General features: G+C 71.7%; 51 protein-coding genes and 1 pseudogene (1 of these 52 running past the window's edge). 49 read left to right on the top strand and 3 right to left on the bottom strand.

Translation table 11 applies throughout. The features are described from left to right. The 14 genes from GA0115234_RS37570 to GA0115234_RS37505 form a co-directional block, all read left to right on the top strand. Positions 1 to 990, top strand: the 3' portion of a protein-coding gene (locus GA0115234_RS37570) for an aromatic ring-hydroxylating oxygenase subunit alpha (protein ID WP_093550730.1). It extends 153 nt beyond the left edge of the window; 990 of the gene's 1,143 nt are visible here — the last part of the coding sequence; its start codon lies beyond the left edge, outside the window; the stop codon is at positions 988 to 990. Between the two features lie 62 nt (positions 991 to 1,052). Then, the gene (locus GA0115234_RS37565) at positions 1,053 to 2,081 is read left to right on the top strand and encodes a TauD/TfdA family dioxygenase (RefSeq protein WP_093550729.1); all 1,029 of its coding nucleotides are present in this window, start codon (positions 1,053 to 1,055) and stop codon (positions 2,079 to 2,081) included. Next, complete coding sequence (vioD, locus tag GA0115234_RS37560) at positions 2,078 to 3,253, top strand: capreomycidine synthase (protein WP_161275740.1); 1,176 nt, start codon at positions 2,078 to 2,080, stop codon at positions 3,251 to 3,253. The genes GA0115234_RS37565 and vioD overlap by 4 nt, the downstream gene beginning before the upstream one ends. Then, positions 3,250 to 4,434 (top strand): cytochrome P450, encoded by a 1,185-nt coding sequence (locus tag GA0115234_RS37555; protein ID WP_093550725.1) that lies wholly within the window; start codon positions 3,250 to 3,252, stop codon positions 4,432 to 4,434. Before vioD ends, GA0115234_RS37555 begins: the two co-directional genes overlap by 4 nt. A 45-nt stretch (positions 4,435 to 4,479) precedes the next feature. Further along, positions 4,480 to 5,283, top strand: a complete 804-nt coding sequence (locus tag GA0115234_RS37550; protein ID WP_161275739.1) for a thioesterase domain-containing protein — start codon at positions 4,480 to 4,482, stop codon at positions 5,281 to 5,283. 26 nt (positions 5,284 to 5,309) lie between these two features. After that, positions 5,310 to 5,540, top strand: a complete 231-nt coding sequence (locus GA0115234_RS37545) for an MbtH family protein (protein ID WP_093550721.1) — start codon at positions 5,310 to 5,312, stop codon at positions 5,538 to 5,540. Positions 5,541 to 5,592: 52 nt separating this feature from the next. Further along, positions 5,593 to 6,699 (top strand): 4-hydroxyphenylpyruvate dioxygenase, encoded by a 1,107-nt coding sequence (hppD, locus tag GA0115234_RS37540; protein WP_093550719.1) that lies wholly within the window; start codon positions 5,593 to 5,595, stop codon positions 6,697 to 6,699. A gap of 31 nt (positions 6,700 to 6,730) precedes the next feature. Continuing rightward, complete coding sequence (locus GA0115234_RS37535) at positions 6,731 to 7,816, top strand: histidinol-phosphate transaminase (RefSeq protein ID WP_093550717.1); 1,086 nt, start codon at positions 6,731 to 6,733, stop codon at positions 7,814 to 7,816. Next, entirely contained in the window at positions 7,813 to 8,787 is a 975-nt protein-coding gene (locus GA0115234_RS37530; RefSeq protein WP_141718533.1) for an alanine racemase, read from the top strand. Before GA0115234_RS37535 ends, GA0115234_RS37530 begins: the two co-directional genes overlap by 4 nt. Further along, on the top strand, positions 8,784 to 9,950 hold the full coding sequence (locus GA0115234_RS37525; RefSeq protein ID WP_093550713.1) for an alpha-hydroxy acid oxidase: 1,167 nt from the start codon (positions 8,784 to 8,786) through the stop codon (positions 9,948 to 9,950). The genes GA0115234_RS37530 and GA0115234_RS37525 overlap by 4 nt, the downstream gene beginning before the upstream one ends. Before the next feature lie 68 nt (positions 9,951 to 10,018). After that, on the top strand, positions 10,019 to 11,170 hold the full coding sequence (locus tag GA0115234_RS37520) for a SagB family peptide dehydrogenase (protein WP_093550711.1): 1,152 nt from the start codon (positions 10,019 to 10,021) through the stop codon (positions 11,168 to 11,170). Positions 11,171 to 11,321: 151 nt separating this feature from the next. Continuing rightward, entirely contained in the window at positions 11,322 to 12,581 is a 1,260-nt protein-coding gene (locus tag GA0115234_RS37515; RefSeq protein ID WP_161275738.1) for an MFS transporter, read from the top strand. Between the two features lie 30 nt (positions 12,582 to 12,611). Continuing rightward, positions 12,612 to 13,895, top strand: coding sequence for a trans-sulfuration enzyme family protein (locus tag GA0115234_RS37510; protein ID WP_093550707.1), 1,284 nt, complete (start codon positions 12,612 to 12,614; stop codon positions 13,893 to 13,895). Between the two features lie 64 nt (positions 13,896 to 13,959). Next, positions 13,960 to 15,180, top strand: coding sequence for an OsmC family protein (locus GA0115234_RS37505; protein ID WP_093550705.1), 1,221 nt, complete (start codon positions 13,960 to 13,962; stop codon positions 15,178 to 15,180). 60 nt (positions 15,181 to 15,240) lie between these two features. Here the strand turns inward: GA0115234_RS37505 and GA0115234_RS37500 are convergent, their stop codons facing one another. Further along, positions 15,241 to 16,362, bottom strand: a complete 1,122-nt coding sequence (locus tag GA0115234_RS37500) for a substrate-binding domain-containing protein (RefSeq protein WP_093550703.1) — start codon at positions 16,360 to 16,362, stop codon at positions 15,241 to 15,243. Between the two features lie 312 nt (positions 16,363 to 16,674). On the opposite strand from GA0115234_RS37500, the gene GA0115234_RS37495 reads away from it, so the two are divergent. From GA0115234_RS37495 to GA0115234_RS37420, 16 genes are all read left to right on the top strand, one after another. Beyond that, complete coding sequence (locus GA0115234_RS37495) at positions 16,675 to 18,030, top strand: ABC transporter substrate-binding protein (protein ID WP_093550701.1); 1,356 nt, start codon at positions 16,675 to 16,677, stop codon at positions 18,028 to 18,030. Next, positions 18,027 to 18,971, top strand: coding sequence for a carbohydrate ABC transporter permease (locus GA0115234_RS37490; protein WP_093550699.1), 945 nt, complete (start codon positions 18,027 to 18,029; stop codon positions 18,969 to 18,971). The genes GA0115234_RS37495 and GA0115234_RS37490 overlap by 4 nt, the downstream gene beginning before the upstream one ends. Then, entirely contained in the window at positions 18,968 to 19,819 is an 852-nt protein-coding gene (locus GA0115234_RS37485; protein WP_176729384.1) for a carbohydrate ABC transporter permease, read from the top strand. Before GA0115234_RS37490 ends, GA0115234_RS37485 begins: the two co-directional genes overlap by 4 nt. Further along, the gene (locus GA0115234_RS37480) at positions 19,816 to 20,835 is read left to right on the top strand and encodes a hydroxyacid dehydrogenase (RefSeq protein WP_093550697.1); all 1,020 of its coding nucleotides are present in this window, start codon (positions 19,816 to 19,818) and stop codon (positions 20,833 to 20,835) included. The genes GA0115234_RS37485 and GA0115234_RS37480 overlap by 4 nt, the downstream gene beginning before the upstream one ends. Before the next feature lie 188 nt (positions 20,836 to 21,023). Beyond that, positions 21,024 to 23,030 carry an outer membrane protein assembly factor BamB family protein gene (locus tag GA0115234_RS37475; protein WP_093550695.1) on the top strand — a complete coding sequence of 669 codons (2,007 nt, stop codon included), beginning with the start codon at positions 21,024 to 21,026 and terminating at the stop codon, positions 23,028 to 23,030. 41 nt (positions 23,031 to 23,071) lie between these two features. Beyond that, positions 23,072 to 23,923 carry a heparin lyase I family protein gene (locus GA0115234_RS37470; RefSeq protein ID WP_093550741.1) on the top strand — a complete coding sequence of 284 codons (852 nt, stop codon included), beginning with the start codon at positions 23,072 to 23,074 and terminating at the stop codon, positions 23,921 to 23,923. Between the two features lie 236 nt (positions 23,924 to 24,159). Further along, positions 24,160 to 25,020, top strand: a complete 861-nt coding sequence (locus GA0115234_RS37465) for a Gfo/Idh/MocA family protein (protein WP_093550693.1) — start codon at positions 24,160 to 24,162, stop codon at positions 25,018 to 25,020. A gap of 413 nt (positions 25,021 to 25,433) precedes the next feature. Then, on the top strand, positions 25,434 to 26,366 hold the full coding sequence (locus tag GA0115234_RS37460; RefSeq protein ID WP_093550691.1) for an ArsR/SmtB family transcription factor: 933 nt from the start codon (positions 25,434 to 25,436) through the stop codon (positions 26,364 to 26,366). 367 nt (positions 26,367 to 26,733) lie between these two features. Beyond that, a complete protein-coding gene (locus GA0115234_RS37455; RefSeq protein WP_093550689.1) occupies positions 26,734 to 27,798 on the top strand; it encodes a phytanoyl-CoA dioxygenase family protein in 1,065 nt (354 codons plus the stop codon). Then, positions 27,780 to 29,120 (top strand): DUF6271 family protein, encoded by a 1,341-nt coding sequence (locus GA0115234_RS37450; RefSeq protein ID WP_093550687.1) that lies wholly within the window; start codon positions 27,780 to 27,782, stop codon positions 29,118 to 29,120. Before GA0115234_RS37455 ends, GA0115234_RS37450 begins: the two co-directional genes overlap by 19 nt. 16 nt (positions 29,121 to 29,136) lie before the next feature. Beyond that, positions 29,137 to 30,306, top strand: coding sequence for a type III PLP-dependent enzyme (locus GA0115234_RS37445; RefSeq protein ID WP_093550685.1), 1,170 nt, complete (start codon positions 29,137 to 29,139; stop codon positions 30,304 to 30,306). Positions 30,307 to 30,323: 17 nt separating this feature from the next. Then, complete coding sequence (locus GA0115234_RS37440) at positions 30,324 to 30,875, top strand: GNAT family N-acetyltransferase (RefSeq protein WP_093550739.1); 552 nt, start codon at positions 30,324 to 30,326, stop codon at positions 30,873 to 30,875. A 6-nt stretch (positions 30,876 to 30,881) separates the two neighbouring features. Then, a complete protein-coding gene (locus tag GA0115234_RS37435; protein WP_093550683.1) occupies positions 30,882 to 32,069 on the top strand; it encodes an MFS transporter in 1,188 nt (395 codons plus the stop codon). A gap of 140 nt (positions 32,070 to 32,209) precedes the next feature. Continuing rightward, positions 32,210 to 32,908, top strand: coding sequence for a 4'-phosphopantetheinyl transferase family protein (locus tag GA0115234_RS37430; RefSeq protein WP_093550682.1), 699 nt, complete (start codon positions 32,210 to 32,212; stop codon positions 32,906 to 32,908). A gap of 63 nt (positions 32,909 to 32,971) precedes the next feature. Next, positions 32,972 to 34,114: a DmpA family aminopeptidase gene (locus tag GA0115234_RS37425; protein WP_093550680.1), complete on the top strand. Its 1,143-nt coding sequence runs from the start codon at positions 32,972 to 32,974 to the stop codon at positions 34,112 to 34,114. An 82-nt stretch (positions 34,115 to 34,196) separates the two neighbouring features. Beyond that, positions 34,197 to 34,769, top strand: a complete 573-nt coding sequence (locus tag GA0115234_RS37420; RefSeq protein ID WP_093550678.1) for a hypothetical protein — start codon at positions 34,197 to 34,199, stop codon at positions 34,767 to 34,769. Positions 34,770 to 34,880: 111 nt separating this feature from the next. Here GA0115234_RS37420 and GA0115234_RS37415 read toward each other — a convergent pair whose 3' ends face one another. Both GA0115234_RS37415 and GA0115234_RS37410 read right to left on the bottom strand, forming a co-directional pair. Then, complete coding sequence (locus GA0115234_RS37415; protein ID WP_256088910.1) at positions 34,881 to 35,732, bottom strand: acyl-CoA thioester hydrolase/BAAT C-terminal domain-containing protein; 852 nt, start codon at positions 35,730 to 35,732, stop codon at positions 34,881 to 34,883. 98 nt (positions 35,733 to 35,830) lie between these two features. Then, on the bottom strand, positions 35,831 to 36,715 hold the full coding sequence (locus GA0115234_RS37410) for an SIS domain-containing protein (RefSeq protein WP_093550677.1): 885 nt from the start codon (positions 36,713 to 36,715) through the stop codon (positions 35,831 to 35,833). 183 nt (positions 36,716 to 36,898) lie between these two features. Here GA0115234_RS37410 and GA0115234_RS37405 point away from each other — a divergent pair, with 183 nt between their 5' ends. From GA0115234_RS37405 to GA0115234_RS37315, 19 genes and pseudogenes are all read left to right on the top strand, one after another. Further along, a complete protein-coding gene (locus GA0115234_RS37405; RefSeq protein WP_093550674.1) occupies positions 36,899 to 37,699 on the top strand; it encodes a DeoR/GlpR family DNA-binding transcription regulator in 801 nt (266 codons plus the stop codon). A 508-nt stretch (positions 37,700 to 38,207) separates the two neighbouring features. Then, positions 38,208 to 39,218, top strand: a complete 1,011-nt coding sequence (locus tag GA0115234_RS37400; RefSeq protein WP_202554599.1) for an ABC transporter permease — start codon at positions 38,208 to 38,210, stop codon at positions 39,216 to 39,218. Further along, complete coding sequence (locus GA0115234_RS37395; RefSeq protein WP_093550672.1) at positions 39,215 to 40,174, top strand: carbohydrate ABC transporter permease; 960 nt, start codon at positions 39,215 to 39,217, stop codon at positions 40,172 to 40,174. Before GA0115234_RS37400 ends, GA0115234_RS37395 begins: the two co-directional genes overlap by 4 nt. A gap of 57 nt (positions 40,175 to 40,231) precedes the next feature. Further along, positions 40,232 to 41,872 carry an extracellular solute-binding protein gene (locus GA0115234_RS37390; protein ID WP_093550670.1) on the top strand — a complete coding sequence of 547 codons (1,641 nt, stop codon included), beginning with the start codon at positions 40,232 to 40,234 and terminating at the stop codon, positions 41,870 to 41,872. Positions 41,873 to 41,925: 53 nt separating this feature from the next. After that, positions 41,926 to 43,104 (top strand): Gfo/Idh/MocA family protein, encoded by a 1,179-nt coding sequence (locus GA0115234_RS37385; protein WP_093550668.1) that lies wholly within the window; start codon positions 41,926 to 41,928, stop codon positions 43,102 to 43,104. A 343-nt stretch (positions 43,105 to 43,447) separates the two neighbouring features. Then, complete coding sequence (locus tag GA0115234_RS37380; RefSeq protein WP_093550666.1) at positions 43,448 to 44,449, top strand: MBL fold metallo-hydrolase; 1,002 nt, start codon at positions 43,448 to 43,450, stop codon at positions 44,447 to 44,449. Between the two features lie 62 nt (positions 44,450 to 44,511). Further along, positions 44,512 to 45,882, top strand: a complete 1,371-nt coding sequence (locus GA0115234_RS37375; protein ID WP_237542066.1) for an ATP-binding protein — start codon at positions 44,512 to 44,514, stop codon at positions 45,880 to 45,882. Continuing rightward, positions 45,879 to 46,304: a roadblock/LC7 domain-containing protein gene (locus GA0115234_RS37370; RefSeq protein ID WP_093550664.1), complete on the top strand. Its 426-nt coding sequence runs from the start codon at positions 45,879 to 45,881 to the stop codon at positions 46,302 to 46,304. The genes GA0115234_RS37375 and GA0115234_RS37370 overlap by 4 nt, the downstream gene beginning before the upstream one ends. Then, on the top strand, positions 46,301 to 46,654 hold the full coding sequence (locus GA0115234_RS37365) for a DUF742 domain-containing protein (protein ID WP_093550662.1): 354 nt from the start codon (positions 46,301 to 46,303) through the stop codon (positions 46,652 to 46,654). The genes GA0115234_RS37370 and GA0115234_RS37365 overlap by 4 nt, the downstream gene beginning before the upstream one ends. Further along, positions 46,632 to 47,246 (top strand): GTP-binding protein, encoded by a 615-nt coding sequence (locus GA0115234_RS37360; protein WP_093550660.1) that lies wholly within the window; start codon positions 46,632 to 46,634, stop codon positions 47,244 to 47,246. Before GA0115234_RS37365 ends, GA0115234_RS37360 begins: the two co-directional genes overlap by 23 nt. Then, positions 47,243 to 48,517, top strand: a complete 1,275-nt coding sequence (locus GA0115234_RS37355; protein WP_237542065.1) for a cytochrome P450 — start codon at positions 47,243 to 47,245, stop codon at positions 48,515 to 48,517. The genes GA0115234_RS37360 and GA0115234_RS37355 overlap by 4 nt, the downstream gene beginning before the upstream one ends. Before the next feature lie 104 nt (positions 48,518 to 48,621). Then, a complete protein-coding gene (locus GA0115234_RS37350; RefSeq protein ID WP_093550658.1) occupies positions 48,622 to 49,020 on the top strand; it encodes a cell division protein SepF in 399 nt (132 codons plus the stop codon). A gap of 125 nt (positions 49,021 to 49,145) precedes the next feature. Beyond that, positions 49,146 to 50,393, top strand: a complete 1,248-nt coding sequence (locus GA0115234_RS37345; protein ID WP_093550656.1) for a biotin transporter BioY — start codon at positions 49,146 to 49,148, stop codon at positions 50,391 to 50,393. Continuing rightward, on the top strand, positions 50,390 to 50,758 hold the full coding sequence (locus GA0115234_RS37340; RefSeq protein WP_093550654.1) for a nucleotide pyrophosphohydrolase: 369 nt from the start codon (positions 50,390 to 50,392) through the stop codon (positions 50,756 to 50,758). Before GA0115234_RS37345 ends, GA0115234_RS37340 begins: the two co-directional genes overlap by 4 nt. Positions 50,759 to 50,881: 123 nt before the next feature. Beyond that, positions 50,882 to 51,448 (top strand): DUF6099 family protein, encoded by a 567-nt coding sequence (locus GA0115234_RS37335; RefSeq protein WP_093550652.1) that lies wholly within the window; start codon positions 50,882 to 50,884, stop codon positions 51,446 to 51,448. Positions 51,449 to 51,570: 122 nt separating this feature from the next. Then, positions 51,571 to 52,494, top strand: coding sequence for an LLM class F420-dependent oxidoreductase (locus tag GA0115234_RS37330; protein WP_093550733.1), 924 nt, complete (start codon positions 51,571 to 51,573; stop codon positions 52,492 to 52,494). Between the two features lie 74 nt (positions 52,495 to 52,568). Continuing rightward, the gene (mmuM, locus tag GA0115234_RS37325; RefSeq protein WP_370804725.1) at positions 52,569 to 53,561 is read left to right on the top strand and encodes a homocysteine S-methyltransferase; all 993 of its coding nucleotides are present in this window, start codon (positions 52,569 to 52,571) and stop codon (positions 53,559 to 53,561) included. Positions 53,562 to 53,585: 24 nt separating this feature from the next. Beyond that, a pseudogene (locus tag GA0115234_RS37320) lies at positions 53,586 to 55,069 on the top strand (3' terminal RNA ribose 2'-O-methyltransferase Hen1). Continuing rightward, positions 55,066 to 57,639, top strand: coding sequence for a polynucleotide kinase-phosphatase (locus tag GA0115234_RS37315; RefSeq protein ID WP_093550650.1), 2,574 nt, complete (start codon positions 55,066 to 55,068; stop codon positions 57,637 to 57,639). Before GA0115234_RS37320 ends, GA0115234_RS37315 begins: the two are co-directional and overlap by 4 nt. Positions 57,640 to 57,671 lie beyond the last annotated feature (32 nt).

Raw genomic sequence — 57,671 nt, 5'->3', positions numbered from 1 at the left:
GGCCGGGGCTGGGTCCCGGTCTGCCGGGTGGACCAGCTGCCCGGACCCGGCACGTACCGGCCGGCCGAGGCCGCCGGGTACAGTCTGCTGCTCACCACCGACGCCGCCGGGACGCTCCACGTCCTCCCCAACGCGTGCACCCACCGCTCCATGCGGCTGGCCGAGGAGCCCGGAGAGACCTCCCGGATCGTCTGCCCCTACCACCGGTGGACCTTCGGTCTCGACGGCGGCCTGCTCTCCGCACCGCTGGTCGGCCCCCGGATCGACCGGGCGGCCTGTGGGCTCGCCGAGATCCCCCACGAGCTGTGGCAGGGCTGGCTGTTCGTCAACCCGGCGGGCGGCGCCGAGCCGCTCGGGCCGTCACTGTCCGGCCTTGACACGGTCCTGGACGGCTGGGGGCTGGCCGACATGGTCACCGTCGCCGCCGTCGAATTCGACTCGGCCTGGAACTGGAAGGTGATGTGGGAGAACTTCAACGAGTACTACCACCACCTCGGCACCCACTCCGGCACGCTCGACCCGCTGCTGCCGGCCAAGACCGCCCGCGCCGTGGACAACCACGGCGAGCCGTGGAGCTGCGCGTCGATGACCTGCGGCGACGACTACCTGTACATGCAGTCGTTCGTCGACGTCGAGGGCTCCCCGTCCAAGGACATGCACTTGTTCTCGGTGTTCCCCCTGCTCTGCGCGGGCGTCCAGCCCGGCTCCGCGTTCTGGCTGAGGATCATCCCGGAGAGCACCACCGAACACCGCGTGTCGTGGGAATTCCTGCTGCCCCCCGACGAGCTGGAGACCCCGCACTTCGCGGAGCGGCTGGCCGTCACGATGGAGGGCCTGAAGGCGATCCACGTCGAGGACATGGAGGCGTGTGCCCTCGTCCAGAGCGGCCTGGAGAGCGGGCTTGCCGAGCCCGCCCGGCTGACCGAATTCGACCTGCCGGTCCACCAGTTGCACGACTGGATGCTGCGCATGCTGACCGGCCGTTCCTGAGCCGCCGTCGCGGCCACCCCGCCCGAATCCAGTGTGGCGGTCCACCCACCGTGAGGAGCCCCATGACCAGCACGGCACATCCACCGGTGCACCCGCACGACGAGAACGTGGACCGGGCCGGACCCGGCTTCGTGATCCGCTGCGTGCTCACCCCCGAGGAAGCCGCCCAGGCCCACCGACTGGCACAGCGGTGCGCCCACGAGTACGGACACCCCGGTGACCCGGCCTTCCTGGCGGACGTCGCGGTGATCTCCCACGACCTGCCCAAACGTGCCCGCAGCCTCCTCAACGCGGGGCGTCTCGACGAACGGAAACACGCCCTGGTGGTGAGCGGCAACGTGATCGACGAGGAGCACCTGGGACAGACCCCGGACAGCTGGCGCGAGGCCGACCGCGAGGACTGCCGGGCGTACGGGTTCCTGGCGATGCTGTACGGCGCCCTGCTCGGCGACCCGATCGGCTGGGCCACCCAGCAGGACGGGCGGCTGGTCACCGACGTGGTGCCGACCCGCGGCTACGAGTACAGCCTGATCAGCGCCAGCAGCACGCAGGAGCTGGGCTGGCACATCGAGGACGCCTTCTCACCGGCCCGCGCCGACTACGTCGGCCTGCTGTGCCTGCGCAGCCCCGACCTGACCCCCACCACCGTCGGGTACGTCGACCTGGACCGCATCCCCGAGGACATCGGGCGGATCCTCGCGCAGCCCCGCTTCCGCACCTACCCGGACGCGGCACACGAAGGGGCCGGCACCGAGCGGGGGCAGGCCCCGGCGGTGGCCGTCATCGAGGGCTGCGCGGACGCGCCCGTCCTGCGCATCGACCGGGACTACACCGTTGCCGCGGACGACGACGAGGAGGCCAAGCGCGCCCTGGAGTGCGTGGTCGCGCACATCGACGGGAGCCTCTACGACCTGGCCCTGCACGCCGGGGACATGGGGTTCATCGACAACCGGAACGCGGTGCACGGACGGCGCGCCTTCCGCGCCGCGTACACGGGCGCCGACCGCTGGCTCAAGCGGATCAACATCGTCGAGGATCTGCGCCGTACCCGGCCCGGATGGGTGGACGGTTCCGCCCGGGTCATCGGATGAGCGCCCCCGACTTCGCGGGCCTGGCCGCCATCGCGCCCGCGCGCCTCGAATACTGGCTCCGTGACCGCTACTTCGACGCCCGGACGGACATCTCCAGCTCCGGGGTGGAGAACTACACCCTGGGCGACCTGAGGGAGCTGGCCGGAGTGGACCTGGCCGACCTGGCCGCCCTGCCGTTCCGGGACAGCCCCTCCACCGGTGCCGCACCGCTGCGCGAGGCCATCGCCCGTCACATCGGCGTGCCCGATCCCGAGCGGGTGGCGGTCGGACACGGCTCGTCGGAGTCGATGTTCCTGGCCCTGTCCGCACTGATCCGGCCCGGCGACGAGGTGGTGACGGTCCGCCCCGCCTACCAGTCGCTGTGGAGCATCGCGGAGGCGCTCGGCGCCCGGCTGGTCGAGTGGCCGCTCGACGGGGACGCCGACTTCGCGCCCGACCTGGACCGGCTGGCCGGCCTGCTGACCGAGCGCACCCGCGCGGTGGTGGTCAACTTCCCGCACAACCCCACCGGCGTCACCCTCGACGAGACCGGCTTCCGGCGGCTGCTCGACCTCGTGGACCGGCACGGCTGCCACCTGTTCTGGGACGGCGCCTCCACCATGCTCACCTACGAGGCCCCGCCCCTGCCCGACCCGACGACGCTCATCGAGCGCTGTGTCTCCTTCGGCACCCTCTCCAAGGCGTACGGCCTGCCGGGGCTCCGGCTGGGATGGACGGTGGCACCGCCCGCGCTGATCGACGACATGGTGCGGCTGCGGGACTACCTGACACTCTCCACCTCGCCGCTCAGCGAGGCCATCGCCACCGCCGTGCTGGAGAACGCCGACGCGGTGCTCGCCCCGCAGTTGCGGCGGGCGAGGCTCGGCCGGGAGGTGCTCGCCGCCTGGCTCGCCGACAACGCGGACCTGTTCGCCTGCGCGCTGCCGGCGGGCGGTGTGGTGGCGCTGCCCCGGGTACGGGGAGTGGCTGATGTCGAGCCGCACTGCGAGGCGCTCCTCGCCGAGCACGGCGTTCTCGTCGTCCCCGGCAGCTGTTTCGACCACCCGGACAGGATGCGGATCGGGTTCGGCTGCGACACCGCCGTCCTGGAGCGCGGCCTCGGAGTGCTGGCGCACACCTTCCGGGACGTCGTGACCGGGAGCGGTGCCCACCCCGAGAGAGGCACGTCATGATCACGGATACCCCGGACCTGGCCGACCCCGTGCTGTACACCAGCGCCGACCGCTTCCACCTGTGGCGGGAGATGGCGCTGGCACAGGCAGTCCCCTGGACCGGACCGGGCACCACGCCCAGTGGGTTCTGGTCGGTGTTCTCCCACCGGCTGGGCAGCCGGGTCCTCGGCCCGAAGGGCCCGTTCACCTCCGAGTACGGCATGATGCTCGGCTTCGACGCCGAGCACCCCGACCATGCCGGCGGCCGCATGATCGTGGTCACCGACGGGGCCCGCCACCACGCGCTGCGGAAACTGATCGGCCCCTTCCTCTCCCGGCTGAAGGCCGACACGATGGCCGAGTTCGTCGCCCGGGAGGCGCACAGCCTGCTGGACCGGCTGGAAGGCGAACCGGCCGTCCAGGTGGCCAAGGACATCGGCCCGCGGCTGCCGGCCTCCGTGGTCTGCGAGATCCTCGGGATTCCCGAGTCGGACCGGGAATGGCTGATCGCCCTCACCCGGGACGCCTTCGGCGAAGCGGGCGCCGGCGGCAACGAGCTGTCCCCGGGCGAGGCCCACACCCAGATCCTGGTGTACTTCCACGAACTCGTCGACTTCCGCCGCGAACACCCCGGCGACGACCTGCCCAGCGCGCTGCTGGCCGACGGCTCCCTGCCGTTCGAGGACGTGGTGATGAACTGCGACAACGTCCTGGTCGGCGGCAACGAGACGACCCGGCACGCGATCACCGGGGCCTTCCACGCCGCTGCGGTCACCCCCGACCTGCTGCCCGCCCTCGCCGCCGACCGCTCCCTGATCGCGGCCGCGGTCGAGGAGACGGTCCGCTGGACATCCCCCGCGATGCACGTGCTGCGGGTGGCGTCCGAGGACACACGGGTCGGTGACGCGTCGATCCGCAAGGGCGACGCGGTCGCGGTGTGGCTCGCCTCCTGCAACCGCGACCCGGCCGTCTTCGCGTCCCCCGGCGCGTTCCGGCTCGACCGCGGCAACGGCCACCTCGGGTTCGGACACGGCCCGCACCACTGCCTCGGCGCCGCGATGACCCGGATCGAACTGCACTCGCTGTACTCCGCGATGGCCGACCGGATCGACGGCGTCGGGCTCGCCACCGAGCCGTCGTGGCTGCACTCCAACATCATCCAGGGCTACCGCGCCCTCACCGTGGACCTGACCTGGCGCTGAGACCGCCCCGACCACCAACCCACCACCATCAGAAGGGAGTCGGCAGTGGACGACACCGGTGAGGGCCTCGCCACCCTGCTGGCCCTGCGCCCCCGCGGCACCGCCGAGCCGCTGTTCTGCGTCCATCCCGGCATCGGCGTCGGCTGGTGCTACGCCACCCTGTGCGGGGCGCTCGCACCCGCCCACCCGCTGTACGCGATCCAGTCCCCGGGGCTGCTCCCCGACGCCACCCTGCCGCGCTCGGTGCACGAGATGGCGGTGACCTACCTCCGGCTGATCCGGACCGTCCGGCCCACCGGGCCGTACCACCTGCTCGGCTGGTCGCTCGGCGGCTTCGCCGTGCACGAGATGGCGCGCATCCTGCACGCGGCTGGCGAGGAGGTCGGGCTGGTCGCGATCCTCGACAGCTTCCCCGGCGACGGGGAACGGTTCACCGAAGGCGGCCCCGGTGCGATCCGCGCGGGGTTCCTGCACGAGCTGCGGGCGGACATCGAGGGCCTGGACCCGGTCCGGGCGACGCCCGCCGAGCTCCGGGAGCGCGTCAGGGCGACGGGCAGCGCCTTCGCGGGCTGGGAGGAGAGCCACCTCGCACGGCTGCTGGACGTCTTCGCCAACAGCTGCGAGATCATCGCCGCCCATCGGCCCGGCCACTACGACGGCGATGTGCTGCTGATGAGCGCGGCGAAGGAACCCGGCCGCTCCGGCGCCGACGCCGACCAGTGGCGCCCCCACATCGGCGGCGACCTCGACGTGCACGAGCTGCCGTGCGAGCACCGCGCCGTGCTCGACCCCGAACACGCCGGGGAGATCGCGCGTGTCGTCACCGGGCACCTCGCCCGCCTGACATGACCACCGACCCACGGAAGGAAACCGCGATGACCAACCCGTTCGAGGACGACGACGCCCGCTACCTCGTGCTGCGCAACGACGAGCACCAGTACTCGCTGTGGCCGGCCCGGCTGCCCGTACCCGAGGGCTGGGAGCAGGTGCACGGCGAGGACAGCCGGCAGTCCTGCCTCGACCACATCGAGCGGACCTGGACGGACATGCGCCCCAGAAGCCTCGCCGAAGCCATGGACGGCGCCACCGCGCAGCCCGTCGCCTGATCCGCAACAGCCCCCGGCTCCCCGGCCGGACCGAGGAAAGGACAACAGTCCCATGACACAGACAGGTGACAGCGGGACGGACGTGTTCCACGGACTCGCCCTCGATCACATCGAGTTCCACGTGGCCGATGTGGACGCCGCGCTGCCCGCGCTGGTAGACGGCCTCGGGCTCGCGCCCTACGCCCGTTCCACGGCGGTCGCCGCGCACGACACCCGGTCGGTCGCCGTGGGCGGCGGCGACATCCGGCTGGTGCTCACCGAGACCACGGTGCAGGACCACCCCGCCGGGTTCTACGCGGAGGCGCACGGCGACGGCGTGGCCGGTATCGGCCTCGGCGTCGCGGACACCCGTGCCGCCTTCGCCACCGCGGTGTCGCGCGGGGCCCGCCCGGTCGCCGCACCCACCGACCACGACGGCATCGTCACCGCCTCGGTGGCGGGCTTCGGCGATGTGCTGCACACCTTCGTCGAGCGGCCCGCCGACGCCGACCCGCGCGCCCTGCCCGGCCTCGCGCTCCTGGACGACTCCCCGTACCCCGGACCCGGGAACGGCGAGCCGGAGCTGTACGCGGTGGACCATCTCGCGGTCTGCGTGGAGGCGGGCCAGCTCGACCCGACCGTCGAGTTCTACGAGACGGTGCTCGGCTTCACGGTGATGTTCGAGGAACACATCGAGGTGGGCACCCAGGCGATGAACTCGAAGGTGGTCTGCGGCCCCTCCCGGGAGGTCGTGCTGACCCTGCTGGAGCCGGACCTGACCGGTGAGCCCGGCCAGATCGACCAGTTCATCAAGAACCACGGCGGGGCCGGGGTCCAGCACATCGCACTCACGACCGCCGACATCGTGGCCACCGTCGGCTCGATGCGGCAGCGCGGCGTGGAGTTCCTGCGCACACCGGGCGCGTACTACGACACCCTCGCCGAACGGCTGGAGCTCTCCCGGCACTCGATCACCGAACTGCGCGGCCTGGACCTGCTCGTCGACGAGGACCACAACGGCCAGCTCTTCCAGATCTTCTGCCGGTCCACCCACCCGCGGAAGACCTTCTTCTTCGAGGTCATCGAGCGGGCCGGAGCGAACACCTTCGGCAGCGCCAACATCAAGTCGCTCTACGCGGCGGTGGAGCAGGAACGGCTGCGGCAGCGCGACGCCGTGTAGCCGCCGGGCGTCCGAGTGAGGAGAATGGATCATGCCAGTCCGAACCCGTCCGGATCTCGACGATCTCGCCGGATTCAGTACCGTCCCGATTCCGGCCGACGCGGTCGAACTCGCCTCCAACGAGCTGCCGTTCGGCCCGCTCGACCCCGTACTGGAGGTGATCGGCCGGGCCGCGGGCCGGGTCCACCGCTACCCCGACAGCAGCGGCCGAGTCCTGCGCGAGCACCTGGCCGGACGTTTCGGCGTCACCCCCGGCCAGGTGTCGCTGGGCGCCGGATCCATCGCGCTGTGTCTGCAGCTCGCCCAGCTCACGAGTGCGCCCGGCGACGAGATCGTCTTCCCCTGGCCCTCCTTCGAGGCGTACTCGCTGATCGCCAGGACGGTCGGTGCCACCGCACGCCGGGTGCCGCTCCGCCCGGACGGGCGGGTCGACCTGACGGCGCTCGCGGACGCGGTCGGCGACCGCACCCGGCTGGTCTTCGTGTGCACACCCAACAACCCGACCGGCGGTGACCTCGGCCGGGCGGAGCTGGAGAAGTTCTTCGACTCCGTCCCCGAGGACGTCCTCGTCGTGCTCGACGAGGCCTACTGGGAGTTCGTCCGCCGGCCGGACGCGCTGGACGGCATGGCATACGTCCGGGACCGGAGCGCCGCCGGACGGGGCAACGTCGTGGCGCTGCGCACCTTCTCCAAGGCGTACGGCCTCGCCGGGATGCGGATCGGCTACGGCGTCTCCTGCGAGGACGTGGCTGAACGGCTGCGCAGGCTGGCCCTGCCGTACTCGGTCAGCAGCGTCGCCCAGGCCGCCGCCGTCGCCTCGCTCGACGCCGACGAGGCGCTGGCGCTGCGCTGCGCGGCGGTGATCGAGGAACGGGAGCGGGTCAGGAACGAACTGCTCGGGCTCGGCCACGAGGTCCCGGTGAGCGGGGCGAACTTCCTCTGGCTGGGGCTGGGCCCGCACGCCGACGCGTTCCGGCTGCACTGCCTGGAACGCGGGGTCCTCGTCAAGGCGTTCCCCGGCGAAGGCGTCCGGATCACCGTCGGAACCGGCGGCGAGAACGCGAGATTCCTGGCCGCCGCCGCGGAGTTCAGGACACCGGCCGGGCCGGCGCTGTGACGGCGGACGCGGTCGCCTACGTCGACCCGGACCGCCTCGACACCAATCTGCGGAGCTTCCACGGCAGGGCCGCCGCGGCCGGCGTCCGCGTCAGGGCGCACGTCAAGGGACACCGCACCGTGGAGATAGCCCGGCGGCAGATCGCCGCCGGGGCCCGGGGCATCGCCGTGCACCACGCGCGTGAGGTCCGCCGCTACGCCGGGGCGGGGATACGGGACATCGTGGTCTCCCACCCCTGGGAGGACCCCTGGCGGTGGGAACTCTTCGCCCGGTCGGCGGCCGACTGCCGGCTGACGCTGCACGTGGCGTCCCCCGAGGCGGTGGCCGGACTCGGCCGGGCGGCCGCGCGCCGCTCGACACCGGTCGGCGTCCTCCTCGACCTGCGCGCGGGCCCGGACGGCAGCCCCCCGGCCCCGTCCGAGGTGCTGGCGCTGGCCCGCGCGGTGGTGGACCGGCCGTGGCTGCGGCTGCGGGGCGTCACCGGCTACCGCGGCCTCGACACGGCGGCGGACGCCGAGGCCCGGCACACGATCGGCGCCGCGTACGCCACCGCGCTGGTCGAGACGGCCGGGCTGCTGCGGTCGCACGGTCTGCCGTGCGCCACGGTGTGCGTCGGAGGCACCCCCACCGCGGCGGGGGCCCTGGAAGTGGACGGGATCACCGAGGTGTGCGCGGGGGCGTACGCGCTCCAGGACGTCGGCCTCGCCGCGATCGGCGTGTGCACGGAGGAGCAGATCGCCCTCTCGGTGTCCGGCCCGCGCGAGGCCGCCGAGCTGGTGGGGGAGTACGGCTACGCGTGGCTCGCGGCGGACGACACCGCCCGCCGGTCCGGGAACCGCTGGCTGCCGGCCCATGTGTGCCCCGTGGTGCAGCGAGTCCGGGCGCTGCTGCCCGGCCGCGTACGGCCGGACGAGCCCGCGGAATGGGCCGTCCTGGCCACGGGCGACAAGGAAACGGACGTCCTCACATGACAACTGCACCGTACGGAGCGGCACCCGCGCGGGAGGCCCGCCCCCCGGCGGCCGATCCGGCCGAGGCCACGAGACTCGCCGCGCTGCTCAGCGTGGCGGACCTCGAACGCGCCGCCGCCGAGCGGATGGAAGCCGGGCTCCGGGACTTCGTCGACGGAGGAGCGGGCTCCGAGCGGACCGTCGCGGCCAACCGGCTCGCCTGGCAGCGGATCGCGCTCGTCCCCCGGATGCTCAACGACGTCTCGCAGTGCACCACCCGGACCACCCTGCTCGGCAGCGCGCTCGGCCTGCCGCTCGGGATCGCCCCCATGGCGTACCAGAGGCTGCTGCACCCGGACGGCGAACTCGCCGCCGCCGCGGCCGCCCGGGACGCCGGGGCGGTGTACGTCGGCGGCCTGCTCAACAGCTGCTCCATCGAGGAGATCGCCGCGGTCGGCGCCTGCACCTGGTTCCAGCTGTACTGGCTGCGTGACCGCGGGCTCACCGTGGACCTCCTGCGCCGGGCCGAGGACGCCGGCTGCCGGGCCGTCGTCCTCACCGTGGACGTACCCAGGATGGGGCGGCGCCTGCGCGACCTGCGCAACGGCTTCACCGTGCCGCCGCACATCCGGGCGGTGAACCTGCCGACCGGGGCCCAGCTGTCGCCCGCGCACGACGCACGACCGGACGCCAGCTCCCTCATGGTGCACACCACGGCCACCTTCGACCCCCGCCTGCAATGGTCCGACCTCGCCTGGCTGCGCGAGCACACCGAACTGCCCCTGGTGGTCAAGGGGATCCTCGACCCCGACGACGCGGCCCGCGCCGCCGCCCTCGGGGTGGACGCGGTGGTGGTGTCCAACCACGGCGGCCGCCAGCTCGACGGAGCGGTCGTCGGCGCCGAGGCCCTGCCGGCCGTGCGCGAAGCCCTGCCGGACCAGGTGCAGGTGCTGGTGGACGGCGGAATCCGCAGCGGGGCCGATGTGCTGCGCGCCCTGGCCCTGGGGGCTTCGGCGGCCCTGGTCGGACGGCCGGCGCTCTGGGGGCTCGCGGTGGGCGGCGCCGCCGGGGTGCGGCGCCTGCTGGAACTGCTCGCCCTGGAGCTGGAGGACGCGCTGGCACTGGCCGGCTGTGCGCGGCCCGAGGCGGCCGCGTCCCTGCGGACCGCGCCGCTCACGGCCTGAGAGCACCGCTTCTGTCCGCAGCCGGCGGCGAGGGCCGCCCGACCGTCACCCGAGAAAGGGCCCGTACCGTGCGCCTGCGCATCTCACGACTCTCCGTCTTCACCTGGCGCAACGGCACGATGGTGTGCGACGACCCGGTGCGGCACCGGCAGTTCGCGCTGAGCGCGGACGCCCGCCGTGTGCTGCCGCGCTTCGCCGACTGGTCCCCGGCCCCGGGCGGTGACACCGCGGACCGGGACCCGGACGGCCGGCTCATCGCCCAACTGCTGGCCGCCCACGTCCTGGTGGCGGAGGGCTCGCCCGAGCACGACTTCGAGGAACGGCTCGGCCCGTGGGCGGAATGGGGCACCGCGGCCCGCTACTTCCATCTCGCGACCCGCACCCACGCCGACGAGAAGTTCAGCACCGCGGCCGAGGACACCGCCTGGCTCCTGCGGACCCTGCCCGACCGGCCGCAGCCCGCCCAGGCGAAGCAGTACCCGGACGCTCCCCGCGTTCCGCTGCCGCCCGCCGACGACACACCTCTCGCCGGGCCGGGGCTGGACCAGGTGCTGCGCCGCCGACGCACCACCAGGCGGTTCGAGCGCGGCGCACAGGTGCCCCGGCAGGAGCTCGCCACCCTGCTGCACTGGGTGGCCGGCGCCCTGCACACGGTCGAACCGAGCGGTCTGCAGCCACAGTTGCTCAAGGCCAGCCCCTCGGCCGGCGCGCTGCACACCCTGGAGGTCTATCCGGTCGTGCTCGGTGTCGAGGGCGTCGAGCCCGGCATCTACCACTACCGGGCCGCCGAGCACGTGCTGGAGTCCATCGCGCCCGACCGGAAGGTGGACGCCGACGAACTCGTCCACTGGTGCGGTGGACAGTCCTACGTCGGTGACGCCGGTGTCGTGCTCTTCTACACCGCCCACCTGGAACGGACCGCGTGGAAGTACCGTACCGGCCGGACGTACCGCACGCTGTTCATGGAGCTCGGGCACTTCAGCCAGACCGCCTATCTGGTGGGCACGGCCCTGGGCCTCGGGGTGTTCTTCACCGCCGCGACCCGGGACGGTGCCGTGGAAGAGGCGTTGGGACTGGACTGGACGACCGAGATCCTGGTCGGTCTCAACGGCATCGGCGTCCCGGCCCAGGAGGAGACGGTGCGTCAGAAAGCCATGCTGGAAGGCGGTCCGGCCGATTTCTCGTTCGCCGGGGACGCCTGGGACGGTCGCGGTGCATGATGTCGGAGAGGCCCCGGCGCAGGGCGGAGCAAGACCGTCGGCGCCGCGGCCGACCGGGTCCGCGGGGGAGGCACCGATCGACAGCGCAGAGGGGACCGACGCGGTCCGGAAGGACGCCGAGCGGCCGCCGGGGACGGCGGAACCGACCGGGGTGGCGGAGTCGCCGGGGACGGCGGAACCGACGGGCCGGGCGCGGCTCGCGGTGCTGCGCCGGCCCGCGTACCGGTGGTTCTTCCTCGCCCAGCTCAGCTCCTCCTTCGGTGACTTCCTGGTCGGCCCGGCCATGGCCTTCGCCATCCTCGGCCTGACCGGATCGGCGGGCGACATCGGGCTGGTGATGGTCGCGAGGTCGCTGCCGATCGTGGGGTTCATGCTGATCGGCGGTGTGATCGCGGACCGGCTGCCCCGCTACCGGGTGATGATGGGCGCGGACCTGGTCCGGCTCGTCTGCCAGGGCGGATCCGCCGCCCTGCTGCTGACCGGCACCGCGAGCATCTGGCAGCTCGCCGCCCTTCAGGCGGTCTACGGCACGGCGAGCGCCATGTTCACCCCGGCGGTGACGGGGCTGGTCCGCCAGGTGGTCCCCGACGACGAGCTCCAGTCGGCCAACGCCCTGCGGTCGATGTCGTACTCGGGGATGATGATCCTCGGCCCGGCGGCCGCGACGGCACTGGTGATCCTGGCCGGCCCCGGCTGGGCGCTGGCCTGCGACGCCGCGACCTTCGCGGTGAGCGCCTGCTGTCTGACCCGGCTTCGGACCACGGCGGCGCAGGGCACCGGGCCGCTCCAGGCCCGCGACATCCTGGGCGATCTCCGGGAGGGCTGGCGGGAGTTCAGCGGCCGGACCTGGGTGTGGAGCGTCATCACCGCCGCCTCCCTCACCAACGGCCTCTTCGCGGTGTTCACCGTGCTGGGCCCGGTGCTCAGCGAGCGCGAGCTCGGCGGCCCGAAGACCTGGGGCCTGGTCCTCGCGGCGTCCGGCGTGGGGGCGTTGTGCGGTGGCGCGCTGGCCGTCTACGTCCGTCCGCGACGGCCGCTGCGGTTCGGGGTCTGCGCGGTGGCGGGCTTCGCGGCCCCCGCCCTGGTGATGTCCGAGGCTTCCTCGGCGGTGCTGCTGGCGGCGGCGGGGTTCGTCGGCGGCCTGGGCCTGATGGTTTTCAACCCCCTGTGGGAGACGGTGCTGCAACAGCAGGTGCAGCCCTCGGCGCTCTCCAAGGTCAGCGCGTACGAATGGTGCGGCTCGTACGCGAGCCAGCCGCTGGGCCTGCTGGCGGCGGGCCCGCTCAGCGGCCATCTGGGCCTGCGGCACACGCTGCTGGCCTGCGGACTGCTCCATCTGGTGATCAGCCTCAGCCCGCTCGCGGTGCGCGAGGTGCGGTGCCTGGAGGCGACGGCCGCGCGGCCCGTGTAGTTCCCGTGTCTTGAGGAGAGGACGAAAACCATGGCGACATCCGAGGGGAACGCGCCCCGGCCGGGTCCGGGACGGCAGTGGGTCGACAGCCTGCAGCGCGGCCGGGTCCCCGGCCCGCGCCTGCCGCAGCAACGAGTGGTGGACGACACCGGGCCGAGCACCCGCAGCGTCCACGCGGGGACCTACGAGGACCCGGTCACCGGGGCGGTCGGCACCCCGGTCTTCCAGACCACCACCTTCGAGTTCACCGAGGACAGCTACGCGGCCTTCGACCAGGGGCACATCCGCGACATCGCGATCTACGGCCGCTACGGCAGCCCGAACCAGTGGGCGGTGCAGGAGAAGATCGCCTCGCTGGAGTCGGCCGAGAGCTGTCTGGTGTTCTCGTCCGGCATGGCCGCGATCAGCACCACCCTCCTCGCCCTGACCAACCGAGGCGGCCACATCATCAGTTCGCGGGACGTCTACGGCGGCACCTTCAACCTGCTGCGCGAGGACATGCACCAGCTCGGCCGGTCCGTCACCTTCACCGACCCCACGGACCCGGACGCCGTTCGCCGGGCGGTCCGCGACGAGACCCAGGTGCTGTTCTTCGAGACGCTCAGCAACCCCCTGCTGAAGGGCCTCCCGCTGAAGGAACTCGGCGAGGTGGCGGCCGAGTCGGACCTTCTCCTGGTGGTCGACAACACCTTCCTCACCCCCGTCCACCTGCGGCCGCTCGAACACGGGGCGCACCTCGTGATCCACAGCGCGACCAAGTACCTCAACGGCCACAGCGATGTGACCGCCGGCGCCGTATCCGGCTCGCGCAAGTACGTGGACCGCATCTGGTCCCAGATGCTCAAACTGGGCGGCTCGCTCGACGCCATGACCTGCTTCCTGCTGGAGCGCGGCCTGAAGACACTGGCGCTGCGGATGCGGCGGCAGAGCGACAACGCCACGGCGGTCGCCGCCTACCTCGCCGGTCACCCCGCGATCCGCCGCGTCCACCACCCCTCGCTCCCGGACTACCCGTACCGGTGGATGCCGGACCTGTGCACGGACGGCTACGGCGGCATGGTCGCGTTCGAGGTGGAGGGCGGGGACGAGACGGCCCTGAAACTGCTGGACGCACTGCGGCTTCCGGTCGTGGCCACCAGCCTGGGCGGGGTCGAGTCGCTGGTGAGCCTTCCGTTCAACACCTCGCACAGCTTCCTGACCGAGCGCCAGCGCAGCGAGGTCGGCATCGAACCCGGCCTGGTGCGCTTCTCCGCCGGGATCGAGGATCCGGAGGACCTCCTGTCCGACCTCGGGCAGGCGCTGTCCTCGCTGTGAGCGGGCGCGGGGCGCGGCCGTCCACCCGCCTCATCGTGCGAGAACGACTTCTGGAGGTACGACCATGCGTAACGGCCTGAACATCACCGGGGTCTCGGAGAGCGTCCACGAATACCGCGACCATCCGGAGGAGGCGATCGCGGACTTCGGTGTCACACTGCCGCTGGACACCGGACCGGGCGCGGCGGAACGCGACACCGCCTGCCGGACCCGTGCGCTGCGCACCGGGACCCTGCGGGTGGCCCGTGACTTCACCCTGTACCACCGTGCGTTCTCCGCCCCGGGCGAGGAGGCCACCGGCCCGGCGGCACCCACCGCGTACGAGTCCGCCCTTGCCGCGGTGGCCGCCTGCGTGCTGATCACCCAGGTCAACGGTCACACCGCGCGCGGGGTCAGCCTGGGGTCGCTGCGGGTGACGGCGCGCGGACGGCTGGCCCTGGACGCGGACGGGCTGCGCCCACTGCCCGGGGCTCCGCTGACGGACGTGCGCTGGTCGTGCGCCATCGACTGCGAGGCGCCCGAGGAACTCCTGCGGTCCGTCAACCAGTTGGTCGCCGCCTTCAGCCCCAACCATCAGGCACTGCTCGACAGCGCACCCTTCGAGGCTTCGGTGCACACGCTCGATGCCCCGGGCGGGCCCGCGCCCGTCCCCGTCGACTGGGCCCCGGTCGCGGCCCCGGCCGATGGTGAGGTGGAGTGCCTCGTGGAGGCCGACGCCGTCTGGGAGTACGGCTCCGAAGCCGTGTACACCACCTCGCTCACGGTCGACGGGCGGAGCCGCCGCTCCGAACCGCTGATCGTGGACCAGGCCAAGCAGATGCTGGGCATCGACAAGGGCCCCAACTCCCAGGAGATCCTGCTCTCGGCGGTGTGCACGGAAGTGGCCGCGCTGCTGGCGGAGGAGGCGGACCGGCGGTGCGTGCCCCTGGACGGGGCCCGCCTGACGGCTTCGGGCCGACTGGACACGCGCGGCATGCTGAACGTGGTGCGCGAGGTCCCGAGCCGCTTCCACGCGCTGACCCTGCACCTCGGGGTCACCGGGGCCACCCCGGTGCCGCAGGCGCGGGAGCTGCTGCGCACGGCCCTGTCGCGCGCCGTGATCCCGGCGACGCTGCTGGCCCCGCTCGCGGTGGACGTCCAGTTGCTCCACCAGGGCCACCCCGTGGTGGACTGCACCAGCACCCTGGCCGACACCGAGGCCCTCCGTGACGAGATCACCCGCAGGCAGACGGCGGCAGCCCGCGACGAGGAGCAGGCCGTGGGAGCGCAGACCGCGGGCGCGTAGCGCCGCCGAGCTCTCGGTGGCCGGTGTGGTGTGGCCCGGCGCGGGCGATCGGCCGTCGGCTCACCAGTCGGCCGGTGCCGCAGTGGTCCCGGCGGCCCCGCAGGAGGCGCGGACGACCAGGGTCGGCCACAACTGCACGCGGTGCACGGGGCGTTCGGTGGGGTCGGCCATGCGTGCCAGGGCCATTTCGGCGGCGACCGAGCCGAGCCGGTGCTTGGGCGGGCGGACGGCGGTCAGCGGGGGGTCGCACGCCGCGGCGACCTCGTCGTCGTACGAGACGACGGCCAGGTCGTCGGGGACGGTGAGCCCCCGGTCGCGGGCGCGCTCCGTCAGGCCGATGGCCTCCCGGTCGGAGTGCACGAACAGGGCGGTGGCCCCGGCGTCCCGGCAGCGTCGCAGGACGGTGTCGTACGCGTCGGCCCAGCCGGGGGAGCCGTAGGCGGGCACATCGAATTCGAGGTCCTCACCGCCGGGCAGGCCGAGCGAGGCGACGGTCTCCCGCCACCCTTCGAGCAGGGCCCGGGTGGTGGGGCTGAACCGGGCGGTGACGAAGGCGATCCGCTGGTGGCCGAGTGCGACGAGGTGCCGCGCCGCCAGGCCCGCCCCCAGGCTGTGCGCGGTGGTCACCGCGTCCAGGGGCAGTGTGGGCAGGGCCGGTGGTGGCAGGCGCTCGACCAGCAGGACCGGGACGGTGAGGCCGCCGAGCCAGCGCAGGAGGTCCAGGCCCGGCTCTCCGGTGGTGGTGGGGGCGATCAGCAGGGTACGGGCCCCGCGGCCGAGGAGCGCGGAGACCTGGCGCCGGTCCTCCGCGGCGTCATAGGCGGAACCGCGGAGCGCCAGCCGTCCGCCTGCGGCGGCCACGGCCGACTGGGCGCCCTGGATGACGGGCGGCCAGTAGAACTCGACCGTGGGAACCACCATGCCCACCAGGGCCTGGCCGGGCAGTCGGCCGAAGGGGGAGGAGACCACCGGGGCCCGCTGCTCGGGCGGATGACCGCGGTGGGGCTGGGTGACCCCGCCGTGCACGCGCTGCACCAGGCCCCGGTCGGCCAGGATCGTCACGTCCCGCCGGACGGTCACCGCGGTGACGCCGAGCCGTGCGACCAGATCGGCCAGGCGTACGGTGCCCCGCTCCCGGACAGCGGCGAGGATGAGTTCCTGCCGTTCCGAAGCCAGCGTCATGCAGTCGCCCCCGCCGTTCTGGTGATCGTTTCGCTTCGTTCGGCTTCTCTTCGCCGGTGCAGTTCTATCGCATCGTCCCGGCGGTGCGGAAGGCGGAGACCGCGACTCGTCGCAGGCTCGGAGCTGCTCAGCGGGCAGGTCGACGGACGGGTCGGTCGCCCTCCGGTGGCGCGGTGCGTCGTGCGGGCCGGGTTCCGCCCTGTCATTGACTTTCGTTCTCTATCGATATTGATCGCTTCCTTTCGTCTCCGTTGACCAGGGGTTCCGGCGGCGCTGGAGTGTGCGAACAGCTCGCTGCGTGAAAGGAAACTCATGGTGCTCGGCATCCCACCCGACGCCGGTGACGGAGAAGGCAGGCCTCGGACGCACTGGTCGAGGAGGTCGCTGCTGCGCACCTCCACCGGCCTCGGCGCCGCACTGCTCACCGGTGGCGCTCTCGGCGGTTGTGCGAACGTGTCGCCCGGAGCCACCCGGGTACGCCTGTGGTCCTGGCTGACCGGGATGGACCAGTACGTCGACGCGTTCAACTCCGCTCAGCGCGACGTCCATGTCGAGCTGAGCGTGATCGCCGCCGGAGTCTCGGGCGGCTACGCGCAGCAGACCAACGCCATCCGCGCGCACAACGCCCCCGACATCCTGCACGTGGAGTACCAGGCCCTGCCGCAGATCCTGACGACGGGCGGTCTGCGCGAGCTGACCGACGACCTCGACGACCTCGCCGACGGGTTCCTGCCCGCCGCCTGGCAGGGCGTCCGTCCGGACGGACGTACCTGGGCCGTGCCGATGGACTTCTGCCCGATGGCCTTCTTCTACCGCAAGGACCTCTTCGACGACGCGGGAATCCGGGCACCCCGCACCTGGGAGGAGTTCGGGCACGCCGCCTCGGCCGTCCGCCGGGCCGACCCGGCCGCGCGGATCACCACCTTCCCCCTCAACGACGGCGCGTTCCTCGCCGGAATGGCCTGGCAGGCCGGGGACCCGTGGTGGCGGATCGCGGACGGTTCCTGGCAGGTCGGCATCGACCGGCCGGGAACCCTGCGTACCGCCGACTACTGGCAGGACATGATCGGTTCCGGCCGCGTCGGCAGCGCCGGCACCGGCACGCAGAGCTGGACCGCCGCCATGCACAAGGGCGAACTCTGGGGGCTCCTGGGCGCGACCTGGAGTGTGGGGATGCTGAAGAAGTCCCTGCCCGAGGACACCGGCCGCTGGGCCGTCGCGCCGATGCCCACCTGGGACGGCGAACCGGCCAACGGCGTGCACGGCGGTTCCGCCTTCGGGATCTCGGCCGAGTGCGACGTACCCGGAGCGGCACTGACGTTCCTGCGCTGGCTGAGCACCGATCCCGCCGTTCCGCGTATCGGGGCGAAGATCACGTTCCCCTCGCCCGCCTACCGGTCCAGCAGGCGCGTCGCCCGCGAGGCGTACGACGATTCCTACTTCATCGGCGACCCGGTCCACGACGTGCTGGACGAAGCGGCGACCCGGGTACCCGCGTGGACCTGGGGCCCCAACGCGCTCAGTGTCTTCTCCGCCGCCGCCGACGCCCTGGGGCCCGTCCCCACCGGGGCGACCACGATGCCCAGGGCGATGCACCGCATCCAGTCGTCCGCCGTCGCCACCATGCGGGCGCGTGGCCTGGCCGTGACGAACGAGGCCCGAGCATGACCACAACCACAACCACGCCCACGACCACAACACCTGCCCCCTCCCCGACGGCCGCGCCCGCGGGTCCACCCCGGCGGACGAGCCGCCGATGGCTGTCCGGCATCGCTCTGGCCGCCCCGTTCGCGCTCCTGCTGCTGGGCACGGTGCTCGTGCCCATGGGCTACGCCCTCTTCCTCAGCCTGTTCACCGACCGGCTCTCGGGGCTCGGCTTCGACGGCTACCGCCAGGTGTTCACCGGCCTCGGCAACTACACATCGGTCCTCGGCGACCCCGCGTTCCGGGACAGCGTGGCCCATGTGGCGCTGTACGCGCTCATCCACATCCCGGTGATGCTCGCGGGCGCCCTGGTCCTCGCGCTGCTCCTCGACTCCGCCGCCGTACGGCTGCGGCAGATGTGGTCGCTGGCCGTCTTCCTGCCGCACGCGGTGCCCGGGGTGATCGCCGGACTGATCTGGGGCTACCTCTACAGTCCGGGCATCGGCCCGCTGAACGACATCCTTCCGTTCGACCCGCTCGGCGACAGCGGCGTGCTGCCCTCCATCGTCAACATGGCGACCTGGCAGTGGATGGGCTACAACATGATCATCTTCTACACCGCACTGCAGACCGTGCCCCGCGAGGTGCTCGAAGCCGCACGCGCCGACGGCGCCGGTGCCCTCCGTACCGCACTGTCCATCAAGGTCCCCATGATCCGGCCGACGGTCTTCGTCGCGCTCGTGTTCACCACGATCGGCTCGCTCCAGCTCTTCACCGAACCCCTGGTGCTGCGGACCTTCACCGGCACGGTGACCAGCACCTGGACCCCCAGCCTCTACATCTACGAAGCGGCGTTCATCAGCAACGACTACGGGCGTGCCGCCGCCGCGTCCATCCTGCTCGCCGTCGCCTCGGCCCTGCTCTCCGCGCTGGTGATGCGCCTGTCCGCCCGGAGGTCACGATGAAAGCGCCCACCGCGCCCCGCTGGACCTCGCGGGGTGCCGTGCACGGTGTACTGCTCCTCGCCGCGCTCTACAGCGTGCTGCCGCTGGTCTGGCTGGCGACATCGGCCACCAAGTCCGTCGGCGACTTCTCCACCAGCAGCGCCTTCGAGTTCGCGGACTGGAACCTGGGGAACAACCTGCGGGAACTCTTCACCCGGGAGGACGGGGTCTTCCTCGACTGGATCCGCAACTCCGTGCTCTACGCCGGTGCCGGTGCCTTCCTCGGCGCGCTGATCTGCACCGCCTGCGGCTATGCGATCGCCAAGCTCGACTTCCCCGGACGACGCGCCCTGTTCGCGGTGACCCTGGCCGGCGTCCTGGTTCCTCCCACCGCCCTCGCCCTGCCGCTGTACCTCCTCGCTTCACAACTGCGCGTCGTGGACACCTTCTGGGCGGTGTTCATCCCGCTGCTCACCAACCCCTTCGGCGTCTACCTCGCACGGACCTTCGCCGAGGCGTCCGTACCCGACGAGATCCTGGAGGCCTCACGTCTCGACGGGGCGGGCGAACTGCGCACTTTCGTGCGGATCGCCCTGCCGGTGATGCTGCCCGGATTCGTCACCATCCTGCTGTTCCAGTTCGTCAGCATCTGGAACAACTTCTTCCTGCCGCTGGTGATGCTCACCGACCCCAAGCTGTTCCCCATGACCCTGGGGATCTACCAATGGGGCACCCGCGCACCCCAGTTCCCCGACTACAACCCCCTGGTCATCACCGGATCCCTGCTCGCCGTGGTCCCGTTGGTCGTGGCCTTCATCGTGCTGCAGCGTCAGTGGCGCAGCGGCCTGTCCGCCGGGAGTGTCAAATGACCGCCTCCGTACGCAGACCCGAGACGCTCCTGCTGATGAGCCGTCGGTCCCGGGAGACGCAGTTCGGCCCGGCGGAGATGGCCCGCCTGCACGCCGCGGCCGGCCTGGGCGAGCCGCCCGCCGCCGAGGACCTGGGCTCCGACCGCGTCCTCGCACGCCTCGCCGAGACGGAGGTGCTGATCACCTCGTGGGGCTGCCCGGTGCTGGACGAGCCGGTGCTACGGGCAGCTCCCAGGCTGCGCGCCGTCCTCCACGCGGCGGGATCCGTACGCGGCCACGTACCGGCCGCCGCGTTCGACCGCGGCCTCCTGGTGACCACGGCGGCCGACGCCAACGCCGAACCCGTCGCCCAGTACACGCTCGCCGCCGTGCTGTGGGCGTTCAAGAAGGTGCCCTTCCTCGCGGCGGACGCACGGCGGTTCAGGGAGGACTGGACGTACCGGGACGGCCGGGGCGAGCTGAGCGGGCGTGACCGTACGGTCGTCGTGGTCGGCTTCTCCCGCATCGGCAGGCGGGTCACCCGTCTTCTGCACGCCCTCGGCCTCGCCCGGGTGCTGGTCGTCGACCCCGTCGCCGACCCGGTGGAGATCGCCGCGTCGGGGGCCCAACCTGCCCTGCTGGAGGAGGCGTTGCCCCGGGCCGACGTGCTGAGTCTGCACGCGCCGGAGCTGCCCGCGACCCGGCACATGATCGGAGCCGCGGAACTGGCCGCGCTGCCGCCCGGCGCGGTACTCGTCAACACCGCCCGAGGCTCCCTGATCGACCACACGGCGCTCGAAGCCGCCTGCGTCGAGGGCCTGCACGCCGTCCTCGACGTGACCGAGCCCGAACCGCTGCCGGCCACCAGCCCCCTGTACGACCTGCCGAACGTCGTCCTCACGCCGCACATCGCCGGTTCGCTCGGTTCGGAGACCAGGACCATGACCGCCGCGGTCCTCACCGAACTCGAACGCTACGCCGCGGGCCTGCCGCCCCTCTCCCCGGTGACCGCGCAATCCCTGGTGACACAGGCGTGACCGCCGAGGGCACCGGCGCCGCCGCGCGGGGCACCGTCCTGCCGCGCGGCCCTCCACATCCTCGGCAGCACCCGGCCCGCGCGCGAACCCGCACCGGTCCCCGGCAACACCCGGTGCACCAGCCGCCGTCCGCCCACCGGGACGGGCGGCATCCCCGCCACGCACTCCGCAGAACACCGGAGGAAGTCATGTCCCACCCCCACATCAGCCGACGGCACATGCTCCAGGCAGGAGGCGCGGCCGGTCTGGTCGCAGCGCTCGGCCTCACGGGACAGCCGGCCGCGGCCGACGGCCGGACCACGGCCCGGATCACCGATCTCGGCCCCGCGGTGGTCCAGTTCTCGCTCATGAGCGCGGTGCTGATCGGTGACACCGTGTACATCGGCTCACGGAACATCGACCCCGTGCGCGTCATCGCCCTCCACCTGCCGACCCGCTCCGTGGTGGCCGGGACCGATCTCACCAACGGCCACTCCGTCCAGGCCCTGGCGGCCGACCCGGCCGGCCGGTACCTGTACGCAGGTGTCCTGCAGAAGGCGGACGTGGGCAGGCCCAACCTCTTCCGCTGGGACCTGACCACGCCGGGCACCCCCGCCGAGCCGATCGGCCGCATCGGCGACCGTGACGTCCGGGCCCTCGCCGTGGCGCCCGACGGCGTTCTGTACGCCGTGGGCGGCGGCGCCGACACGGCTCCCGCCCTGTGGGAGTGGGACCCCACGACCCGCCAGGTCCGCGACGCGGGCACCCCGGGCCCCGAGGGCACTCTCGTGCGGGCCGTCGCGGCGACCGGCACGACCGTGTTCCTCGGTGCGGGAACCACCTTCAACGGTGGCGGCGACACCGGCCGGGCCACCCTCTACGCCTACGACCGGTCCGCCGGGACCTTCACCTCGGTCGTGCCCCGGGAGATGGAGAGGGATCCGAGCGTCCGGGACCTGGCGGTCATGGGCGGCACGCTCGTCGTCGGTTCCGCCGGGTCGACGGAGCCGTCGAAGGTCGCCCTCATGGACCTGGCCGACCTCTCCTCGTACACCGTGGCGACATCGACCGGCACGGTCGCCAAGTTGTTCACGGAGATCGACGACACGGTGTACTTCGCCGGTGAGGACGGCATCCACGCCTACGACAGGCGGACCGACACCATCGCTCCGGTCGAGTTCGACGGACCGGACCTGGGCGAGATCTGGGGCGTGGACGGCCGGGACGGAAAGATCGTCGTCACCTCGGCCTTCGGGTTCGTCGCGGAGATCGACCCGGCGGCCCGTACCTCGGCGGTCATCGACCTCGCGGAAGCGGGCGCCCCCCGGACGCCGCAGACCGCCATGGGCCTCGCCGCGGGCGACGGCCATGTGTACGTCGGCGGGACGGGCACCCTCGCCCGTCACTCACTGCGCTCCGGTGAGGTCGTCAACCTGCGCGCGCCCGGCGAGGCCAAGGACATGGTCGTCCACGGCGGAGCCCTGTACACCGGCCAGTACAACTCGGAGGGCATCTGGCGCCACGACCCCCGTCACGACCGGCGGATGCACCAGGTGGCCGACTTCCCTCACGAGCAGAACCGGCCCCTGGACGTCGCCCTGGACCGGAAGAACGGCCTCGTGCTCGTCGGTGTGCAGTCCGACACAGAGGGCGGCGGTTCGCTGTGGACGTACCACCCGAGGACGGGGCGGTCCCGGTGTTTCGTCGATCCGGTCGACGCGATGCAGTGCGTGCGCGGTGTCGCGAGCCAGGACGGCGTGGCCTACCTCGGCGGTGACAACACCCTCGCCACCGGGCCGCGCAGCACCGTGGTGGCGTTCGACCCCGTCCGCGGCAAGGAACTCTGGCGGATCGACCCGCGGCAGACGGCGGGCACCGCGGCCCTGGCGGTCAGGGGCCGACACCTCTACGGCCTGTCACGCAAGGGCGGCCTCTTCGTCATCGACCTCCGCCGACGCACCCTTGTGCACCGGGCGGACATCAGGGAGGTCTGCAACGGCTTCGCCGCCCTGGTGACCAACCGCGGTGTGGTGTACGGGGTCTCCGACACGACCGTGTTCCGCTTCGACCCCCGCACCTTCGCCGTCAGCACCGTCGTCCCCGCCGTCGACGGCAGCTGGTACAGCGGCTCCCACCTCACCAACGACGAGGCCGGCCATCTCTACACCATGCGCGGCCGCAATCTGATCCGGATCACCGACAGGCCGGGCCGTTGACCGTACGGCCGGTGGCGGACGAGACCGGGAAGGGACACGGAATGCACAGGAAGACAGTGGCGCGGGCCTCGGCCGCCCTGGCACTGGCGGGGGCGCTCGGCGTGGTCGGCCTGAACGCCGCCGACGCGGGTCAGGACCGGCCGGACCGGTCCACGGCGCAGCAGCCCCGGAGCAGCGCGCGCCCCGCACTGCTCGACATCGACTACAAGGACGGCAGCCTCGACTCGGGAATCCCCGGCCTGACGACGACGCACGCCACCGCGCACGACGCCTCGTCCGTCGTCAGGTCCGGCGACGACTACGCCATCACGCACAAGGTGACGCTCGGGGACTCCGGCTACGAGTCGGACGGAGCCCCGCGCAGCGAGAGCGCCACCAACGACATCCCCGGGGGGATCTTCCATGTGGGCGACGCACGCCGGTACGAATTCAGCGTCCTCCTGAAGGACTGGAAGACCTACGAACCCGGGGACACGGAGAGCGGCGACATCATCTTCCAGGGAAAGCACGCCGGCGGGAACCGGCCGTCCTTCTACCTGATGACCAAGCGCAACAGCATCGCCTTCCGGTCACCCGCGCTCGACCTGCAGGCCGAAGTGGTCGACGACTTCCGGCCGTACATCGACCGGTGGATGACGTTCCGGGTGGACGTCCGCTGGACGGACGACAAGACCGGCTACTACCGGATCTCCACCCGCATGCCCGGCGAACCGGGCTTCACCCTGCGGAAGACATACGAGAACGTGCAGACCTTCCACCCCGTGAACCCCACGAATTTCGGCTACATCAAGTGGGGCCTCTACCGGCCCTCCCAGCGCATCGGGAACGGAGACGTCCCGACGCGGATCGTGCAGCACGACAACATCAGCATTCAGGATCTCGCGGGCGGGTGAACCCGTAGGGGGCGGGGGCCGGGAAGGCGCTGCCGTCGTCGGCAAGTCGCCAGTCCCGCAGGGGCGTTCACGGCCCCACGGGGCTTGTCTCCCGACGGGGCGTCGGCGGACGGCCCGGTCGGAAGCGGCGCCCCCGCCGCCCTGTGGGAAACTCGGTCCTGCGCTGGTCAGGGGCGCCCCTCGCGCCCGGGAGGGTGTGTTCCACGGGTCCGTCACCTCGAAGGGAAGCTCTCCGGATGCGCATCGGCATCGTCGGTACCGACAACAGCCACGTCGACCAGATCGTCCGCCACCTCAACGTCGACGGGGGCGGCGGCGACGCGCGTGTGGTGGCCCTCAGCGGGGGGCACGGCCGGCGCAACGACACGCTGGCGGCCACGGGCGGGATCGCGGAGATCGTCGACGAGCCCACCGGGCTGCTGGGGCTGGTCGACGCCGTCGTCGTCGCGGACCGCGACGGTGCGCGCCACCGGGACCAGGCGATGCCCTTCCTGGCCGAGGGGCTCCCGGTCTTCGTCGACAAGCCCCTCGCCCACACCGTCGCGGACGCCCGAGCCCTGATCGACGCCGCCCGCGCCCACGACGCGCCGCTCACCTCGTCCTCGGCGCTGCGCTGGCTTCCCGGCACCGACGCACTGGTGGCCCGGTCGGCGCAGGAGGGGAATCCGCGCCTGGTCGTGGTGACCGGGCCCGCCGATCCGGCCGGGGACCACGGTGGGATCTTCTTCTACGGCATCCACGCGGTGGACATCGCCCTCCGGCTCGCCTCCGGTGAGATCGCCGGCGTCCGGACGGACGCCACCGGCGCCACCGTCGTCGCGTCGTTCACCGCGGGCGACACCCGCGTCGTCGTGAACTTCGTCCGGCCGGGCCGCACGGAGCAGATCCCCTTCCACGCGATGGCGTTCACCCGGGAGAGCATGGCCCAGCAGACCCTCGTCCCGGGTGCGGACTACTGTGTGCCCGGCCTCGAAGCGTTCCTGGAGATGGCTCGCACGGGCAGGCCGCCGATCGGCTACGGGGACCTGCTGCGCCCCATCGAGGTACTGGAGTCCGTCGCCGCGGCTCTGGGCGGAGGGCCGGCCGGCGACCGGTGAGCCGGGCACACCACGCCCGGGTTACGGACGGGCGAAGGAAACCGGGCCAACAGGCATATCACGAGAAGCGATTGGCCTGGTAGGGGCAGTTCTCGTGGGTCCGGCCGGTCGGTCCGACCGATCGCGGAATGACATGATCCGCTCAAGGATGTCCACCGTACGCGCGTGATTCGTCGCCGTGCGTGATGGTGGTGTGACCTGGGGCACAAGATCCTTGACAGTCGCAGGACGGTTGCCGAAAGCTCGTTCATCATTGGTCTGGACCACAATGAATGGGCGGGGTTCATGTTCAAGCCGTCGCGTGCTTCCGCTGTGGGTGTGCTGCGTCCGTCGTCCCCTGAACGCCGGTTCAGATCACGGGAGTTGACGTCGGAGGCCGTGCCGGTGTGCTCCGATGCCGGCCGGGTGGGCTGATGGATCAGCAACTCTCGGACGTGCGCCTGGCGTTGTGCGAGCTGTGGCAGGCGTTCGGCGCCGCCGCGCTGCTCGTCCGGTACGGCCCCGACGTCCCCTGGCCCCATGCCTCCTGGGGCCGTGAGGCGCACGAGGCGCTGACGCCGCGTCTGCGGTCGGTGGTCGCCCTGGCTCGGCCACGCGGGCGCATCCCCTCGTTCCTGACGGGAGGTGCCACCTCCCGGAAGGCGGGTGTCGCCGATGAACTCGACGGCCTGGTGCGCGTATCGGCCGGGCTCGTGCGCGACGAGCTCGCCCGTGAGTACCCGCAGGCGTTCACGGATCCGCTGATCGCCGCCCTGATCCGCGACCCGGAGGCGCAACTCCGCTACCTGGCCGTCGAGGTGTCCAATTTCTGGCGCACCGCGATCGAACCGCGCGGGGTCGGGCTGGCGCGCTCCCTGGAGGAGGAGATCCTCTTCCGCTCGCGCACCCTGGCGATGGGCGGGGGAGCGGCACTCCTCCGCGACCTGGGCATCCCGGCCGAGCGGACGGACGGTGTGGACCGCGTGACTGCCGTCCCGATGCTGTTCGCGGACGGCACCCACTGGTGGTCGGTCGCGGACGGGCGGACCGTGGTCTCCTTCGCGGCACGGGGAGCCGGACTCCTGCGCACCGCACCGGAGCCGGACGGCCCCGGACGGCCCCCGCGCGAGGACCGGTTGGCGATCCTGCTGGGCCGGGGGCGCGCCTCCGTCGTCCGTGAGCTGGCCGTACCGATCACCACGTCCGCGCTCGCCGACCAGCTGGGGCTGGCCGCCAGCACCGTCTCCCAGCACCTCTCCGCACTCGTCTCCGCGGGCGTGGTGCAGCGCCACCGGGCCGGCACCCGCGTCCTGTACGAGCTGAACCGCTCGGGTGTGACGCTGACGCAGTGCCTGATGAACAGATGATCCACGGGCCGGTGCGGTGCCCGATGCGCGAATGACCTTCCGGGCCGGTGCGCGACCGGGCCCCTCACCAGCGGGTTCACCTGGGACCGGGCCGTCGGCGCGCCATGCGGACGGGGCGATTCGGTGTACACCGAAAGGCTTGTCCGCCGTCCCCGGGTCGACAAGAGTCGAGGTGCGGAACGGCTCGACCGGAGGCGGACTGAACGCCGGAGCGGTGAGGCCGGCGGCGAAACCGGCCCATCGACCGGACCGCCGAGCCACGGCCCTTGCCCGGCCCCGAGGCACACACCGCGCCGACACCGTCGACGAAGACGGTCGCTCGGAGGCCGTTCCCGGCGCCCCCTGACCTTGAGCCTGGAGTGATTGCATGCCGACGCCCGATCCGTATCTGCACCGAGCCCCCTCGGACCTCCCGTACTTCAGCTCGGACGGCGAGGCATATCTGGCGCGGACGCCGCTGAGGGACATCCGCAAGTCGCGGGAGCTGCGGGTGTTGTCCCAGGATGACTTCGACTTCTGGCAGACGTACGGGTACGTCATCGTCAGGGAGGCGATCCCCGCCGCCGCGGCCAAGCGCCTGCTGGATTTCACCTGGGACTTCCAGGGGCTCGATCCGGCACGGCCCGAAAGCTGGTACGAGGACCGGCCGTTCCGCACCGATCTGGATCGTGAGCTGCATGTCTACGGCTTCGTCGAGGCGTACCACCACCAGCTCATCTGGGACAGCCGGCAGGCGCAGCGCGTCTATGACGCCTTCGTCGACGTGTGGGACTGCGAAGAGCTCTGGGTGACCCTGGACCGGCTCAATCTCAATCCGCCCAACGTCAGGAACCGGGACCGCGCGCTGATCGCACCCACGGACCAGGGCTTCGACATCGAGCTCCACTGGGATGTCGACACCACGCTCGGTGTACTGCCGCAGCGCGTCCAGGGGATCATCGCGCTCAACGACACCCGGCCCGAGCTGGGCGGCTTCCAGTGCTCGCCCGAGCTGTTCCGCCGGTTCGAGGAGTGGAAGGTCGCCCAGCCGGAGGACCGGGACCCGATCAGGCCGGACGCCGACCGGACGGAGTTCCCCGTGGTCCGGCCCGAACTCGGCGCCGGGGACCTGCTGATCTGGAACGGCCTGCTCGCGCACGGCGTGGCCCGCAACACCTCACAGGACGGGGTGCGCGCGGTGCAGTACCTGTCCATGATGCCCGCGCTGGAGTCGCACGAGGAGCTGCGGCGCTCCCGGGTCGAATCGTGGCGCCGGCTCAGCACGCCGGACTGGAACGGGACGCTGGTCGGCGACGCCACGAAGCACGAGTCCCTCAGATACGGCACCGCCGAGCTGAACGGCCTCGGCGAGAGGCTGCTGGGGCTGAAGTCCTGGACCGAGCAGGAATCCGAACGGCCGACGGGAGAGCCGGTATGCGCAGAATCTGCCTGACCCTTCCGACGAACCGGGCCTGCGCCGCCACGATCGCGGCCGTGGGCGAGGAGGCGGACTACGCGGCCGACCGCTTCGGCGTCGAGGTGCGTCTGCTGATCCTGGACTCCTCCGGGGAGCAGACCTTCACCGAGCACGCCGAGGTCGTCCGCGGGGCCCGCCGGGCCAGGAACGTGATCGTGCACCACCTCGGCGAGGCCGAGCAGCGGGACTTCCTGCGGCGGGTGATCCGGCGTTCCGGTGTCCTCAAGCCGGATCTGATGCTCGACCTGGTGCTGCCGGCCGGTGTGTCGTACGGGGCCTGCACCAACCGCGCGTTCCTGATCGCCGCCGCGCTCGGGTGCGATTCGGTGCACCGCAGGGACTCGGACAGCACGTACCAGACGCTGAACGGCGAGACCGTCTTTCCCGTCCACCATGAGCTCGCCTCGCTCGGGAGGACCGCGGCCGACGCGGCGAGCGGTGTGTCCGAGACCGTGCTCGACCCGGTTCACGCGCCCAAACCCGTGGTGATGGTGGGCAGTTCCTTCGTCGGCGAACTCTCGGTGGACATCGGCGAGATGGCCGGACTGGACCGTGACATCTACCACGACGTCGTCAGCCTGTGGGCCCCACGCCACTGGTCGGACGAGCAGAAGCGAGAGCTGGTCCACGAGTCGTTCAGGGGGGCGGGCACCGCCCCGTTCACCGGTGATCACTCGACCCTGACCCATGTCGACCCCATGCGCGTGGACATGTGCAACATCAGCTTCCTGAACGAGGTGTACGAGCGGGTGCCGCTGCCGCCCGCGACCGACACCATCGGCAGCGACTACTTCCTCATGCACCTGGTGCACGACGGCACCCTGCCCGGCGTGCTGCACAACCGCAACATCGTGAACTACTACACGGCCGAACGCCGCACCGACGCCGGTTTCATGGCCTATCAGCTGCGGCTGACGAAGTTCTTCCTGTCGATGCTCTACTTCAACTTCATCTACGACCGGATGGCGGCGGCCGGTGCCTCGCTGATCGACGACGAGTTCCACGTCCGTCCGGAAGCGGTGGCCGAACTGGCGAGGGAGAGCGCCGGGGCGGATCGCGAGGAGAACGTACAGCGGCTGGACGTCCTGAACCGCTCCTACCGCCGACTGGGCGGCAGATACGCCGAGTTCGCCGATGTCCTGGTCGAGCGGGGCGGACGGCTGCTCGAAGAGGCCCAGGCGGACATCTTGGACTTCGCGCTGCTGACCGAGGCATGGCAGCCCCTGATGCGGGCGAGCAGGTCCATCGGAATGAACGGGCCCGGTACGTCCACCGGCGTCCACCGGCCGAGTCGCTAGGCGGGCGTGGATCATCATGCATCTGAACGCTCATGTGCGCGCCGCGCTGGAAGCCGCCGACGAGGACCGGATCGTCTTCGATCTCGCGGGCATCGAAGCGCAGTACGACTCACTGCTGCGGGAACTACCGGGCATCGCCGTCCGCTTCGCCATGAAGGCCTGCCCCGTGGACGAGGTCCTCGGGGCGCTGGCGGCCAAGGGATCGGGGTTCGACGCGGCAAGTCCCAACGAGATCGCGCAGGCCCTCAGGACCGGCGTGCCGGCCGACCGGATCCACTACGGCAACACCATCAAGTCCGACGGGAACATCGCAGACGCCCACCGCCTCGGCGTCCGGGACTTCGCGACCGACAGCCTGGAGGACGTGGCGGCGATAGCGGCGCACGCCCCCGGCTCCCGGGTGTTCTGCAGACTCGCCACCAGCGGGGACGGGGCACTGTGGGGGCTCAGCCGGAAATTCGGCTGCTCCGGAACCGACGCGGTGCTCGTCATGGAGGCCGCGCGGACGGCCGGCCTGACACCGGCCGGTCTGTCCGTACACGTCGGTTCGCAGCAGATGACCTCGGAGGCCTGGCAGGACGCCTTCGAGCGGCTGGCCGATGTGCTCACGGTCCTGAACGGCCGGGACATCTTCCCGGACCACATCAACCTCGGCGGCGGGCTGCCCGCCCTCGGGTATCTCGACAGCCGGGGAACACCGCTCGACCCTCCGGTGGACAAGATCTTCGCCGTCATCCGGGAAGGCTTCGAACATCTCGTGGCGGTCTCGGAATCCCCGCTGGACTTCGTCATGGAGCCGGGACGCCATCTGGTCGCCGACCACGGCGCGATCAGGGCCCATGTGTCACGGCTGTCCGCCCGGAAGCAGCTGGACGGCCGGCGCGAACACTGGCTCTATCTGAGCTGCGGGAAATTCAACGGACTGTACGAGATGGACCAGTTGCAGTACCGGCTGCTGTTCCCCTCCCACCCCGGTACGGAGAACGTCCCGGCGGTCGTCGCCGGCCCCACGTGCGACAGCGACGACGCATACGACCACGAACACAGCCGTGTCTCCGTACCCGGATCCGCCGCGTCGGGAGACCCGGTCTGGATCCTCTCCAGCGGGGCCTACGCCACCGGCTACATGACGCAGGGGTTCAACGGTTTCGACCCGCTCCCGTACACCTGCGTGGACGGCGACTGAGGGATCACGACGTGCGTATACGACACATCTGTGACGGCGACTGGGACGCCGTCGTGGCGCTGGAGGCCGGGGCGTACACCGACGACGGACTGTCGGAGGGACGGGCGGCGCTCCAGTCCCGGGCCGGTGCCTCGCCCGCCACCTGTTTCGTCCTGGACCACGGGAACCGCACAGCGGGATACCTGCTGGCCCTGCCCTACCCGATGTTCGAGTTCCCGGATCTCGACCGGGCGGAGGACCTCGTCTTCCACTCGCGCAATCTCCATCTCCACGATCTCGTCATCGCCGAGGAATTCCGTGGCAGGGGACTGGCCAGGGCCCTGCTGCGCCACTTCACGGCGACGGCGGGATCGAAGGGGTACGAGGCGATCTCCCTGATCGCCGTCCTGGGCAGCGACACCTTCTGGGCGGCGAACGGATACCGGGCCCACCGGGAGGTCACACCCCCCGCGAGTTACGGCGCGGACGCCGTGTACATGTCCCGCGCGGTGCCGGACGTCCGCCCCGGCGGAACGAACCCCGCCCATGCGCCATCGCGCCGGGCACCTCTGGAAGACGAAGTGGGCTGATTACCTGTGTATGGCGTTCGAGATCCATTCCGCCGGGCGCAGCTCGCGATCGCGGCACTGTTCTGTTTCCTGGGGTTCCAGTACGCGACCTGGGCATCACGGCTCCCCGCCCTCAAGACGCGGCTGGACCTGTCGGAGGCGGAGCTGGGCCTGTTGTTGATGGCCTGCGGCGTGGGCGCGGCCGCGTCGTTCCCCCTCGTGGCCGTCCTGATGAAGCGCCTGGGCTCACGACGGCTCGCGATCGTGTCGGCGGTGTGTCTGAGCCTGCTCCTGCTCGCGCTGTCGGCGGCGCCCGACTACCCGGTCGCCCTGGTCGTCGTCTTCTGCGACGGAATCGCCGTCGGCAGCCTGAACGTCGCGATGAACGCCCAGGGCGCCGCCCTCGAAGCCGTCCATCAGCGCACCGCCATGGCCAAGCTCCACGCCACGTTCAGCGCCGGCTCGCTGTTCGCCGCGCTGCTCGCGTCCGGGGTGAACCTGGTGACCACGGACCTCGCGGCACACTTCGGCGTGGCCGCCGTCCTCCTGCTCCTGCTGGTCGGACTGACCCGGTCGGGCCTGCTGACGGAGGCGGAGCAGGTCCCGGCCGAAGCACCGGCCGAGGAGCGGCCCCCGGCTCCGGAGAAGGGCCGCCGCAAGCTGAGCATGCCGTCGCGTGTGACGGTGTGGATGGGCTGCGCGATGGTGTTCGGCACGGTGACCGAAGGCGCCATGAACGACTGGTCCGCGCTCTACATGAAGGACGTCGTCGACGCGGCGTCGGAGCTGGCCCCCCTGGGCATCGCGGTGGTCTCGGTCATGATGGTGCTGGCCCGCGTCTTCGCCGACGGCTGGCGCAGCCGCTGGGGCGACGGCCGCATCGTCCGCGTCGGCAGCGTGGTGGCCGGTGCGGGACTGGCGCTCGCCCTGCTGGCCGGCGGTGTCGTGCCGACGCTGATCGGGTTCGCCTGCGTCGGACTGGGCGTCGCGGCCGTGACGCCGTGCATCTACGTGGCGGCTGCGGCACAGGGCACCGACGCCCTGGCCCTGGTCGCCGCCATGGGCACGACGGGCCTGCTGGCCGGACCCGCGGTGATCGGCTTCATCGCCGGTGCCAGCAGCCTGGTCTGGGGTATGGCCGCCGTCGCCGCCTCGGCGATCCTGGTGTCGCTGTGCGCCACCCGGATCCGCTGGCCGAGGCCGGCCGAGTCCTGATCCCGAGGACGCTGAGAAGGCCGCGGACGGCGGCGCTGTGGCCGACGCAACACGGTGAAGTCGGCACCCGCGCCGCCGACCGGTTGGGTGAGCCCGCGTTACCAGGCAGGATGGGGCAGTCCAGCCGGTGAGGGGAAAACATGATCGAGAAAATCCTGCCGTCCCGGGTAGCGGTGGCAGAGGCGTTCTCCGACCTGCCCGACGCCGTGCTCCTGCCCGGTGAGGAGCAGCTGACCCGCGGTTTCGTGGAGAAGCGGCGCAAGGAGTTCACCACGACGCGGCACTGCGCCCACCGCGCGCTCGACTCGCTGGGCATCGCCCCCGTACCCATCCTCAAGGGCGAGCGGGGCGTCCCGCTCTGGCCCGAGCGTACGGTCGGCAGCCTGACCCACTGCACCGGCTACCGTGCCGCAGCCGTGGCCCAACGGGCGGAGGTGCTCAGCATCGGCATCGACGCCGAACAGGACGCGCCGCTGCCCGGCGACGTCCACAACAGCATCGCGCTTGCCTCGGAGCAGCGGCGCGAGCGCGAACTCCGCCTGGAACACCCGGAGATCCACTGGGACCGGCTGCTGTTCAGCGCCAAGGAGGCCGTCTACAAGACGTGGTTCCCGCTCACCCACCGCTGGCTCGGTTTCGAGGAGGCCGACATCGAACTCCGGCTGGACGGCCGCTTCACCGCCGAACTGCTGGCCTCCGACCGACGACCGGTGGCCGGGGCGCGGGTCCCGGAGGTCCCCGAGGCCTTCCACGGCCGCTGGCTGTCCGAAGGGGGGCTGCTGCTGACCGCGATCGTCGTCGAGAACGTCCCCGGCACCGCGCGGGGAACGGGTTCGTAGGGCCGGGGGAGCGGCGGCAGGGGTCTCGTCCGAGGGGCGGGTGTTCCCGTAGCCTCTGTCCGCATGAGCGAAGATCTCCCGGGCGAAGAGCGCAGGCGCGCACGCGAGTTGGGCATCTCCCTGGACGGCGATCCGGGTCCGTGGAACGCGATCACGGACGTCCCCGGTGTCGAGGTCGGCTACGTCACCCTCGTCGAGGGCGACGACGTACGCACCGGAGTGACGGCGCTGCTGCCGCGCGGCCAGGACGGGGTGGGCACGCCCTGCGCGGCCGGCTGGCACTCGTTCAACGGCAACGGGGAGATGACCGGAACCGCGTGGATCGAGGAGAGCGGCTCGCTCGCCGTCCCTGTGGTCATCACCAACACGTACGCGGTCGGCCCGGTGCACCGGGGCGTGGTCGAGTGGGTGCGCGCCAACTGCCGTGGCATGGCGCCGGAGTGGCTGCTGCCGGTCGTCACGGAGACCTGGGACGGCCACCTCAACGACATCCACGGTACGGCCGTGGAGTCCCGGCACGCGGCGGCCGCGATCGGGGCGGCGGCGTCCGGCCCGGTCGAGGAGGGGTGCGTCGGCGGCGGCACGGGCATGCGCTGCTACGGCTTCAAGGGCGGCTCGGGCACCGCGTCGCGGGTGGTGGAGTACGGCGAGGACCGGTACACGGTCGGTGCCTTCGTCCAGGCCAACTTCGGCGCACGGCGCGAACTGGTGGTGGCCGGGGTGCCGGTGGGGCGCGAGCTGACCGACCCGGCCGGGGCGCCGGTCCCGGAGGCGGTGCCCGAGGGGGAGCGCCCGGTACCGCCGGGCGCGGGTTCGGTGATCGTGGTGGTGGCGACCGACGCCCCGCTGCTGCCGGGTCAGTGCAAGGCGCTGGCCCGCCGGGTGACGCTCGGTCTGGCCCGTACGGGCACCACCGGCAGCCACTTCTCCGGAGACCTGTTCCTGGCCTTCTCCACGGCCAATCCGTCCGCGCTGACCAGTACGTTCCCCGAGGACGACGGCAGCGCGCCGTACGAGTCGATGCGCTTCGTGCCCTGGGGCCGGATGGACCCCTTCTACGGCGCGGTGGTCGAGTCGGTGGAGGAGGCGGTGCTCAACGTGCTGACCGGCGCGCACGCGATGACCGGCCGGGCCGGACACCACGTTCCGGCGCTCCCGCTGGACCGGGTGACCGAACTCCTGGCGGCGCGGGGAGCGCTGTCGTAGCCCGGCGGTCCCGGCACCGTCCGCGGCCGCTTCGAGGCGGGCTCGTTGGCCCGCTACAGGTTCGTCGGCCATACTGCCCGCCGTGGAGCAGCGCATAGATCCGAACACTCAGCCCGGATACGCCGCAGGGACAGACCCGGCGTTCATTCCCGGTCTCACGGCCCCCGTCGCGGCCGGGAAACCGGACACGAGCCTGGAGCAGGCAGAGCTGGAGAAGCCAGAACCGGAACAGACGGAACCGGAACAGACGGAGCGGGACGAGCCGGAGGGTCCGGAGGACCGAGTACCTGAATCCGTCGCGTCCGGCGAGGACGACAAGGACAGCCAGGACGACAAGGACGGCGATGCCGAGGCCGCGTCCGACGCGGCGGCGGACGGGCCCTCGTTCGAGGTGAGCGACCGTCGCGGTTCGATCACCGCCGACCGGGAGGGCGTCCGGTTCCGGCTGGACGACCAGGAGGCCGAGTTCCGGTGGGACGAGATCGGCGCGGTCGAGGTGAAGACCCCCCGGTTCGGCCGCCGGTTCACCGTCACGGTCCATATGTCGACCCGCCGGTGGTTCAACGCCGAGGTCGAGGCACCGGCCAGGAGCAGCCTCAAGCAGTGGGAGGCGGAACTCGACGCGGTTCTGGACGTCTACTTCGAGGAGTCCTGACCTCTGGACGTCTGCTTCGAGAAGTCCTGACCACGGCGGTGCCGTGCGGGAGGGCGGGGCCGGTGGTCGTCGGAACGACCGCCGCCCCGCCCGACGACCGCCGCCCCCGCCTCACGGCCCCGGGGCAGTGGCGGGCGTGCCGCGCAGCGCGTCGAGGATGTGCGGCCAGGCGGCTGCCCCGAGGGCCGCGTCCGCCGCGGCGGAACCGCCGTACAGGAACCGCGTCGAGACGGGCGCAGGGCCCTCGCCCGGCAGCCGGGGACGGTGACCCGCGTCGGGGCCGCCGATGAGCCGTACGGGCAGCCCGGCGGCCGTGCGGCGGGCCGCCAGCTCCTCGGCGGAGCGCAGCGAGGGCCACATCGCGTCGTCGCCGCCCGCGACCAGGACGAGTGCGGCGCCGGACCTCTCCACCGGGATCCTCGCCGCGTCGACCCGGTCGGCGAAGGTCCGGCGGCTCCGCTCGTACCAGCCGAGGACGGCGACGGGAGCGCCCTCGGGCCGGCCGGGCGCCGGGGTCCAGGAGTCGTCGAGGGGCACGAACGGCAGCGGCTCGCCGCGCCAGGTCCAGGACGACCTGTACGGCCGGGTCAGCCCGTCCCGGCCGGGTCCGACGTTGGCCCAGGTGAGCGAGGTGGGCGAGAGCGCCACCACGGCGTCGACACCGGGCAGGAGCACCGACAGGTGCAGGGCGGCCTCCGCGCCCTTGGACGTACCGAGGACACCGATCCGCCGTGCGCCGCCCGCGCGGAGCACCTCGATCGCGGCCCCGAACGTCTCCAGCGGGACCTCGCACACGCCCGGCGGCTGTCCGGGGCCGCCGAACCAGCGGATCGACAGGGCGGCCATGCCCTCCCGGGCCAGAAGCCGGCACCGCTCGTCCTCGATGCGCCCGCTGGACCCGGAGAGCACCAGCACCCCGACCTCCGCGCCGTCGGCCGGCCGTGCGAGAAACCCCTCGCGCACACCCGGGTGAAGGGTGGTACGAGGGGTTCCACGAGCAGCCTCGCGAGCGCCCGCGCCGGGGGAGCCGAAGACGCGCTCGACGATGTGCACCGGACCGGTCAGGCGTCCGTCAGCACGACGGAGCGGCTCAGGTGGCGCGGGCTGTCCGGGTCCAGGCCGCGGGCGGCGGCGCGGGCGATCGCCAGCCGCTGCACGCGCACCAGCTCGGCCAGCGGGTCCAGTCCGCTCTGCACCCAGCGGGCGCCGGTCGCCAGCACCTGCTCCTCCAGCCCCTCGGGCGCGGTGCCGAACATCCAGGTCGCGGTGCCGGAGGTGGCGATGCTGATGGGGCCGTGGCGGTACTCCATCGCGGGGTACGACTCGGTCCAGGACAGCGAGGCCTCCTTCATCTTGAGCGCCGCCTCGTTGGCGAGCCCCGCCGTCCAGCCGCGGCCGAGGAAGGTGAACTGGGTGCAGTCGACCAGGCCCTCGGGCAGCGGCTCGGCCAGCGCGGTCTCCGCGTCGCGTACCACGTCCTCGGTGTGCAGACCGAGGTGGGCGCGGAGCAGGGTGAGCAGCGTGGTGGCGAACCGGGTCTGCACGACGGACTGCTCGTCGGCGAAGTCGAGGACGACGATCTCGTCGGCGGCCGTCATGACCGGAGTGTTCGGGTCGGCGGTGATGGCCACGGTGCGGGTGGTGCCCCGCAGACGGTCGAGCAGTTCCAGCACCTCGGTCGTGGTACCCGAGCGGGTGAGGGCGACGACCCGGTCGTAGCCGCGGCCGACCGGGAACTCCGAGGCGGCGAAGGCGTCGGACTCGCCCTGACCGGACCCCTCACGGAGCGCGGCGTACGCCTGAGCCATGTAGAACGAGGTGCCGCAGCCGACGACCGCGATGCGCTCGCCGGCGGCGGGCAGGGCGGCCGACTGCGTCCGGGCCAGTTCGGCGGCGCGACGCCAGCATTCCGGCTGACTGGCTGTCTCGATCTCGACAAATGACACTTTTGCACTCCGTACTCGTAGTGGGATGCTCGTTTGCGCACGTTATACGCGACCTGCGAGCATTATCAAGCATTCTGTTTGCAGGTGGCTTGACTGGGTGGAGCCTTGTGCGACGCTTGCGCTGTCCGGTGACCGTACCCAAGGGGATGGGTGCCCGAAGCCCGGCCCGTAAGGAGAGTTGACTTGTCCAGGGATGCCCGGTGGAACGCGCTGCTGGAACTCGTCGGTAAGAACGGCCGGGTGGACGTCGAGGACGCCGCCACGGCCCTGGATGTCTCCGCCGCGACCATCCGCCGCGACCTGGACCAGCTCGCCGAGCAGCAGTTGCTCACCCGTACCCGCGGCGGCGCGGTGGCGCACGGCGTCAGCTACGAACTGGCCCTGCGGTACAAGACCGGACGCCATGCCCCGGAGAAGCAGGCCATCGGCCGCGCGGTCTCCGAGCTGGTGGCGGTCGGCGAGGTGGTGGGACTGACCGGCGGCACGACACTGACCGAGGTGGCCCGCTCGCTGGCGGTGCGCTCCGACGTCGTCGGCGACAGTGCGGCCGGCATGGGCGGCCAGCCGACCCTGACCGTGGTCACCAACGCCCTCAACATCGCCAACGAGCTGGTGATCCGGCCGCAGATCAAGATCGTGGTGACCGGCGGAGTGGCCAGGCCGCAGTCGTACGAGCTGACCGGCCCGCTGGCCAGTGGGGTGCTGGGCGAGATCACGCTCGATGTCGCCGTGCTGGGCGTCAACGCGATCGACACCGAGCGCGGCGCGTACGTCCACCACGAGGGCGAGGCCAGTATCAACCGGCTGCTCGCCCAGCAGGCGCAGCGGGTGGTGGTGGCCGCCGACTCCTCGAAGATCGGCAAGCGGGCCTTCGCCCGGGTCTGCGGCCTGGCCCAGATCGACTTCCTGGTCACCGACAAGGGGATCACGCCCGAGGCGACCGCCCGCTTCACGGAGGCCGGCGTCACCGTCGTCGCGGTCTGATCCGACGCCCGCCCGTCCGACCGCCCGTCCGCCCGTCCTGCCGGTCGCGTCGCGGTCCGAGCCGACGCCTGCCCTGCCGGTCGCGTCGCGGCGCTGCCGCGCGCGGGCGGGTCGGCGCGGACTCCACTCTTGAAACTGTTTGATCTTGCGTGCATTGGCGCAAGATCAAACATGAACGCGCATCCTGGGCTGCAACCCATTCCCCGGTGAGGGGTCCGATGACCGCACCGAGGTCCCTTCGTATGCGTTCTGTGCCCGTTCCATGGTGCTTTCGTGCCCGATTCCGGGTCGCCATGAGGGTGGATCGAGCCTCGAACAGGGCTTTTCTATGTCCTTAGATGTTCGTTACCCGTGTGAAATGAACAACTCTTGCCATCGACGTGCATGTCGTGAACCATGTGCCTGTCGCCGCGAGGGAGCAACGACCGCACCGTCACCGGTGCGTGTTGCCGTCGTGATCGCGGGACACTCTCCCCTTGCTCCATCAGCCCTGGAGGTGCCTGTGACGATGGCAGATGCGCCGGTCTCGGCCGTGCGGTCGCCTGTGCCGCAGCCCCATGACCCTGACGACACGGATCGCTCCGGCGGTAAGAAGCGCAAGGACATACGGGTACGACTACCGCTCCGGCACCGCCTCAAGCGGGACAGATCACTTCTGCTGTTCTGTCTGCCGGGCGTCCTGTACTTCGCGCTGTTCTTCTACCTGCCGCTCGCGGGCAATGTCATCGCCTTCCAGGACTACCAGCCGTTCCTGGGTTTCAAGCAGAGCCCGTTCGTCGGTCTCGCGAACTTCACGGCGCTGCTCTCCGAGCCGGAGTTCTGGAGCGCGGTCTCCAACACGCTGCAGATCACCGCGATCCAGCTGCTGCTCTACTTCCCGGCCCCGATCGCGCTGGCACTGCTGCTGAACTCGCTCATCAGCGAGAAGATCAAGCGGTTCATCCAGACCGTCGTGTACCTCCCGCACTTCCTGTCCTGGGTCGTCGTGGTCGCGATGTTCAAGCAGGTGCTCGGCGGCGCGGGTTCCGTCACCACGCTGCTGATGGAACACGGGGTCAACATCGGCAATGTGATGACCGATCCCGGCACCTTCAAGCTGCTGATCACCGCCCAGGCCATCTGGAAGGACTGCGGCTGGGGGACCATCATCTTCCTGGCGTCCATCGCCTCGATCGACATGGGCCAGTACGAGTCCGCCGCCATGGACGGAGCCGGCTGGCTCCGCAGGATCTGGCACATCACCCTGCCGGGCATCCGGCCGGTGATCCTCATGCTGCTGATCCTGCGGCTCGGCGACATCCTCTCGGTCGGCTTCGAGCAGATCATCCTCCAGCGCGACGCGGTCGGACCGGATGCCTCCGAAGTCATGGACACCTATGTCTACTTCCACGGCGTCATCGACGGCAGCTGGGGAATGAGCACGGCCGCCGGCCTGATGAAGGGCGTCATCGGATTCGCCCTCATCCTCGCCGCCAACAAGCTGGCCCACCGCTTCGGTGAGCAGGGAGTGTACCGATGAGTCAGCAGACCCTTGCGGCACGACTGCGGGGCGCCCGGTCCGGGGCCCGCGGCGGTGAGCGCCGCCGTGCCTCGTCCGGCCGTCCGCCGTGGATGGAACGGCCCCACTGGTACGGCCAGGGTGCGAAGGCCGCCGCCCTGGTCGTCCTGACCGTGATCGTGCTCTACCCGTTCGTCCTCGCCATCGGGACCAGCCTCGCCGGGCGCGAGGAGCTCAACGCCAACGGCGGATACGTCCTGCTGCCCAAGCACCCGACGCTGGAGGCGTACCGGGTCATCCTCTCCGGCGGCGTCGTCACCCAGGCGGCCGTGGTCTCGATCTTCATCACGCTGATCGGCACCGCGCTGAGCCTGGCCTGTACCGTGATGATCGCGTACGGCACCTCGCGGCCCGGCACCGTCCTCGGCAAGCCGATCCTGCTGCTGGTGCTGGGGACCTTCCTCTTCGCCCCCGGCATCATCCCGACGTACCTGGCCGTCCAGCAGTTCAAGATGCTCGACACCTACGCGGCGCTGATCCTGCCCGTGCTGCTCAACGCGTTCAACATCGTGGTGGTGCGCTCGTTCTTCCAGAGCATCCCCGAGGAGCTGTACGACGCCGCGCGGATCGACGGCGCGGGCGAGGTGACCGTCCTCTTCCGGATCGTGCTGCCGCTCTCCAAGGCGGTCCTCGCCGTGGTGGGCCTCTTCTACGCGGTCGGGTACTGGAACAGCTTCTTCAACGCGGTGCTCTACCTCAACGACTCCAGCAAGTTCCCCATCCAGGTGATCCTGCGCAGCTACGTCCTCAACGGCCAGAGCATCAACGCGCAGGCCATGGGCGTGCACGCGATCCCGCCCGCGACCTCCTTGCAGATGGCCGTGCTGATCATCGCCATCGTGCCCATCTTCTGCGTCTATCCCTTCCTGCAGAAGTTCTTCGTCAAGGGCGTCCTCACCGGGGCGATCAAGGGCTGATCCGCCCGCCCGGACATCCCGTCGCCCCACGCACTTCACACATTCCAAGGAGCACCCATGTCCACCCACATGTCCAGGCGCGGTTTCATGGGCGCGGCGGGGATCGCCGGCCTGACCGCGGCCGGTCTGACGTCCCTGACCGCCTGCGGCAGCGGCGCCACCGTCAGCAAGGGCGGGGCCAAGGCGTCCGCCAAGATCAAGCTCCCGGCGTACGTCCCCGCGCAGACCGCCCCCGCGGACCTCGCCGGGAACGCGGCCGGGCTGGACGCCACGTACCTGCGCTACCCGAAGAAGCTGACCAGGTCCGTGGCCAAGGCGCCCGGCGACGGCAGCCGCATCACGGCCCTCACCGAGACGTTCACCACGCCCGCCCCGCCGCAGGGCAAGAACGGCTACTGGCAGGAGCTGAACAAGCGTCTCGGGGCGCAGTTCGACATGACGATCGTCGTCGACCAGGGCGTCGACGCGTACCTCACCAAGTTCAACGCCATGATGGCCAGCGGTGACATCCCCGACCTGGTGTGGTTCCCGCCGAACCAGGGCATCCAGCGCGTGCCCGAGCTGCTGGACGCCAAGTTCCACGACCTCACGCCGTATCTGTCCGGCGACGCGGTCAAGAAGTACCCGAACCTGGCGAACCTGCCGACCACCGCGTGGAAGACCGCCGTGATCAACGGCAAGATCCGCGGTGTCACCGTCGCCTACGGCTCCATGGGCCAGGTCTACGTCGTCAACGAGGACTACTGGAAGCCGGTCGGCGGCGCCGAGTTCACCAGCGCCGAGGACTTCCTCGCCAAGGGCAAGGAGCTCCTCGACGCCAAGCGCAACAAGTACGTCCTGGAGCCGGCGTACGTGAACCACGTCGGCATGTTCGGCCAGTGGTTCGGGGCCCCCAGCGGCTGGCGGCTGGAGGGTGGCAAGCTGACGCACATGTACGAGACCGAGGAGTACCAGGAGGCCCTGGCGTTCGGCGTCAAGGTCGCCAAGGCCGGTCTCTTCTGGCCCGACCCCAACCTCTCCACCACCATGGAGAAGATGGCCCAGGGCACGCTGGGCGCCTATGTGCAGTCCTTCCCCAGCTTCCTGGTCGACGTCAAGAACTACGACTTCCCGTTCGGCATCATCCCGCCGTTCGCCGCCACGTCCGGTGCGAAGCCGCGGTACTCCATGGGATACGGCTCCGTCGGCTACACCGCCATCAACAAGAAGGCCGACGACAAGCGGGTCAGGATGCTGCTGGGCGTGCTGGACTACCTGGCCGCGCCCTTCGGCACCGAGGAGCGGCTCTTCCTCGACAACGGCATCGAGGGCACGCACTTCACCCACGCGGCCAACGGCGACATCAAGCTCACCCCGAAGGGGAACGCGGAGGCCGTCACCACGGCCATGCCGCTCGCCTTCCTGGCCGCCGGTCCCGAGTACATCTACCTGCCGGGCAAGTCGGAGCTGGCCGGCCGGATCCACGGCTGGCAGCAGGAACTCCTCAAGATCAGCCAGACCAACCCGACGAGCGGCCACTTCTCCGACACGTCCACCAGCAAGAGCGCGTCCCTCACCACCGCCATGAGCGACTGCCAGAAGGACATCATCGCGGGCCGCAAGCCGATCTCCGCCTACAAGGAGGAGCTGCGCAAGTGGCGCTCCGGCGGCGGCGACAAGATGCGCGCCGAGTTCGAGGCCTCGCTCGCGGGCAAGTAGCCGCCCGTCACCAGTCTCCGCCCGCACCACCCGCACAGACAGAAGGGACCCCCGTGTCAGACCTGCGACTCGGCGTCATCGGGCTCGGCCTGCGCCGCTCCATCGCGACCTCCGCCCACCACCCCGGACAGGGTTCGGCGATCACCGCCGTCTGCGACCTCGACCCGGAGGTGCGCAGGCGCGAGGCCGAGCGCTTCGGCACCGAGGTCGCGGTCGAGGACTACAAGCTGCTCCTCGGCCGGGACGACCTGGACGCGATCATCGTCGCGACCCCGGACGACACCCACGAGACCATCGCCATCGACGCGCTGCGGGCCGGCAAGGCCGTCTTCGTCGAGAAGCCGCTCGGGATCACCGTCGAGAGCTGCGACAACATCCTGCGCGCCGCGTACGAGACCGGAACCCGGCTGTACGTCGGACACAACATGCGCCACATGGGCGTCGTGCGGCTGATGCGCGACATCATCGCCCGGGGCGACATCGGCGAGCCCAAGGCCGTGTGGGTGCGGCACTTCGTCGGCTACGGCGGCGACTACTACTTCAAGGACTGGCACGCCGACCGGACCCGCACCACCGGTCTGCTGCTCCAGAAGGCCGCGCACGACATCGACGTCCTGCACTGGCTGGCGGGCGGCTACACCCGCCGCGTCAACGCGCTCGGCGACCTCCTCGTCTACGGCGACCTGCCGCGCCGCGAGGCGGACACCCCGCGCCCGGCGAACTGGCTGCGCGAGTTCGACTGGCCGCCGACGGCCCGCAAGGACCTGCACCACATCGTGGACGTCGAGGACGTCTCGGTGATGAACATGCAGCTCGACAACGGCGTGGTGGCCGCCTACCAGCAGTGCCACTTCACCCCCGACTACTGGCGGAACTACACCGTCATCGGCACCGAGGGCCGCCTGGAGAACTTCGGCGACAGCCCCGGTGACGAGGTCAAGGTCTGGAACACCGGCCCCAGCGGCTACCGCCGCGACGCCGACATCACCTACCGGGTGCCGGAGGCGGGCGGTTCGCACGGCGGCGGGGACACCCGGATCATGGCGGAGTTCTGCCGGTTCGTGCGCGACGGGGGCGTCACCGACACCTCGCCGGTCGCCGCCCGGATGAGCGTCGCCGCCGGTGTGCTCGCGACCCGTTCGCTGCGTGAGGGCGGTGCGCCGTTCGAGGTACCGGCCCTCGACCCGGAGCTGATCGCCTACTTCGAGGGCGGCCAGGTGCGCCGGCCGTAGCGCTGCGGCCGGTCCGTCCGCCGCCCGGGAGACCTCCGGGGACAGTGCCCTTCGGCACCGTCCCCGGAGGTCTTTTTGCGACTGTTTTCGGTCATGCTCGGTGGGTAATCGGCGCATTCGGGTGTGGCGACCGCGTGAGGGCTGTCCGCCGCGACGCGTGACACCGTCGGGTGAATTGAGAAGGTTTATCCGGAAGGTGGCAGGGGGGAGTCGCGTGCGCCGGTGTCGCAGGGTCACCGCCGCTCCGCCGTCGGAAACCATGAGCGATCAATTTGCGCCAACAGGACTCCGGGGTGGCCGAGTTCGAACGCGTGGCCGGATTTCGGTCGGCATAATCGCGTCCATGTCGATCACGCGTGGAGACGTCGTTGACCTGGGGCGGGGCCTTTACGCATGGCTCCCGCCGAAACGGGGCTGGGGGCTGGCGAACTGCGGGCTGCTCGTCTCGCCCCGCGGTGCGCTCTGGATCGACACCCCGTACGACGACGTCCTGGCCGGCCAGTTCCTGGCCGAGTCCACGAAGCGGCTGCCCGACGGAGTCCACGTCGACCGGGTGATCGTCACCCATGCGAACGGCGACCACTTCTGGGGCGCGGGCGTACTCCCGGACGCGGAGATCATCGTGACCCGCGAGGCCCGCGAGCACATCCACTACGACCCCACGCCGAAGCAGCAGCACGCCCTCGTCACCGCCGGCGGCCCGGCCACCCCGCTCGGCGGCTACCTCTCCCAGCACTTCGGCCCCTTCGACTGGTCGCAGACCGAGCCGGTGGTACCGACCACCTACTTCACGGGCGAGCTCGAACTGACCCTGGGGGAGTACCCGGTCCGGATCTCATCGCTGCCGCCCGCGCACACCACCGGCGACCTGATGGTCCATCTGCCCGCGCAGGACGCCGTGTTCACCGGGGACATCATCTTCTCCTCCACCCCGGGACAGCCGGGCGACCACCCGGTGCACTGGGCGGGGCCGCTGAGCAATGTGATCGCGGCCTGCGAACGGGTGCTGGACACCGGGGCCGAGACCGTCGTCCCGGGACACGGCCCGATCCTCGACCGGGCCGGGGTGCGCGATCACATCGTCTATCTGGAGTACGTGCGCGAGCGCGCCCACGCCTTCCACACCGCCGGGATCCCCGCCGTCGAAGCCGCCCGCCGGGTCATCGGCGAGGTCCGCTACCCGGAACTGGGCCTTCCCGAGCGGCTGGTGGTGACCATCGGCAGCGAGTACCGGCAGCTCGACGGCACCGAACTGCCCGGCGTGCTCCAGGTGATGACCGAGGTCGCCGAGGTCGCTCAGGAACTGGAGCGGCCGGATGGACCGGCGCGCCCCACGGAGCGGTAGGCGGAGCCCGTGCGGACGCTGCGGCCCGAAGACCGATCCGACCACAGAAACGCGGTGACGGCATGGGATGGATAGTGGCGGTGATCGCCGTCGCCGCTGCCGTGACGGCAGCGGTCCGCGCGCAGAACGCGGCGCGCGCCGAGAACATCGCCCTGGCCCGCGCCGAGCTGGCCGAACGCCAGTCGAGGGCCGCCGAGGCCCGTACCGCCGCTCTTACCGACGAGATCCGCCAGCTGGCCCGCAACCGGATACCCGCCGCCGCGCTCGCCCTCTCCCATCCCACCGCCAAGGTCCCCGGACTGCGGGAGGCGGACGAGGTCGACGGCGACTCCGCGCGCCTGCTGACCGAGGCGGTGCAGGCGGCCCGCAAGGCCGTCGTCGAGGAGCGCGGCCGTGTCGACGCGGCCGCCCGCGCGGCGATGCGCGGCACCTCCGCCAAGATCCAGTCCCTGCTCAACCAGTCCCAGCAACTGCTGCACGAGCTCCAGCACGAGTACGACGATCCACGCATCCTGCAACTGGACTTCCGCAACGAGTTGGCGCTGCGGCGCACCCAGGCCACCGCGGTGCTCTGCGACGCCTGGCCGGGCCTCGCCCGCCAGAACTCACCGCTGGTCGAGATCGTGCTCGGCGCCCAGTCCCGGGTCGCGGGCTACGAACGCGTCAAGGTCGCCAACCATCTGCGCGACGAACGTCTCGCGCTCGTCGCCCGTGCCGCCGAACCCCTCGCCATCGCCCTGGCCGAGCTGCTGGCCAACGCCACCGCCTACTCGCACCCCGACACCGATGTCCAGGTCACCGTCCAGCAGAGCGGAGGCCGCGGCGCGTTCCTGGTGGTCGACGACGCGGGCATCGGCATGGACGACGACGCGCTCGACCGGGCACGGGCCCTGCTCGCCGGCCCGCCCGAAGTCCTGCTGACCGAGCTGGGCGATCCGCCGCAGACCGGCTTCGCCGTCGTCGGCCGGCTGGTGCTCCAGTACGGCTTCAACTGCCACATCGAGGCATCGCCGTTCGGCGGCATGCGCACGATCCTGCGCGTCCCCGCCCATCTGCTGACCGTGATGGAGGACGACCGCAGCCTCTCCGCCCTCGCCCCCAAGCCGGTGCAGGCGCAGGCCACGTCCTCCCTACCCGCCCCGACCGAGCAGGAGACCGCCCCCGTGCCGCAACCCGCCGGCGGGGAGGCTGCCGCGCTGCCCAGCCGTCGCCGACGCGCACCACGTCCGGCCCCGGCCCGCTCCGTCTCCGCCGACACCGCCCCGGACCGCGAACAGGTGCTCCGTACACCGGAGGAGGCCGGGGCTTCCTGGGCGGCACTCCAGCAGGGCACCCTCAACGGCAGGAGCGTCGCCGGGCGGCCATCCGCACCGGCACCGGACGACCACGACCACCCGGACGACCGGGACGAGCAAGGAGACGACCAGACGTGAGCGCCCCCACTTCCACCACCGGTGACCTCGCATGGGTGCTGACCCCGCTGCTGGAGCTGCCCGGAGTCCAGCACGCCGTGGTCGCCACCGGCGACGGGCTCGTCGAGGGCGCGTCGCCCGGCCTGGACCGGGCTTCCGGTGAGCGGGTCGCCGCCATGACCGCCACGCTGCACGCCGCGGCACGCGCGTTCACCACGGCGTTCACCGACGTCGAGGCACCGCGCCTGGCCCAGACGGTCGTCGAGTCCGACCAGGGCTTCGCCATCGTCGTACCGGCCGGGAACAACACCACACTCGCCCTGTTCGCGGAACCCGGCGCCAAACTCGGCGACATCGCCTACCAGATGCAGGTGCAGGTCACCGCCCTGACCCGGGCGATGAACGCGCCTGCCCGCAAGCCGGACACCACCGCCCGGCCATGACCTCCGGCCCGGGGCGCCGCCTGATACCCGCCTATCTGGTCACCGGCGGCCGGACCCGGCCCGCCGGTCCCGCGCTCGACCGCCTCGACGTACTCGTACGCACCGACACCGAGCTGCCCCCGGACACCGGCTCGGAACAGCGCAGACTGTGCGAGCTGCTCGGACCGGGGGCGCTCACCGTCGTCGAGTGCGCGGCCCACCTGGACCTGCCGGTCAGCGCCACCGTCTTCCTGGCCACGGACCTCGCGGCCGCCGGACACCTGCACACCCGACCGCCCATCCCCAGCGCCGGGGAGATCGACCGGTCGCTCGTCGAGAGGCTGCTCGTTGGACTCCGCTCCCTCCACTGACCGCACCGGCATCGGCTATCTGCCGCCCGCGGCCCGGACCCTGATGAAACTCGTCGTCACGGGTCCGTTCGGCGTCGGCAAGACCACCCTGATCCGTACGCTGTCGGAGATCGCCACGCTCCACACCGAAGAGGCGATGACCCAGTCCAGCACCCGGCTCGACGACACCGCCGGGCTGCCGGACAAGACAACGACCACCGTCGCCATCGACTTCGGCCGGCTCACCGTCCTGGACGACCTGGTGCTCTACATGTTCGGCACCCCCGGCCAGCAGCGGTTCCTGCCGCTCTGGGAGGACATCGCGCGCGGTGCGCTCGGCGCTCTGGTCCTGGTCGACACCCGCAGGCTCGGCGACTCCTTCGCGGTCATGGACATGGTCGAGGAGCAGGGTCTTCCCTACGCGGTCGCGGTCAACCGTTTCCCCGACGCCCCCGCCCACACCGACGAGGTCCTGCGCAAGCACCTCGACCTCGCCCGCGAGACCCCGCTGGTCCAGTGCGACGCCCGCGAACGCCGCGGCAGCATCGACGCGCTGATCGCGCTGGCCGAGCACGTGCTCACCCGGATGCCCAGGCCCGAGGACCCGTCATGACCCCGTTCGTCCAGCCGCCGCAGCCCCTCGCCCTGTACGGTCCGGAATTCGCCGCCGACCCGCAGAGCCACTACCGGCGCCTGCGCGAACACGGCCCCCTCGCGCCCGTCCGGCTCGCCCCCGGAATCGACGCCCTGCTGGTCACGGACTACCAGGCCGCCGTCGACCTGCTGCGCGACACCCACACCTTCACCAAGGACCCGCGCGCCTGGCAGGCCACGGTCCCCGACGACTCGCCGGTCCTGCCCATGCTCGGCTACCGGCCCACCGCGCTCTTCAGCGACGGCGACGTGCACGCCCGCTACCGCGACGCCATCAACGACAGCCTCGCCCTGATCGAGCCGCACGTCCTGCGGGCCGAGGTCGCCCGGGTCGCCCAGCGGCTCATCGGAGAGTTCTCCGCCACCGGAAGCGGCGATCTCATCTCCCAGTACGCCCGCCGGCTTCCGCTGCACGTCTTCGTCACCTGGTTCGGCGTACCGCCGGGCGACGGCGAGCGGATCGTCAACGGCATCGCCGGCATGTTCAACTCGACCGAGAACGCCGCCACCGCCTACGCCGACCTCGTCGAGGTCGTCACCGAACTGGTCGCGGACCGGCGCACCCGGCCGCGCCGCGACCTCACCTCGTACCTCCTCGGCCATCCCGCGAATCTCGACAACGACGAGACTGTGCGTCAGATCACCCTGATCATGAGCGCGGGCCACGATCCGACAACGAATCTGATCGGCAACGCGCTGCTGCACATGCTCACCGACGCCCGCTACGCCGGTTCGCTGCACGGCGGGGCGATGACGGCGCACGAGGCGATCGACGAGGTGCTCTGGCAGGACCCGCCGCTGGCCAATCTCGCCGCCCACTACCCCCGGCACGACACGGAGTTCCACGGCGTGCGGCTGCGCGCGGGACAACTCCTCCTGGTCTCCTACGCGGCGGCCAACTCCCGCTCCACGCCCAGCCGTTCGGACCTCGCGGTGCGCTCCGGGGCCAGCGCCCACCTGGCCTGGTCCGCGGGCCCGCACCGGTGCCCCGCGAAGCAGCCGGCACTGCTCATCGCCATGACCGCGATCGAGCAGCTCACCAGCCAGCTGTGCGACGCGGAACTGGCGGTTCCGGCAGGTGATCTGAAGTGGCGTCCGGGACCGTTCCACCGTGCTCTGGTCCGGCTTCCGGTACGGTTCACCCCCGTCGACATGAGTGCGGAAGCGCACCGGCTCAGGTCCGCCGGGGAAGCGGCGGACGGGTCGCCGGCGGTGTCGATCGGCCCCTGAACCGTGTCGGTGGTACGCCGAACGGGTGAGTGGCGAGAGAATTGCCCGATGAACAGCGAGCGCAGCCGGCGCAACGCCGACCGAAGCACAGACGGGGTGGTCCGGTGAGCAGGTACGACAGGTACGACGTCACGGACGAGCAGTGGGAGGGGCTTGCCCAGGTCGTACCTCTGCGCAGCCGCAACGAGTGGCCGTCCAGGGTGGATCACCGTACGGTCCCCGACGAGAGTCCGGCCTCCCAGCAGCGCCGACTCGTCGTGCTGCGGGTCCAGGTCTTCGCGGACGCACGGGAGGTGGCCGAGTACCTGGTCGGGCAGATCCCGGTGCTGCTCGACCTGACCAGCGCCGAGTCGGACGTGGCCAAACGCATCCTGGACTTCACCAGCGGGGTGGTCTTCGGCCTCGGCAGCGGAATGCACCGGGTCGACCGGAATGTCTTTTTGCTTTCCCCGGTCGGCATGGAGGTCGAGGGAGTCACCGCGGCGGGCCTTCCCGGTTCGTAGTCCGCGGTACGGCCGTCAGGAGGGCCGTCCGGGCGGGCGGTGCGAGGCGGTTCAGGTACCCCGATCGTAGGAAGGTCGTTCAGGAGGAACGGTTCGCCGCTGCGCGGCCCGCATACCGTCCGCCCATGACCGCACTCCGCCCGGGTACCACCCCGCCACTGTCCGCCGCCCCCTCGAAGACCGCCGACGCGTCCGCCGCCACTCGCGGGCCGGACCGTCCGGAAGTCGCACGGCCCTCCGGCGGGCCGGTCCGCTCGGCCGGCCCCGTCCTCACCGAGCTGCGGCTGTCCGCCTTCGCCTCGCACCGGGGCGCCGCCTTCCCCATCGGCCCGGTCACGCTCTTCGGCGGGCCCGGCGGCAGCGGCAAGACGAGCGCGTTACGGGCGTACGAGGCATTGGCGCGGCTGGGCGCCGGGGACCCGCTGGACGAGGTGTTCCCGGACCCGGCGGGCTGCGTACCGGAAGGGGCCGCGCCCGATGCGCAGGGGCGCCGCGGTTTCCGGATCGGCTGCACGGCGGACGGCCCGGCCGGACCGGTACGCCTCGATGTCGCCGTCCAGGCGGAGCCCGCGCTCCGCATCGTCGGCGAACGGCTCACCGGAGGCGGGGAGACCCTCCTCACCACCGCGTTGCGCGACCCGGGGCGTGCCACGGTCCAGGCGGCCTGGCACACCGCCGGCGCGGTCCCGGTGACGCGGGCCCCGCTGCCGGACGACCGGCTCGGCACGGCCCTGCTGCCGCTGCGGGTCGCGGGCCGGACCGAGGGGCAGTTACAGGTTCTGTCCGCCGCCGAACAGATGGTGGTGGCCCTGCGGTCGGTCTTCGCCTGCGAACCGCGGCCGCACCGGATGCGTGCCCCCGTGCCGGCCGGTGACGGCAGGCTGCGCCGCGACTGCGACAACCTCGCGGCGGTGCTGGAGCGCACGCTGACGTGGTGCCCCCGGCGCCGTGCCCGGCTGCTTGCCGCCGTGCGCGCCGGATGCGCGGGACCGGTGACGGCGCTGGGCGTCGAGCACCTCACGGACGGCTCGCTGCGGGCGACGGTCGGGCGGGGCGAGGGGCGGGCCACCCCGGTCGGGCGCCTCGGGGACGGCGAGCTGAGGTACCTCGCGCTCACCCTGGCGCTGCTCACCGGACCCGGACTGCTGGTCATGGACGCCGCGGGGGAGGTGCCGTCGGCCATGCAGACACTCACCGTGCTGGCCGACGGACTCGACCGCGACCTGGACGGGAGGCAGTTGCGCGCGCTGCTGTCCCTGGCCGGGACGGTCGGGGCGGCCGGGCATCTCAGGCTGGTCGGGACGGTCACGGAACCGGGCGTGGCACCGGCCCGGGAGACGCCCGGGGTGACAGTGGTAGACCTGGGGCCGTGACAGAACATGATGTACGGGCCCTGCAGCGACGGCTGGCCGCGTTCGCGGCCGCACGGGACTGGGAGCAGTACCACACCCCGAAGAACCTGGCGGCGGCGCTGAGCGTCGAGGCGTCCGAGCTGGTCGAGATCTTCCAGTGGCTGACGCCGGAGGAGTCGGCGCGGGTGATGGAGCGGCCCGGGACCGCGCACCGGGTGGCCGACGAGGTCGCGGATGTCCTCGCGTATCTGCTGCAGTTCTGCGAGGTGCTGGGCATCGACGCGCTCACGGCACTGGCCGAGAAGATCGACCGGAACGAGTCCCGATTCCCGGTGCCGGGGCGCCCGGACCCCTCGGAATCCAGCGACCGTCACTCTTCGGAGTGATCCACTTATCCACAATCGATCGAGTGTCCACAGATTTCCGAATTCCCCTGGCTTTTCGGTGCCAGTGACCTCACTGTGGGTAATGAATGAGGTGAGCGGCTTTTCGTACGGACGGGGGAACGCATGGAAGCGGAACGGCTCGTAGGAGTCAGCCGGCGTGCTCTGGCACAGAGCAGGGGGACGCCGGACATCATCGCGGAGGCCTGGCAGGCGCAGGCGCTGGCCCAGGCGATCGGCAGCCGGCTGGCTGCCGACGGCCCCAAGGAGTTACGGGGCGAGGCGCGCGGGCTGAGCGAGATCGGCGGCCGGAGCAGCGGGGCGCTGGACCACCCGGCGGCGCGGGCCGGGGTGGCGCGGGCCGCACAGCTCTCCGAGCTCGCCGAGCCCCGGGCGACGCTGACGGGGCTCGGCGCACTGCTCGGGGAAGTGGGGATGGCCCTGGTCGGGGTCGCCTGCGAGACCGACGAGCAGGGGCTCTACTGGCAGTGCATGGAGGCGATCGACGCGGCCGACGAGTCCATGGACCGGGTGCACGGAATGCTTCGCCGCCTCGACGAGCGGGACAGGGAGCGGCAGCAGGATCTGGAGCGCGGCCGGGGGCGCGACGGCCCGTACGGGGTGTACGACGCGCTCGGCGGGCCGGCGGGTCCGACCGCGGCCGGTCGCGGCCGCGCACGGCTCCGGGAGTGACGGCGCGAGCCATCGGATGGAAGGCGGTGACTGTTCCGCCGTCGCGGGACTCCGACAGCGACGGCCCGTGGGCGGCGGCGGAGGAGGGAGCGACCGGTGTCCCGGAGGTGCAGGATGGACGCATGGATCTTCGAATCTTCACCGAGCCCCAGCAAGGGGCGAGCTACGACACCCTGCTCACCGTCGCCAAGGCGACCGAGGCCCTCGGCTTCGACGCCTTCTACCGCTCCGATCACTACCTCCGCATGGGACAGGGCGACGGACTGCCCGGCCCGACCGACGCGTGGATCACCCTGGCCGGGCTGGCGCGTGAGACCAAGCGGATCCGGCTCGGCACCCTGATGACCGCGGGGACCTTCCGGCTCCCCGGGGTGCTCGCCATCCAGGTCGCGCAGGTCGACCAGATGTCCGGCGGGCGCGTCGAACTCGGTCTCGGCGCGGGCTGGTTCGAGGAGGAGCACAAGGCCTACGGCATTCCGTTCCCCAAGGAGAAGTTCGGCAGGCTGGAGGAGCAGCTGGAGATCATCACCGGGCTGTGGGCGACCGGGATCGGCGAGACGTTCAGCTTCGACGGCACCTACTACCAGCTCACCGATTCGCCCGCGCTGCCCAAGCCGGCGCAGGCCAAGGTGCCGGTGCTCATCGGCGGTCACGGCGCGACGCGGACGCCGCGACTGGCCGCCCGCTACGCCGACGAGTTCAACATCCCCTTCGCGTCGCTGGAGGACAGCGAGAAGCAGTTCGGCCGGGTCAGGGAGGCGGCCCAGGCGGCCGGCCGGGCACCGGACGACCTGGTGTACTCCAACGCGCTGGTGGTCTGCGTCGGCCGGAACGACGCCGAGGTGGCGCGCCGCGCCTCCGTGATCGGGCGCGAGGTGGCGGAACTGAAGGCGAACGGGCTCGCGGGTTCGCCCGCCGAGGTGGTCGACAAGATCGGCCGGTACGGCGCGATCGGCTCGTCCCGGATCTACCTCCAGGTCCTGGACCTGGACGACCTGGACCACCTGGAGCTGATCTCCTCCCAGGTCCAGTCGCAGCTCGGCTGAGAAGCGAGAAGCAAGGACCAGGGACCAAGCCCGAAGTGCCGCACGCGAAGCACGAAGCTCCGAGGGAGTCGCCTGTGCACCCCGCCCGGTCGGCCGACGACCTGCCGCGCCGCCACGCGCCCGTCCATGAGCCCGTCCGCACACTCGGCCGGGCTCTCGCGGCGGGGCCGGTCCTGCTCGACGGGGGTCTCTCCAACCAACTGGAGGGGCAGGGCTGCGACCTGTCCGATGCCCTGTGGTCGGCCCGCCTGCTGCTCGACGGGCCCGGACAGATCGAGGCGGCCCACACCGCCTACGCGCGTGCGGGTGCACAGGTGCTCACCACGGCTGGCTACCAGGCGACCTTCGAGGGGTTCGCGCGGCGGGGCATCGGCCGGGCGGAGGCGGCGGAGCTGTTCGCCCGCAGCGTCCGGCTGGCGCGACGGGCCGCCGGCACGGTGGAGCGGGAGGTCTGGGTCGCCGCTTCGGTCGGTCCGTACGGGGCGATGCTGGCGGACGGCAGCGAGTACCGGGGCCGCTACGGGCTCTCCGTCCAGGAGCTGGAGCGCTTCCACCGGCCCCGGATCGAGGCGCTGGCCGCCGCCGGGCCCGATGCGCTGGCGCTGGAGACGGTGCCGGACATCGACGAGGCCGAGGCCTTGTTGCGGGCGGTCGAGGGGTGCGGGCTGCCGGTCTGGCTCTCGTACAGCGTGGCGGGCGACCGTACCAGGGCGGGCCAGCGGCTGGAGACGGCCTTCGGGCTCGTGTCGGGTCGCGACGACGTGGTGGCCGTGGGGGTGAACTGCTGCGATCCGGCGGATGCCGACCGGGCGGTGCGGGTGGCCGCCGAGGTGAGCGGGAAGCCGGCCGTCGTGTATCCGAACAGCGGCGAGCGGTGGGACGCGGAGGGGCGTGGCTGGGTCGGCGCCCCCACGTTCGACCCGGGCAGGGCGAGGGCCTGGTCGGACGCCGGGGCCCGGCTGATCGGCGGCTGCTGCCGGGTCGGCCCGGACACCATCGCGGAACTGGCCGGGCTGCTCGGCACGGCGACGGCCGACGGACACGCGAAAATACCTGGTGAGGGGTGAGAGGACCAGACCATACTCGGACATGTGTTCCTGACGATCAGTACAACCGGCAACCCGGAACGTCCGGCGACCGAGCTCGGCTTCCTGCTGCACAAGCATCCCGACAAGGCGCAGACGTTCTCCACCTCCCACGGCACCGCGCATGTCTTCTATCCCGAGGCATCCGCCGAGCGCTGCACCGCGGCGCTCCTGCTGGAAGTGGATCCCGTGGCCCTGGTGCGCCGCGGCAAGGGGAAGGGCCGGGGCGGCGCCCCCGACGCGGCGCTCGCGCAGTACGTCAACGACCGCCCGTACGCGGCGTCCTCGCTGCTCTCCGTCGCCATGAGCGCGGTCTTCAAGTCCGCGCTGAACGGCGTGTGCCGCGCCCTGCCCGAGCGCGCGCAGGCGCCGATGCCGCTGCGGATCGATGTGCCCGCGCTGCCGGCGCGCGGCGGTGCGGAGCTGGTGCGCAAGCTCTTCGGGCCGCTCGGCTGGACGCCGTGGCCGTGCCGCTGGACGAACAGTTCCCGGAGTGGGGGGACTCGCGGTACGTACGGCTGGTGCTCGAAGGCGAGTTGCGGCTGGCGGACGCGTTGCGGCAGCTGTATGTGCTGCTGCCGGTGCTGGACGACGCCAAGCACTACTGGGTCGCACCGGACGAGGTGGACAAGCTGCTGCGGGCGGGTGAGGGCTGGCTCGCAACCCACCCCGAGCAGAAGCTGATCACCAGCCGCTATCTCGCGCGGCGCTGGGGGCTGACCCGGCAGGCGATGCAGCAGCTCGAACTGGTGCGGCTCGCCGAGTCGGACGACCTCGACGTCGAGAGCATCGACAACGCCGTGGACGAGACGACCGACACCGAGGAGAAGCCGGTCCCGCTCGCCGAGCAGCGGCGCGCCGCGATCCTCGACGCGCTGCGTGCCGCGGGCGCGAGCCGGGTCCTCGACCTGGGCTGCGGACAGGGCCAGTTGGTCCAGGCACTGCTCAAGGACACGAGTTTCAAGGAGATCGTCGGCGTCGATGTCTCCATGCGCGCCCTCACCATCGCGTCGCGACGGCTGAAGCTGGACCGGATGGGGGAGCGGCAGGCCGCCCGGATCACGCTCAGACAGGGCTCGCTCACCTACACCGACAAGCGGCTCAAGGGGTACGACGCGGCCGTGCTCAGCGAGGTCGTCGAACACGTCGACCTGCCGAGGCTGCCGGCGCTGGAGTACGCCGTGTTCGGTGCGGCCCGTCCCCGGACCGTGCTCGTGACGACGCCCAACGTCGAGTACAACGTCCGTTGGGAGACCCTTCCCGCCGGGCACGTGCGCCACGGCGACCACCGCTTCGAATGGACCCGGGCCGAATTCCGCGGCTGGGCCCGGGACGTGGCGCGGCGGCACGGATACGGGGTCGGCTTCGTCCCCGTGGGACCCGACGACCCCGAGGTGGGACCGCCCACGCAGATGGCCGTCTTCACGATGGGCACGGCCGACACGCCCACCACACACACCCACACCGAGAAGGAGGCGAATGCCGCATGACCAGTACCGCACGCACGCTGCCGGTGACCGACCTCTCTCTCGTGGTCCTCATCGGGGCCAGCGGTTCCGGCAAGTCCACCTTCGCCCACAAGCACTTCGCACCCACGGAGATCGTCTCCTCGGACTTCTGCCGCGGTCTGGTCGCCGACGACGAGAACGACCAGAGCGCCAGCCGTGACGCCTTCGACGTCCTGCACTACATCGTCGGAAAGCGGCTGGCGGCCGGGCGGCGGACCGTCGTGGACGCGACCAGCGTCCAGTCCGAGAGCCGCAAGCAGCTGGTCCAGCTGGCCAGGAGCCACGACGTGCTGCCCATCGCGATCGTCCTCGACCTGCCCGAAGAGGTCTGCGTCGCGCGCAACGCGGGCCGCCCCGACCGCGCCGGGATGCCGCGCCACGTCATCCAGCGGCACCGCCGCGAACTGCGCCGCTCGCTGCGCGGCCTGGAGCGCGAGGGCTTCCGCAAGGTGCACATCCTGCGCACCGAGGAGGAGGCCGAGCAGGCCGAAGTGGTGCTGGAGCGCCGCTACAACGACCTGCGCCACCTCACCGGCCCCTTCGACATCATCGGCGACATCCACGGATGCAGCTCCGAGCTGGAGACCCTGCTCGGCAAGCTCGGTTACGTCGACGGCGCGCACCCCGACGGGCGCACGGCGGTCTTCGTCGGCGACCTCGTGGACCGCGGCCCCGACAGCCCCGGAGTGCTGCGCCGCGTGATGGGCATGGTGTCGGCCGGCCACGCCCTGTGCGTGCCGGGCAACCACGAGAACAAGCTCGGCCGCTACCTCAAGGGCCGCAAGGTCCAGCACACCCATGGGCTCGCCGAGACCATCGAGCAGCTGGACCGGGAGGACGAGAAGGACCCGGCCTTCCGCGAGCGGGTGCGGGAGTTCATCGACGGCCTCGTCAGCCACTACGTGCTCGACGGTGGCAGCCTCGTGGTCTGCCACGCCGGACTGCCCGAGAAGTACCACGGCCGCACCTCCGGACGGGTCCGCTCGCACGCGCTGTACGGGGACACCACCGGCGAGACCGACGAGTTCGGCCTGCCCGTGCGCTACCCCTGGGCGGAGGAGTACCGGGGCCGTGCCGCCGTGGTCTACGGCCACACCCCGGTGCCCCGCACCTCCTGGATCAACAACACCATCTGCCTGGACACCGGAGCGGTCTTCGGCGGGAAGATGACCGCGCTGCGCTGGCCGGAGCACGAACTCGTCGACGTACCGGCCGAGCGGGTCTGGTACGAGCCGGCCAAGCCGCTGGCCACCGAGGCGCCCGGGGGCCGGGAGGGACGGCCGCTCGACCTCGCCGATGTACAGGGCCGCCGGATCGTCGAGACCCGGCACATGGGCCGCATCGCGGTCCGAGAGGAGAACGCCGCCGCCGCGCTCGAAGTCATGAGCCGGTTCGCCGTCGACCCCCGGCTGCTCGGCTACCTCCCGCCGACCATGGCGCCCACCGCCACCTCGCGCGAGGACGGCTATCTGGAGCACCCGGCCGAGGCCTTCGCGCAGTACCGGGCGGACGGCGTCGCCACGGTCGTGTGCGAGGAGAAGCACATGGGCTCGCGTGCGGTCGCGCTGGTCTGCCGGGACGCGGCCGCCGCCCGGGAGCGGTTCGGCGCGGGCGGCACCCCGGATGCCTCCGGCCCGGCCGACGGCCCGACCGGGGCGCTGTACACCCGTACCGGACGGCCGTTCCTCGACGACGTCGCGCTCACCGAGATGATCCTCGGCAGACTGCGCGCCGCCGTCACCGCCGCCGGACTCTGGGAGGAGTGGGACTCCGACTGGGTGCTGCTCGACGCCGAGCTGATGCCCTGGTCCCTGAAGGCGGCCGGGCTGCTGCGCTCGCAGTACGCGGCGGTCGGCGCCGCGTCCGGCGCCGTCCTCCCGGAGGCCAACGCGGCCCTCGCGGCAGCGGCGGCCCGCGGTGTGGACATCGGCGCCCTGGCAGACCGCCAGCGCGGGCGTGCCGAGGACGCCACCGCGTTCACCGAGGCCTACCGCCGGTACTGCTGGAGCACCCAGGGGCTGGACGGGGTGCGGCTCGCGCCGTTCCAGATCCTCGCCGTCCAGGGCCGCTCGCTGGCCTCCGTACCGCACGACGAGCAGCTGGCCTGGCTGGACCGGCTGGTCGAGCACGACCCGACCGGGCTCCTGCGGACCACCCGCAGGCTCCTCGTCGACACCGGCGACGAGGCCTCGGTGCGCGCCGCCGTCGACTGGTGGCTGGAGCTGACCGGCCAGGGCGGCGAGGGCATGGTCGTCAAGCCGCTCGCCGCGCTCGTACGGGACGGCAAGGGCAGGCTGGTCCAGCCGGGCATCAAGGTGCGCGGCCGGGAGTACCTCCGGATCATCTACGGACCCGAGTACACCCGCCCGGAGAACCTGGCGCGGTTGCGCGACAGATTCCTCGGCCACAAGCGGTCGCTGGCGCTCCGGGAGTACGCGCTGGGGCTCGAAGCGCTGGACCGGCTGGCCGAGGGGGAGCCGCTGTGGCGGGTCCACGAGGCGGTGTTCGCGGTGCTGGCCCTGGAGTCGGAGCCGGTCGACCCCCGGCTCTGACACCCGCCGAGGAGGCCGTGGGGCGTCGCGGG

Origin of the sequence: Streptomyces sp. DvalAA-43, from assembly GCF_900091725.1 — a bacterium.
In the GTDB taxonomy this organism is placed as follows: Bacteria; Actinomycetota; Actinomycetes; order Streptomycetales; family Streptomycetaceae; genus Streptomyces; species Streptomyces pulveraceus.
Note: the sequence above shows the minus strand (reverse complement) of the source record. Positions and strands in the feature narration are given on the sequence as shown.

Coding starts and splice junctions, on each gene's coding strand:
- GA0115234_RS37565 (WP_093550729.1), top strand. CDS start 1,053: ATGACCAGCACGGCACATCCACCGGTGCACCCGCACGACGAGAACGTG.
- vioD (WP_161275740.1), top strand. CDS start 2,078: ATGAGCGCCCCCGACTTCGCGGGCCTGGCCGCCATCGCGCCCGCGCGC.
- GA0115234_RS37555 (WP_093550725.1), top strand. CDS start 3,250: ATGATCACGGATACCCCGGACCTGGCCGACCCCGTGCTGTACACCAGC.
- GA0115234_RS37545 (WP_093550721.1), top strand. CDS start 5,310: ATGACCAACCCGTTCGAGGACGACGACGCCCGCTACCTCGTGCTGCGC.
- hppD (WP_093550719.1), top strand. CDS start 5,593: ATGACACAGACAGGTGACAGCGGGACGGACGTGTTCCACGGACTCGCC.
- GA0115234_RS37535 (WP_093550717.1), top strand. CDS start 6,731: ATGCCAGTCCGAACCCGTCCGGATCTCGACGATCTCGCCGGATTCAGT.
- GA0115234_RS37525 (WP_093550713.1), top strand. CDS start 8,784: ATGACAACTGCACCGTACGGAGCGGCACCCGCGCGGGAGGCCCGCCCC.
- GA0115234_RS37510 (WP_093550707.1), top strand. CDS start 12,612: ATGGCGACATCCGAGGGGAACGCGCCCCGGCCGGGTCCGGGACGGCAG.
- GA0115234_RS37505 (WP_093550705.1), top strand. CDS start 13,960: ATGCGTAACGGCCTGAACATCACCGGGGTCTCGGAGAGCGTCCACGAA.
- GA0115234_RS37500 (WP_093550703.1), bottom strand. CDS start 16,362: ATGACGCTGGCTTCGGAACGGCAGGAACTCATCCTCGCCGCTGTCCGG.
- GA0115234_RS37495 (WP_093550701.1), top strand. CDS start 16,675: ATGGTGCTCGGCATCCCACCCGACGCCGGTGACGGAGAAGGCAGGCCT.
- GA0115234_RS37490 (WP_093550699.1), top strand. CDS start 18,027: ATGACCACAACCACAACCACGCCCACGACCACAACACCTGCCCCCTCC.
- GA0115234_RS37485 (WP_176729384.1), top strand. CDS start 18,968: ATGAAAGCGCCCACCGCGCCCCGCTGGACCTCGCGGGGTGCCGTGCAC.
- GA0115234_RS37480 (WP_093550697.1), top strand. CDS start 19,816: ATGACCGCCTCCGTACGCAGACCCGAGACGCTCCTGCTGATGAGCCGT.
- GA0115234_RS37475 (WP_093550695.1), top strand. CDS start 21,024: ATGTCCCACCCCCACATCAGCCGACGGCACATGCTCCAGGCAGGAGGC.
- GA0115234_RS37470 (WP_093550741.1), top strand. CDS start 23,072: ATGCACAGGAAGACAGTGGCGCGGGCCTCGGCCGCCCTGGCACTGGCG.
- GA0115234_RS37465 (WP_093550693.1), top strand. CDS start 24,160: ATGCGCATCGGCATCGTCGGTACCGACAACAGCCACGTCGACCAGATC.
- GA0115234_RS37460 (WP_093550691.1), top strand. CDS start 25,434: ATGGATCAGCAACTCTCGGACGTGCGCCTGGCGTTGTGCGAGCTGTGG.
- GA0115234_RS37455 (WP_093550689.1), top strand. CDS start 26,734: ATGCCGACGCCCGATCCGTATCTGCACCGAGCCCCCTCGGACCTCCCG.
- GA0115234_RS37450 (WP_093550687.1), top strand. CDS start 27,780: ATGCGCAGAATCTGCCTGACCCTTCCGACGAACCGGGCCTGCGCCGCC.
- GA0115234_RS37445 (WP_093550685.1), top strand. CDS start 29,137: ATGCATCTGAACGCTCATGTGCGCGCCGCGCTGGAAGCCGCCGACGAG.
- GA0115234_RS37430 (WP_093550682.1), top strand. CDS start 32,210: ATGATCGAGAAAATCCTGCCGTCCCGGGTAGCGGTGGCAGAGGCGTTC.
- GA0115234_RS37425 (WP_093550680.1), top strand. CDS start 32,972: ATGAGCGAAGATCTCCCGGGCGAAGAGCGCAGGCGCGCACGCGAGTTG.
- GA0115234_RS37400 (WP_202554599.1), top strand. CDS start 38,208: ATGGCAGATGCGCCGGTCTCGGCCGTGCGGTCGCCTGTGCCGCAGCCC.
- GA0115234_RS37395 (WP_093550672.1), top strand. CDS start 39,215: ATGAGTCAGCAGACCCTTGCGGCACGACTGCGGGGCGCCCGGTCCGGG.
- GA0115234_RS37390 (WP_093550670.1), top strand. CDS start 40,232: ATGTCCACCCACATGTCCAGGCGCGGTTTCATGGGCGCGGCGGGGATC.
- GA0115234_RS37380 (WP_093550666.1), top strand. CDS start 43,448: ATGTCGATCACGCGTGGAGACGTCGTTGACCTGGGGCGGGGCCTTTAC.
- GA0115234_RS37375 (WP_237542066.1), top strand. CDS start 44,512: ATGGGATGGATAGTGGCGGTGATCGCCGTCGCCGCTGCCGTGACGGCA.
- GA0115234_RS37365 (WP_093550662.1), top strand. CDS start 46,301: ATGACCTCCGGCCCGGGGCGCCGCCTGATACCCGCCTATCTGGTCACC.
- GA0115234_RS37355 (WP_237542065.1), top strand. CDS start 47,243: ATGACCCCGTTCGTCCAGCCGCCGCAGCCCCTCGCCCTGTACGGTCCG.
- GA0115234_RS37345 (WP_093550656.1), top strand. CDS start 49,146: ATGACCGCACTCCGCCCGGGTACCACCCCGCCACTGTCCGCCGCCCCC.
- GA0115234_RS37335 (WP_093550652.1), top strand. CDS start 50,882: ATGGAAGCGGAACGGCTCGTAGGAGTCAGCCGGCGTGCTCTGGCACAG.
- GA0115234_RS37330 (WP_093550733.1), top strand. CDS start 51,571: ATGGATCTTCGAATCTTCACCGAGCCCCAGCAAGGGGCGAGCTACGAC.
- GA0115234_RS37315 (WP_093550650.1), top strand. CDS start 55,066: ATGACCAGTACCGCACGCACGCTGCCGGTGACCGACCTCTCTCTCGTG.